This window comes from Xanthomonas sp. NCPPB 901, assembly GCF_056725085.1.
The window spans coordinates 1606711-1664381 of the sequence record NZ_CM161511.1 but is presented as its reverse complement, the minus strand read 5'-3'; the positions used below and the strand labels follow the sequence as shown (position 1 = coordinate 1664381).

The window sequence follows — 57671 nt, the reverse complement described above, 5'->3', positions numbered from 1 at the left end:
CCGACGCTGCTGGTCGAACTCATCGTGTCCAGCCCGGGCAGGCCGCTGAACTGCCGCTCCAGCGGCGTGGCCACCGCCGCGGCCATGGTCTCGGGATTGGCGCCGGGCAGCGACATGTTGACGGTGATGGTCGGGAAACTGACGTCGGGCAATTCGCTCACCGGCAGCGCGAAGTAGGCCATGGCGCCGGCCAGCACCAGCCCGATCATCAGCACCGAGGTCATCACCGCGCGGCGGATGAACAACGCCGACAGGTTCACGCGTGCCGTCCGGTCGCCGCCGCGTTCGGCGTGGCGGACTGGTTGCCGGAGCGCACCGCGGTCCCGTCGCGCAGTTCGTTGGGCACGGTGAGGATGACGCGATCGCCCGCGCGCAGGCCCTTGGCGATCACCGCCTGCCCGTCGATCATCCGCGCCACGCTGAGCGGCCGCACCACGGCGTGGCCATCGACCACGCAGTACACGTACGGCCCCTGCTGTCCATGCTGCAAGGCACTCTCGGGCACCGACAGCGCCTGCGGGTCCTCTGCCAGGATCACCCGCACGGTGACGAACTGCCCCGGCCACAACGTGGCGCCGGCGTTGGCGAAGCGTGCGCGCAGCTCCAGCGTGCCGCTGCTGGTGTCGAAGGCGTTGTCGAGAAACGCCACCTCGCCGCGATCGAGCAGCGTGCCGCTCACCGCATCCAGCGCCAGCACCGGCAGGCCCAGGCCCTGGTGCCCCAGCGGCGCGGCGCGCACGGCGTCGACCTGCACATGCGCCAGGGCGAAGCGCACCTCGATCGGCGTGCTGACGTTGAGCGTCACCAGCGCCGTGCTGGAGCCGCTGGACACCAGGTTGCCCGGCTTGACCGCGATGGCGCCGGCGCGGCCGTCGATGGGCGCGCGGACCTGGGTGTAGGCCAGCGACAGCTGGGTCTGTTCGACCTGGGCCTGGTCGGCGGCGACGGTGCCGCGCAGCGAGCGCAGCGTGTCGGCCGCGGTGGTGTAGGTCTTGGGATCGACCGCGCCGGTCCTGGACAGCTTGCCGTAGCGCGCCTCGGTGTCGGCCGCGTCCGCCGCCAGTGCCTGGTCGCGCGCCAGGGTGGCGCGCGCCTGCGCCAGCGCCGCCCGCAGCGGCCGCGGGTCGATGGTGAACAGCAGTTGCCCGGCGTGGACCTGCTCGCCGTCATGGATCAGCACCGACTGCAGCACCCCGTCGGTCTGCGCGCGCACCTCCACGGTCTGCGGCGACAACAGGGTGCCCGAGGTCTCGATGATGTCCGGCACCCGATGCGGCGCCACCGTCATGGTCTGCACCCGCAACGGCTCCGGCGCCGCCACGGGTTGCTGGCGATGCGCGCGCCAGGACCAGACGCCGAGGATCAGCAGGCACAGCGCGCCCAATCCGGCGAAGACCGCGACCCGGCCCATGCCGCGGGCGGCGCGTGGCGTGGCCCGCTCTCGCACACTCCGGCGTGGCGCGCGCAACAGCAAGGCATCGTCGAAGATGGCAACGGGCGGCGCGGGAGCCTGTCCCGCGCCGACATCCGGGTACTGCCCAGGGAACCGCCCATCGCTCTGGCTTCGCATGCCGGCCGCGTCCGCACTCGTGGTGAATGGCGATGCCGTGACACCAGGATCTCTGTGCGCACGCAGCGGCATAGCCTGTCCCAATGACGCCAGAACGGCAGTGATGGGCCCGTGATAGAACGCACACCGCGATGCGCAGCCTGCGGCGCCTCTCGCGCCGGCCGTCGGCCGCGCGACGCCCCTGCCAGCACTCGCGACACGCCGCGCGCTGCTGTCGCGCGCGCGGCGTGCCGGATCCTCATGGACTGCCGTCGCGCTCCACCACCAGCACCCGCGCCGGACCCTGCGGGTGCGCCACGTGCTCGGTGCCCTCCGGCGCATGGAACACGTCGCCGGCCTGCAACAATGCCGCCTGCTCGACGCCGTGCACGCGCCAGCGCATCTGCACCTGCCCATCCAGCACCACGAACACCTCCTGGCCGTCGTTGACGTGCCAGACATAGGGCTGGTCGGTCCAGTGGATGCGCACGCCGATCCCGTCCAGCAGCGCCACCGGCAGCGCCTCCCAGGCGCGGGTGCCGGTGAAGTCGCGCGCGCGCAGCACCCGCGGCACGGCGCTCATGCCGCACCCCGCGCGCGGCGGTTGGACTGCAGCACGCTGTCGCGCGGCAGCGGCTGCCGCGCCGCCACCGCCGCGATCCACTGCGCGGTGTCGGCGACCGCAGCGAAGTTGCTGTGGAACACCACCCCGAACACCCGGTGGATCTCCTCGGCGCTGGCCTGGCCGGCGGCGTTGGCGTACGGCAGCGCGCCGCTGGCGTCGCCCAGCACTTCCACCGCCAGCCCGCGGTGGAAGGCCTCGTACACGGTCGAGGCGTTGCAGTTGTGGGTCATGTAGCCGGCCACGGTGAGGGTGTCGATCGCCTGCTGCTGCAGCCAGTCGGCCAGATCCGTGTCGGCGAAGACGCTGGGCCGGGTCTTGCGCAGCAGCCGCGTGCGCGGCCGCGCGGCGACCTGCGGGTGCAGGCCCCAGCCGGCGCTGCCTTCGGCGAATACCGGCGCCTGCGCTGGCGCGGTGTGCTGCACCACCAGCACCGGTACGCCGTGCGCCTGTGCCGCGTCCATTGCGCTCAGGATGTTGGGCAACGACGCAGCCACCGGCGGATGGGCGATCGGCAACGCGCCGTCGAAATACTCATTCTGGACGTCGATGACCAGCAGAGCGCGGCGGGGAGACGGCATGCGAGGGCTCCAGGGCGAAGGGGCGGCCAGTGTCGGCGGCCACGCCCGCGCCGACGAGTGGCCCGAATCACCATTTTCGCTAAAATCGGGCCATGTCACCGCATCGCATCGCCGTGGTCGCCTTCGACCGCATCAGCCCGTTCCACCTGGCGGTGCCCTGCCAGGTGTTCGAGGCGCGGCCCGACGCCGACCTGCCGGCCTTCGACCTGCGGGTCTGCGCGGCCGACCCGGGCCCGTTGCGCACCGATGCCGGCTTCGCCATCCAGGTGCAGCACGGCCTGGAAGCGCTGGAGGGCGCCGACACGGTGATCGTGCCGTCCTGGCGGGATGCGGCCGAGCCGGCACCGGCGGCGCTGTGCCAGGCGCTGCGCCGCGCCCACGCCGCCGGCGCGCAGGTGGTCGGGCTGTGCCTGGGCACCTTCGTGCTGGCCGACGCCGGCCTGCTCGATGGCCGCCCCGCCACCACCCACTGGGCGGCGCTGGCGCGCTTCGCGCAACGCCACCCGCAGGTGCGGCTGCAGCCGGACGTGCTGTACGTGGACGACGGCGACGTGCTGACCTCGGCCGGCACCGTGGCCGGCATCGATTGCTGCCTGCACCTGGTGCGGCGCCGCCACGGCGCCGACGTCGCCAACCGCATCGCCCGGCGCCTGGTGGTGGCACCGCACCGCCAGGGTGGGCAAGCGCAGTACGTCGAACAGCCGCTGCCGGCCAATCGCCGCGACGCCCTGCTCGGCCCGACCCTGGACTGGATGCTGCAGCGGCTGGAGCAGCCGCTACGCCTGGACGCGCTGGCCGCGCACGCGCGGATGAGCCGGCGCAGCTTCACCCGGCAGTTCCGCCAGGTGACCGGGACCACCGTGGTGCAGTGGCTGGCGCACCAGCGGCTGGTGCGCGCCCAGCAGTTGCTGGAGCGCACCGACCTGCCGCTGGAGCGGATCGCCGCCGACTGCGGCTTCGGCAGCGCCGGCGCGCTGCGCCAGCAGTTCACCCGCGACCTGGGGCTACCGCCCTCGGCCTACCGCCGCGGCTTCCGCACCGGCTGAGCGCCCGCGGGGTTCCGCCGCCCGGGCCACGTCGCCTGCACCGGCACCCGCTACAATCGGCGCATGCGCGTCTTCCTCCAGCAACGCCCCGACGGCAACGAGCCGCCACGCTACCTGCAGTTGACCCTGCAGCCGGACCTGTTCGGCGGCTGGGAGTTGTTGCGCGAAAGCGGCCAGATCGGCGGCCGCGCGCAGCTGCGGCGCGAGCTGTACCTGCAGCAGGACGACGCCCACGCCGCCTTCGAGAAGGCCCGCGACGCCCAGCTCAAGCGCGGCTTCCAGGTCATGTTCACCCGTGGCGCCGACGCGCCGCGCTAAGGAATCCCCCATGCTCAAGAACGACCGCCTGCTGCGCGCGCTGCGCCGCGAGCCCGTGGACCAGACCCCCGTGTGGCTGATGCGCCAGGCCGGGCGCTACCTGCCCGAGTACCGCGCCACCCGCGCCCGCGCCGGCAGCTTCCTGGCCATGGCCAAGACCCCGGAACTGGCCTGCGAGGTGACCCTGCAGCCGCTGGCACGGTTCCCGCTGGACGCGGCGATCCTGTTCTCCGACATCCTCACCATTCCCGATGCGATGGGCCTGGAGCTGTACTTCGTCGAAGGCGAAGGCCCCAAGTTCCGCCATCCCGTGCGCGACGCGGCGGCGATCGCCCGGCTCGGCGTACCGGACATGGAGACCGAGCTGCGCTACGTGATGGACGCGGTGCGGGTGATCCGCCGCGAGCTGGACGGCCGCGTGCCGCTGATCGGCTTCTCCGGCAGCCCCTGGACCCTGGCCTGCTACATGGTCGAGGGCGGCGGCAGCGACAACTACGCGCGGATCAAGGCGCTGGCGCTGAACGACCCGGCGGCGCTGCACGCACTGCTGTCGGTCAACACCGACGCGGTGATCGCCTACCTGGCCGCGCAGCGCGCGGCCGGCGCGCAGGCGCTGCAGGTGTTCGACACCTGGGGCGGCGTGCTGAGCCCGGCCATGTACCGTGAGTTCTCCCTGCCCTACCTGCAGCGCATCGCCCGCGAACTGGCGCGCGGCGACGGCGCCGAACGCACCCCGCTGATCCTGTTCGGCAAGGGCAACGCGCCCTACCTGGAGGAGCTGGCCGCCTCCGGCGCCGAAGGCGTGGGCGTGGACTGGACCATCGACCTGGCCGACGCCGCGCGCCGCACCGGCGGCCGCGTCGCCCTGCAGGGCAACCTGGACCCGGCGGTGCTGTACGGCGCGCCGGCGGCGATCGAACGCGAGGTGCAGCGCGTGCTGCACAGCTATGCCGACGGCAACGGCGGCGCGCTGGACGGCCACGTGTTCAACCTCGGTCACGGCCTGTCGCCGGACATGCAGCCCGAGCATGTCGGCGCGTTGGTGGAGGCGGTGCAGCGGCATAGCCGGCGTGCTTAGGGGCTGGGATTCGGGATTCGGGATTGCAGTCGCGCGCATGGTCGGCGATCTGACCTGACCGTGCGCTCGATTCCTTGCGCTTTTGCGTAGGGGCGGCTTCAGCCGCGACGGCATGGTGCGGGAACGCCCGTCGCGGCTGAAGCCGCTCCTACCAGCGCGCGCGCATGCCGCCGGCTGCGGAGGTTTGCACGGCGCCGATCGCTGAGCGCGGGCTGCATCGCAACGCGCAACGATCGCGGCTCCACGGCACTGCGACGCGATCTGCGCGATCCTATGGCTCCCCTCGCGTCGCCCTGCGTGCCGATGTCCGCGCCCTCCTCCGATCCGATCGCTACTCCCAACACGCGCAGTTTCCGTCCGCTGCTGTGGCTGGTGTCGCTGGCCATCTTCATGCAGATGCTGGATGCGACCATCGTCAACACCGCGCTGCCGGCGATGGCGCGCAGTCTGGGCGAGAGCCCGCTGCAGATGCAGTCGGTGGTGTTCAGTTACGCGCTGGCCGTGGCGATGTTCATTCCCGCCTCCGGTTGGATCGCCGACCGCTACGGCACCCGCCGCACCTTCCTGATCGCGATCGTGCTGTTCACCCTGGGCTCGCTGCTATGCGCGGCGGCGCCGCGGCTGCCGTACCTGGTCGCCGCGCGCGTGCTGCAGGGCATCGGCGGCGCGATGCTGCTGCCGGTCGGCCGGCTGGCGGTGATGCGCTCGGTGTCGCGCGCGCAGTTCCTCAGCGCGATGAGCTTCATCGCCATCCCCGCGCTGATCGGGCCGCTGGTCGGGCCGACCCTGGGCGGCTGGCTGGTACAGGTAGCGTCCTGGCACTGGGTATTCCTGATCAACCTGCCGATCGGCGCGATCGGTTTCGCCGCGGCGCTGAAGATCATGCCGGACTTCTACGGCGAGCAGCGCACCCGCTTCGACCTGGTCGGCTACGCCATGCTCGCCTTCGGCATGGTCGCGCTGTCGCTGGCGCTGGACGGCATCTCCGACCTGGGCCTGCGCCACGCCTTCGTGATGCTGCTGGCGATCGCCGGGCTGGCCGCGCTGATCGGCTACTGGCTGCACGCGGCCAATGCGGCGGCACCCCTGTTCCCGCTGCATCTGTTCAAGGTCACCAGCTTCCGCATCGGCATCCTCGGCAACCTGTTCTCGCGCGTGGGCAGCGGCAGCATGCCGTTCCTGATCCCGCTGCTGCTGCAGGTGGGCCTGGGCATGAGCCCGATGGACGCCGGCCTGATGATGATCCCGGTGGCGCTGGCCGGCATGGTCTCCAAGCGCGCGGCGGTGAAGCTGGTGGAGCGCTTCGGCTACCGCCGCGTGCTGATGACCAACACCGTGCTGGTCGGCACCGCGATGGCCAGCTTCCTGCTGTTCGACGCCGGCCAGCCGCTGGGCTGGCGGCTGCTGCAGCTGGCGCTGTTCGGCGCGGTCAACTCGCTGCAGTTCACCGTCATGAACACGGTGACCCTGCGCGACCTGGACCGCGACCAGGCCAGCGCCGGCAACAGCCTGCTGTCGATGGTGATGATGCTGGCCACCGGCTTCGGCGCCGCGGCCGCCGGCAGCCTGCTGGCCGCCTTCAACACCCATCTCGGCGATACCCACGGCGCTACCGCGGCACTGCACGCGACCTTCGTCTGCGTCGGCGCCATCACCCTGACCTCGACCCTGATCTTCTGGCAGTTGCCCGACACCCGGCCGCATCCGAAGCAGGTGGAGGAGGTGGCCGAGTAGCCGGGATTGGCGAATGGGGAGTGGGGATTCGCTACGGCGGCGGCGTTGCGGTCTGCCGGATCCTTTGACTCTCGTACGCCCGGCTTCGGCCGCAACCGGGCGTTCCGCATGACGTGCGGTCGCGGCCGAAGCCGCTGCTAAGGGAGGCACCGCGCAGGGAGGCACCGCGCATCGCCTACGTCACGTCACTGCTCTCGCCCTTGCCCCCGGCGTCCGGGTTCCCGTTTTCGGGTTCCGGCCTGCCCTCCACCGCCTCGGCCAGCATTTCGCCGGTCACCGGCTTGCGCAGGAAGCCGCTGAAGCCGGCGGCGCGGGCCTGCGGTTCGGCATCGGCGTCGGCACGGGCGGTGACCGCGATCAGCGGCATGCCGTAGCCGAAGGCGCGCAACTGCCGCGCCAGCGCCAGGCCGTCCAGGCCGGGCAGATCCAGGTCCAACAAGGCGATGTCGAAGCTGCTGGCCGCCGCTTCGGTCAGCGCGGCCAGCGCATGCGCGGCGTGGGTGACGTGGTGGCCGCGCGCGCGCAGCAGGCCGCCGACCACTTCGGCCACGGTCGGATCGTCCTCGACCAGCAGGATCCGCCGCGGCGCCGCGGCGCTGGCGGACGCGCGGGTGTCGCGCGGCGCCTGCGGCAGCGGCAGCGGCGCCCACGGCAACGGCAGGTCGACCACGAAGCGGGTGCCGGCGCCGAGGCGGCTGCGCAGGTCGATGCGCCCGCCCATCGCCACCGCCAGTTCCTGGCTGATCGCCAGGCCCAGGCCGCTGCCGCCGTAGCGCGCGGCGGTGCGCGGCCCGTCGGCCTGCTCAAAGCGCTGGAACAGCCGCGCCTGCTGCTCGGCATTGATGCCCGGCCCGGTGTCGGCCACCTCGAAGCGCACGCCCTGCTGCGGCTGCAGCGGCGCCACCCGCAACTGCACGCTGCCGTGCTCGGTGAACTTGATGGCGTTGTTGAGCAGGTTCAGCAGGATCTGCCGCACCCGCGTGGCGTCGCCGCGTGCGGTGACCTCCGGCGGCATGGCGTTGTCCAGCGCGAACGCCAGGCCGCGGCTGCGCGCCATCGGCCCCATCATCGCCTCCAGTTCGGCGATCAGCCGGCCCAGGTCGAACGGCTGCTGGTCCAGTTCCAGGCGCCCGGCCTCGATCCGCGCCAGGTCCAGCGCATCGTTGACCAGGCGCAGCAGATGCGAGCCGGCGTCGCGGATCGATTCGGTGTAGCGGCGCTGCCTGGCATCCAGCGGCGTGGCCAGCAGCAGTTCGCTCATGCCCAGCACCCCGGTCATCGGCGTGCGCACCTCGTGGCCCAGCGTGGCCAGGAAGCGGGTCTTGGCCAGCGAGGCCTGCTCGGCCACCTCCTGCTTGTGCACCGCCAGTTGCCAGGCGGCGCGTCGGCGCAGCCGGCGCCGGTACAGGTACGCGAGCAGCCACAGCGCCAGCACCGCCAGCACCGCCAGCCCGGCCACGCCCCAGGGGCTGCGCCACCACGGCGGCAGCACGCGGAAGCGCAGCGTGACCACCTTCGACCACACCTTGTCGGCGGTGCGCGCCTGCATCTCCAGCACGTAGTGGCCCGACGGCAGACGCGAGAACAGGCGCTCGCCGCTGGCGCCCACGTCGACCCAGTCCGGGTCGTAGCCGCTGAGGCGGAAGCGATAGCTGTTGGCCTCGGTATCGGAGAACGACAGCAGCCGCGCGACCACGTGCAGGTCGCGGTCGCCTTCCTGCAGCACGATCTGACCGGCGTGCAGCAGGTCCAGCCCGCGCTCGCCACGACGCACGCCGATCCGCTCGATCACCAGCGGCGGCTGCCGCCGCGACGGCACCACCTGCGCCGGCTCGAACAGCACCACGCCGTCGGGGGTGCCGCCGAGGATCTGGCCGCTGCGCGCCTGCACCAGGCTGCGGGTCTGGAACTCCTGGTTGGGCAGGCCGTCGTGCACGCCATAGGAGCGGATCGCCTTGCTCGCCGGGTCGACCCGGATCAAGCCGCGCATGCTGCTCAACCAGGCGACGCCGCTGGCATCGACCACCAGGCCGTTCGGCGCCAGCGCGGGGAACTCCTGCTCGGCGTCGATGCGGTCGAGCAGGCTCAGCCGGCGGCCATCCCACAGATAGCGCTCCAGGCAGCCGACGCTGGCCAGCCAGACCACGTTGCCGTCGCTGATCGCCATGGCGCTCAAGGGGCGCTGCGGCGCGCCCGGCACCGGCTCGAAACGCGCCTGCGCCGGGTTCCAGGCCAGCAATCCATGCTGCCCCAGCAGCCAAGGCTGACCCTGCGGCCCGGGGCCTGCCTGCTGCACCACCAGGTCGGCGGGCACGCCGGCGGTCCCCGGCGTCATGTTGCGCAGCACGTGCCCGTCGAGGTCGCGCACCTGCACGCCGCCGAGGTCGCTGAAGATCCAGACATGGCGGTCGCCGCTGAAGGCGATCCGGTCCACCAGGTCCATGATCGGCGCATCGGCACCGGCGTCCTTTTCCCAGCGCCGGACCTCGCCGGTGGCCGGGTCGTAGCGCAGCACGGCCCCGGCTGCGGCCGCCCACACCCGGCCCTGCGGGTCCTCGGCGATCGCCCGTGTCCAGTCCATACCGAACATCGCCCGCATGTGCCGATGCACCGCGCCGGTGGCCGGATCCAGCTTGTCCAGCACCCCGCGCGTGCCGGCCAGCCATACGCCGCCATCGCGGGAGGCGGCGGTGGCCAGCACATAGGGATTGCCCATCGACTCCGGGTCGTCGACCCGGTAGGACAACACCGAGAACTGCTGCCAGTTGGCCGGCAGGTGCCACAGGCCGGCATTGGTGCTGGCGAACCAGAGGCCGCCCTCGCGGTCCTCGAAGGCCAGCGACCAGTTCGGCTTGACCAGCCCATGCGCGGAATTGCTGTACAGCGGCACGTTGCGGATCACCGCGGATTCGCTTTCGCGGCCCAGCCCATCCAGGGTGTCGAACCAGCGGGTACCGTGGCGATCATGCACCAACATGCCCAACACGCTTTCGCCGGGCATGTTGCGCCAGTACGGCTCCACCACGCTGCCGTCGGCACGCACCAGGCGCACCCCGCCGGTGGTGGCGACCCACAACGTACCATCGCGCTCGGGGGTCAGCCCCTGCACGTCCGGCCGCGGCAGCGCGGTGGCGGCGACGCGCTGGAAATCGTGCCCGGTCCAGCGCGCCAGGCCGCCGCGGGTGCCCACCCACAAGGTGCCGTCCGGGGTGATCGCCAGGTGGGTGATGCTGGCCGAGGGCAGGCTGCGCGCGTCGCCGGGAATCGGCATGAAGCGGCGCAGGCGCCCATCCGGCTGCAGTTGGTGCAGGCCGCCGGCGGAGGTACCGAACCAGACGCTGCCGTCCGGCGTGGAGGTGATGGCCCAGACGGTGGTGGAGCCGATCTGCGGATAGGTGCTGCGATCGTAGTAGCGGAACTGCCGGCGGTCGGCCGACAGCACGCCCAGGCCCGCGCCGTCGGTGCCGAACCAGACCCGGTTCTGCGCATCCACGTGCACCGACCAGATCTTGTTGTGGTGCAGGCCGTCCTCGATGCGCCAGATGCGGTAGCCGCGTCCGTCGAAGCGGGCCAGGCCGTCGCTGCTGGCCAGCCACAGATAGCCGAGCTTGTCCTCGGCGAAGCCATTGATGCTGTTGGACGGCAGGCCGTCGGCCACGGTCAGTTGGCGCGGCTGCGGCGTCGGCGGCACCGCCGCGGCGGCGACCGCGGACCACGCCAGCAACAGCCATCCCAAGATCCGTCTCGCCCGCATCGCCTTTGTCTCCCCCGACAGGCATCCGTCCCGCGTCACCGGCGCCATCGTCGGCGATAACCGCCGGCGCTGGCAACCGCGCCGCCTGGGTCGGCTCAGCTGGGCGGCGGCGTGCCGTCCAGTACCGCGTCGATGGCGTCTTCGAGCATCTGCCCGGTGACCGGCTTGCGCACGAATCCGGCGAACCCGGCGGCGCGCGCCGCGGCCTCGGCCTCGCCGTCGGAGCGCGCGGTCACCGCCAGCAGCGGGAAGCCATAGCCCAGCGCGCGCAACTGCCGCGCCAGTGCCAGGCCGTCGAGCGCCGGCAGGTCCAGGTCGAGCAGGCCGATGTCGAAACTGCCCTGGCTGGCCTCAGTCAGCGCCTCCAAACCGTGCGCAGCCCAGGCCACCTGGTGGCCGCGGCCGCGCAGCAGTTCGACCATCACCTGGGCCACGGTCGGTTCGTCCTCGACCAGCAGGATGCGCAGCGCGGTGCGCGCACGCGCGGCCGTCGCCGGCGTCGCCGCGGATTCCTGCGCCGGGCGCCAGCGCAGCGGCAGGCGCACGCGGAAGCGCGCGCCATGCCCGAGCCGGCTCTCGACCTGGATGCGTCCGCCCATCGCCATCGCCAGTTCCTGGCTGATCGCCAGGCCCAGGCCGCTGCCGCCCTGGCGCACCGCGGTGCGCGGGCCGTCGCCCTGTTCGAAGCGCTGGAACAGCCGCGCCTGCTGCTCGGCGCCGATGCCCGGGCCGGTGTCGGTCACCTCGATGCACAGCCCGTGGCCGTCCTGCGTCGGCACGACCTTCAGCCCCACCGAGCCGCTGCTGGTGAACTTGATCGCGTTGCCGAGCAGGTTCAGCAGGATCTGCCGCACCCGCAGCGCATCGCCCTCCACCGTGGTCGGGCCGGGCATGCCGTCGTGCAGATCGAAGCGCAGCCCGCGCGCCTGCGCCAGCGGCGCCATCAGGTTGACCACCTCGGCGATCAGCGCCTGCAGCGCGAACGGTTGCGATTCCAGGCGCAGGCGCCCGGCCTCGATCCGCGCCAGGTCCAACGCGTCGTTGACCAGGTGCAGCAGATGGGTGCCGGCGCGGCGGATCGACTCGGTATAGCCGCGCTGCTTCGGATCCAGCGGCGTGGCCAGCAGCAGCTCGCTCATGCCCAGCACCCCGGTCAGCGGCGTGCGCACCTCGTGGCCGAGCGTGGCCAGGAACCGGGTCTTGGCCAGCGAGGCCTGCTCGGCGAGTTCCTGCTTGTGCAGGGCCAGCTCCCAGGCGTGCTGGCGGCCCAGGCGGCGCCGGTAGGCGCGCAGCGACACCAGCAGCAGCAGGCCGGCCACGGCGAGCAGCCCGACGATGCCCCAGACACTGCGCCACCACGGCGGCTGCACCTGGAACGGCAGGCGCAGCGTCGGCGACCAGGCGCCGTTGCGGGTCCGCGCCTGGATCTCCAGCACGTGCGCGCCGTCGGGCAGCTGCGGCAGGGTGCGTTCGCCGCTGGCGCCGGTGCTGACCCAGTCGCGGTCGTAGCCCGGCAGGCGGAACCGGTAGACGATGTGTTCGGGATCGATGTAGGACAGCAGCCGCACCGCCACGCGCAGGTCGCGGTCGTCCGAGCGCAGGGTGAAGCCGCCTTTGGTCGGCAGCGCCAGCAGGCGCGGGCCGCGCCGCACCTGCACGCTTTCCATGCTCAGCGCCAGCGGCACCGGCACCGGGTCCGGCTGCTGCGTGTCCAGCAGCGCCACGCTGCCGTCGGCGGCCGAGGCCACCAGCACGCCGTCGGCGGTCATCAGCAGGCCGCGCCGCACCAGTTCCTGGCTGCCGAGCCCATCGCGGGTGCCGAACGCGCGCACCGCCGGCGTGCGCCGCGGATCGACCCGGAACAGGCCGCGGCGCATGCCCAGCCAGGCGCGCCCCTGCGGATCGGCGACCAACGCGCTGGACTCGGTGGCCGGCAGTCCCTCGGCCACCGCGTAGCGCTGGCTGCGCTGCCAGTGCGTGCCGGTGCGCCGCCACAGTTCCAGCCCGGACAGCCGGTGCACCCACAGCGTGCGCGCATCGGCGAAGGCGAACGACTGCACTTTTTCGCCAGCCAGTTCCGGCGGCGTGCGGAACTGGCCGGCCGCCTCGTCCCAGTGCTGCAACTGTTCGTCGGCCACCCACGGCGTGCCGTCCGGGGCCATCGCGAACGCGGCGATGTCGGTGCCGGCCAGGCCGTGCTGGCCGCCGGGGATGTTCTGCAGGACGTGGCCATCGCCATCGCGCACCTGCACGCCATAGCCCGGCGCGGCGATCCACAGCCGCTGGCGCGCGTCCAGTTGCAGCCAGGCAAGCGTGCCATCGGGAATTGCATCGGCCTCGCCGGCGGCGCGGGTCCAGCGCTGCAGGTTGCCGCCGTCCAATGGACCGCGCAGCAGCGCGCTGCTGCCGCCGATCCACAACGCCCCGCGCGGGTCGTCCAGCACCGACAGCGTGCGTCCGCTGGGCGCGCCGTTGGCCCAGTGCGGCGCGCTCAGCGTCCCGCTGGTGGTGTCCAGGCGGAACACGCTGGCGCCGGCGCCGAGCAGCCACACCCCGCCGGCGTGCGCCGGCGCCAGGCCGACGTACTGGTCGGCGGGCAGGCCCTGCGCGGTGCCCAGCACCGCCAGGCGACGCCAGTCCGGACGCAGGTAGCCCAGGCCGCGCGTCGGCAGCGGCACCCACAGGCCGCCTTCGCGGTCGCGCAGCACGGTTTCCACCACGCTGGCACCGGACACCGCCGCGCCGCCGGTGTCCACCCGCCGCGCCGGCCCGTCGGCCGGCTTGTGCCACAGGCCCTCGCCATTGCCGAGCCAGTAGCCGCCCGCGCCGTCTTCGGCGATCGCGCTGACCGCGCGGTGCAGGCCGTCGACCCAGTCCGCGCGCAGCCAGCGCCCGGCGCGGTCGCGCCGGAACAGGCCGGTGTTGCCGCTGAACCACAGGCCGTCGCTGAGCGGGGTGATCGACGTGATCACCTGCGCCTTGTCCGGCACGCCGTCGTCGATGCGATACGCACTGACACGCTGGCCGTCGTAGCGCAGCAGGCCCTTGAAGGTGCCGACCCACAGCACCCCGGCATCGTCGAAGGCCAGGGTCAGCACCGCGCTGTCGAGCAGCGCGTCCACGTTCGGATCGCCGGCGCGGATGCGCTGCACCCGGCCATCGCCGCCCAACCGGTACAGGCCGCCGCGGTAGGTGCCGAAGAACACCGCATCGCCACGGCTGGTGATGGCGAACACTTCGTCGCTGCGCATTGCCGGCTGCGTGGCCATGTTGAAGTGGCGGAAGCCGCGCCGGTCGGCGCCGAGCATGCTGAGTCCGCCGCCCTCGCAGGCCACCCAGATGCGGTCGCGCGCGTCGATGTGCATGTCCTGCACGTAGTTGCAGCGCAGCGAGGCCGGATCGGCGGGGTCGTGGCGCCAGACCCGGAACTCGCGGCCGTCGTAGCGGGCCAGGCCGTCGCCGCTGGCGATCCACAGATAGCCGTCGCGGTCCAGCTGCAACCCGGAGATGTCGCTGGACGGCAGCCCCTGCTCGCTGGAGAACACCCGGAAGCGCGGCAGTTGCGGCACGCCGGCGCAGGCGTCGGCGCAGAGGCCGGCCAACGCCAACAGGCATAGCAGCCCCCAGCGGCGCCACGGGCGTGGGGAACGCGGGATGGGGGACATGGACATCGGCTCCGGCAAGGGACGGCGGCGGATGAACACCGGCGCACTGCCGGGGCCGGACGCGCAGGGCGGCCGCTCCGTATGCCGCTCGCCGCGGCAGCGTTCTTATACCCCGCGGCCGCGGAAAAATCACACCCGCCACGGCGTGCAACGAACCGTTACGCGCGGCGGGTACGCAGCTGGCCCGGACTGTGACTAGAATCCGGCGACCTCCCCGTGCGGCCCGGCTCCATGCTCAAACCCCTTCTCGTGGCGCTCCTGCTGGCCTTGCCGGGCGCCGTCCTGGCCGCGCCGGCGCAGTACGCGCTGGACCCGGTGCACACGCGGGTGCTGTTCGCGATCGAGCACGCCGGGTTCTCCAAGGCGCTGGGCACCGTGTCCGGCAGCACCGGCACCCTGGTGTTCGACCCGGACGACTGGCGCAGCGCGCGGCTGCAGGCGCGGGTGCCGTTGCAGCGGCTGGACCTGGGCGACGAGAAATGGAACCGCGCCGCGCTGGCGCACAACCTGCTCGACGGCGCGCGCTACCCCGAGGCGCAGTTCGTTTCCACCCGCATCGAGCCGATCGACGCGCAGCACGCCAAGGTGATCGGGCAACTGACCCTGCACGGCGTCACCCGCGAAGTGACCCTGGACGTGACCCTGAATGCGGTGAAGCGCCATCCGCTGCCGCCGTTCCGCCGCACCGCCGGCTTCTCCGCTACCACCACGCTGCAGCGCGCCGACTTCGGCATCGACGCCTGGCCGTCGGTGATCGGCGGCACCGTGGAGCTGCGCATCGAGGCCGAGGCCACCCGCGAAGGCGGCGCCAAGGCCGAGCCGGATCCGGCACCGGGCGCCGCCCCGGCCCCCCCCACCGACACCACCGCGCCCGCGGCGCAGGACGACACGCCATGAGCGCCCGCAACACCCCCGACCGCTGGGGCAGCGTCAGCCAGACCCTGCACTGGCTGATCGCCGCGCTGATCCTGCTGCTTGGCGTGGTCGGCCTGACCATGGGCGAGCTGCCGAAGACGCCCAAGTATTTCTGGGTCTACACCGCGCACAAGTCGCTGGGCCTGACCGTGCTGGCGCTGGTGATCGTGCGGCTGGGCTGGCGCCTGTACGCCGGCGCGCCCAAGCCGGTGCCGGGCACGCCCGGCTGGCAGGAGCGCATCGCCAGCGCCACCCACGCACTGCTGTACGTGATGATCTTCGCCATCCCGCTGTCCGGCTGGCTGTACGACTCCAGCAGCGGCCTGCGCCCGTTCCGCTGGTTCGGCCTGGTCGCCGTGCCCAAGCTCAGCCCGCCCGACGAGCACCTGCGGCAGCTCTCGCACGCCGTGCACGAATGGGGCTTCTGGCTGCTGATCGCGGTGGTCCTGGCGCATGCCGGCGCCGCCTTCTACCACCACCTGTTCCAACGCGATGCCACCCTGGCGCGGATGCTGCCGCGCGGTTGGCTCACCCCCAAGTCCTGAGGAGCCGTTTCGATGTCGACCCGTTTCGCGTCCCCCGCCGCCGTCGCCGCCAGCCTGGTGGCCCTGCTCGCCGCCGCCCCGGCGGTACAGGCCGCCGACTATGTGCAGGCCCCCGGCTCGACCCTGGTGTTCGCCAGCAAGTACGACGGCGAAGTGTTCACCGGCCAGTTCCCCGGCTTCGACACCAAGCTCAGCTTCGACCCGGCCAACCTGGCCGGCGCCAAGCTCGACGTGACGATCCCGCTGGCCGGTGCCAAGAGCGGCAACAACGACCGCGACTCCACCCTGCAGGGCGCGGATTTCTTCGACGTCGCCAAGTTCGCCACCGCGCACTACCGCGCCGACAAGTTCCGCGCGCTGGGCAACAATCTGTTCGCCGCCGACGGCACCCTGGAGCTGCGCGGCGTGTCCAAGCCGGTGACCCTGACCTTCACCTGGACCCCGGGCGCGCAACCGGTGCTGGCCGGCAAGGCCACGGTCAAGCGCCTGGATTTCGGCGTGGGCGGCGGCGACTGGGCCGACACCAAGACCATCCCCAACGAAACCGCGATCAGCACCAAGGTCGTGTTCAAGGCGAAGTGATTCGCCACAGGCCGCGGCGCGCGGCCGCTGGGCGGCGGATTTCCTCGTCGGGTCCGCCGCTTTTTTTATGCGCGTTATGCGCGACTCAGGCGCGTTCGTCCGAACCAGCCAGCCAGGCGCGCACGCCGGCGGCATCGAACGGCCAGTCCAGTTCGCGCCCGTCGGCGGCGCGCAGCACCGGCACGCGCACGCCGTAGCGCGCCTCCAGGGTCGCCTGGTCATCGATGAAAACGCTTTCCAGGTCGGCCACGCGCGCCTGCGCCAGCACCTGCAGGGCCTGGTCGCACAGATGGCAGTCGTCGCGCTGGTAGAGGGTCAGGGACATGGTCGCGTGCGATGCTGCGCTGCGGACCTGTGCCGCGCGCCGGAAGCATAGAATAGACGGTCTTTCGCCCACCCCTCGGCACGCGCATGGCTGTCAGCACCTTCGACCTGTTCAAGATCGGCATCGGGCCGAGCTCCTCGCACACCGTGGGGCCGATGCGCGCCGCCGAGCGCTTCGTGCACCGCTGGCTGTTCGACCAGGGCCGCCTGCAGGACGTGGTGCGGGTGCGTGCCGAAGTGTTCGGCTCGCTGGCCCTGACCGGGCGCGGCCACGGCACCGACAAGGCGGTGCTGCTGGGCTTGGAAGGCCAGCGCCCAAACCTGATCGACCCGGACATCATTCCCGGCGCGCTGGAGCGCATTCGCGGCAGCAAGCGCATCAACCTGCTCGGCCAGCACGAGATCGCCTTCGACGAGAAGCGCGACCTGGCGATGAACAAGCGGCAGAAGCTGCCGTACCACACCAACGGCATGCGCTTCACCGCCTACGCCGCCAACGACGAAGTGATCGCCACGCGCGACTACTACTCGGTCGGCGGCGGCTTCGTGGTCAACCAGGACGATGCGGCCGACGACCGCATCGTCGCCGACGAGACGCCGCTGCCCTATCCGTTCAAGAGCGGCGACGAGCTGCTGGCGCAGGCCGCGCGCAGCGGCCTGAGCATCGCCGCGCTGATGTTCGAGAACGAGAAGTGCTGGCGCAGCGAGGACGAGATCCGCGCCGGCCTGCGCGAAATCTGGGGGGCGATGCAGGCCTGCGTGACGCGCGGCATCCGCGAGGAAGGCACCCTGCCCGGCGGCCTGCACGTGTCGCGGCGCGCGCCGGCGCTGTACCGCGAGCTGTCGTCCAAGCCGGAGGCGGCGATGCGCGATCCGCTGACCACGCTGGACTGGGTCAACCTGTACGCGCTGGCGGTCAACGAAGAGAACGCCGCCGGCGGCCGCGTGGTCACCGCGCCCACCAACGGCGCGGCCGGCATCATTCCGGCGGTGCTGCACTACTTCGACCGGTTCTGCCCCGGCGCCGACGAACAGCGCGTGTTCGACTTCCTGCTCACCGCCGCGGCGATCGGCATCCTGTACAAGGAAAACGCCTCGATCTCCGGCGCAGAAGTGGGCTGCCAGGGCGAGGTCGGCGTGGCCTGCTCGATGGCCGCCGGCGGCCTGGTCGCCGCGCTCGGCGGCAAGCCGGGACAGATCGAGAACGCCGCCGAGATCGGCATGGAGCACAACCTCGGCCTGACCTGCGACCCGATCGGCGGCCTGGTGCAGATCCCGTGCATCGAGCGCAACGCGATGGGCGCGGTCAAGGCGATCAACGCCAGCCGCATGGCGATGCGCGGCGACGGCAAGCACAAGGTGTCGCTGGACAAGGTGATCCGCACCATGCGCGACACCGGCCGCGACATGCAGGACAAGTACAAGGAAACCAGCCGCGGCGGGCTGGCGGTGAACGTGATCGAGTGCTGAGCCACCACCATGGACGCTGGCCCAGGTAATCACCAGCGTCCTCGCTGCCGCGCGCATCAAGATCCGCGCGGCGATGCCGCTAACGATAGCGACGTCAGCCGATCCGGCATTGGCATGCTCTTGCGGTTCCCACACGCCTCCTGGCGCCTGCTGGCGCTACAGCTGACCATGCTCTCGACAGCGTGGAGCGCGTGTGTGCCGCAGGCGCGGGCGCTGCAGCCGGACAAGCAGTTCAATCACTACGAGCGCGAAGGCTGGGGCCTGGACCAGGGCCTGCCGCAGCTGAGCGTGCAGGCGTTCGCGCAAGACCGCCTGGGCTATCTGTGGATCGGCACGATGGGCGGGTTGACCCGCTTCGACGGCGTGCGCATGACCTCGTTCAACGAGGGCGCGCCGGCGCACCTGCCCGGCAATCTGATCAAGGCGCTGCACGTGGACCCCACCGGCACGCTGTGGATCGGCACCTACCGCGGCCTGTCGCGCTACCGCGATGGACGCTTCGCCACGCTGCTGCCGCAGGATCCGCAGGCGCCGCTGCTCAACATCGAGGCGATCGCGACCGATGCGCGCGGCACCGTGCTGGTCGCGGCGCAGGATGGCGTGTACGCAGTGCAAGGCGATCACCTGCAGCTGCGCCACCGCATCGCCGGCGGCGCCAACGCGTTGTTGCCGCGTGCCGACGCGCTGTGGGTGGGGACGCATGGCGCGGTGCTGCGCATCGTCGCCGGCCAGGACGCCCCGGTGGCGCTGCCCTTGCCGCCGGACGCGGGCGCGGCGCCGGTGCAGCACCTGGTGGAGGCGCAAGGCACGATCTGGGCCGGCACCCGCGGCGGCCTGCTGTTGCGCCGCGACGGACGCTGGCAATGGCTGGCCGATGCCACCGGTACGAGCCGGCGCGCGGTGCAGGCCCTGTTCGAGGACAGCGACCGCAACCTGTGGGTGGGACAGCCCGGCGCGCTGCTGCGCGTGCGCGATGGCGCGGTCGTCGAGCGCACCCCCGAGAGCAAGCCGAACGTCGGCGTCAACGCCATCTTCGAGGACCGCGAGCGCAACCTGTGGCTGGGCAGCAACTGGAACGGCGCGAGCCGGCTGTGGAACGGCTGGACCCGCCGCTACAGCACCCACGAAGGACTGGACGACGCGCTGGTATGGACCCTGGCGCGCGATCCGGACGGATCGCTGTGGGTCGGCACCGACAGCGGCCTGTCGCAGTTGCGCGATGGCCGTTATCAGCAGCGCCTGAGTCTGGCGCAGTTGCACAACGAGGCGCCCTACACCTTGCTGGCCGAACCCGGACAGCTGTGGATCGGCACCCGCCACGGCGCCGCCCTGTACCGCGACGGCCGGCTCGGCCAACCGGCCTGGCTTGCGCCGCTGCGCGAGCTGCAAATCAGCGGCATCGCCCGCGATCGCGCGCAGCGGCTGTGGTTCGCCAGCGACGACGGCCTGTTCCGCAGCGACGGCGCGCGGCTGCGCCGCTACGGCACCGCCGACGGCCTGCGCGATCCGCGCGTGCGCCTGGTCCACGAGACCCGCGACGGCCGCCTGCTGGTCGGCACCCAAGCGGGCCTGTACGAACTGCGCGGCGAACGCCTGGTCGCCCTGGCCGCACCCGGCTCGGCGCTGGCCAGCGCCGACGTCACCGCGATCCACGAACTGCCCGACGGGCAATGGCTGGTCGGCACCCTCAGCGAACAGCTGTGGCTGTTCGACGGCACGCACTGGTCTGCGTTCGGCGAGCAGGACGGGCTGCCGGTGAACGCCGCCTTCTTCATCGCCGACGACGGCCGCGGCGGGATCTGGGTGGCCGGCCTGCGCGGGGTCTACCGCGTACGCCTGGCCAACCTGCAGCGCCACGCAATGGCGCCGCAGGCACCGCTGAACGCGGAACTGATGCTCACCGAGCGTGCGCAGCGCCACGGCGGCGTGCAGGGCATGTGCTGCAACGGCGCCGGCAACGGCAAGGGCTTCATCGAGCACGGCGCGCTGTGGCTGCCCAGCCGCGACGGCGTGGTCGCGCTGGACACCGCCGGGATCGTCAAGAATCCGGTGGCGCCGCAGCCGGTGGTGGAGCGGGTACGCGCGCTGGGCCAGTGGCTGACCCCGCAGGCGCTGCCCAGGCCGCTGCCCGAAGGCGCGCGCGACCTCGACTTCGAGTTCACCGCCGCCTCGTTCCAGGCGCCGCAGAACGTCGAACTGCGCTACCGGCTGCTCGGCTACGACCGCAACTGGCGCACCCTCGACGACATCCGCCAGCGCGCGGTCAGCTACACCAACCTGCCCGGCGGCGACTACGTGTTCGAGGTCACCGGCAGCAACAACGCCGGCGTCTGGGCGGCGGCGCCGGCGCGGCTGCCGCTGCGGATCCAGTTGCACTTCCAGGAGACGGCGCCTTACAAGCTGCTGCTGGCGCTGGGCGCCCTGGCCCTGCTGCTGATCGTCGTGGGCCTGGCGCGGCTGCGCAACCGGCGCCAGCGCGACGCCCTGGAGCGCCAGGTGCGCGAACGCACCCAGGCGCTGCAGGCGGCCAATCAGCGCCTGCAGGAGGCCAGCTTCACCGACGAGCTGACCCAGTTGCGCAACCGCCGCTACCTGTCGCTGCACATTCCCAGCGACATCGCCCTGTACCGGCGCATGGCCGCCAACGACGAGGACATGCTGTCCTCGGGCATGCTGTTCGCGCTGATCGACATCGACCATTTCAAGTCGATCAACGACAGCGGCGGCCACCACACCGGCGACGCGGTGCTGCAGCAGATGGCGCAGTTGCTGGTGCGGCTGACCCGCGAAAGCGACTACGTGGTGCGCTGGGGCGGCGAGGAATTCCTGCTGGTGCTGCGCTCGGCGCCGCGCGAGAACCTGACCGTGGCCGCCGAACGGTTGTGCCGCTCGGTGGCCGCGCACCCGTTCGTGCTCGACCACGGCCGCCAGGGCCGGGTCACCTGCTCGATCGGGCTGGCAGAATTCCCGTTCGTGCACGACCCCGACAACCTGCTCGGCTGGGAACAACTGCTGGTCCTGGCCGACCGCGCGCTGTACCAGGCCAAGGCCAAGGGCCGCAACGGCTGGGCGGCATACCGGCCGGTGCTCGGCGCGCAGGCCGAGCAGGTGCTGGCGGCGCTGCACGAGCCGCTGGCGCAGATGCAGCACCACGCCTGCCTGACCCTGGTGCACAGCGGCGGCGGCCTGCCGCCGGGGTGATGCGTTGACGCTTCGCAAGCACGGACCGGGCTAAGGTCGTGGTCCATCACGCCTACCGTCCCGCTCCCATGCGCCATTGCCTGCTGCTCGCCGCCCTCGCCCTGTCGCCGCTCGCCTCCGCCACGGCCGCGGACCCACCGCCGCGCTACGGCGCGCAACTGGAAGGCTTCGCCTATCCCTATCCGGTGCATTGGTACCGCTTCGAGTCGCAGCGCCAGCCGCTGCAGATGGCATACATGGACGTGGCCCCGACCGGCACGCCGAACGGCCGCACGGTGGTGCTGCTGCACGGCAAGAACTTCTGCGCGGCGACCTGGGAATCGACGATCGCCGCGCTGGTCGCGCAAGGCTACCGGGTACTGGCGCCGGACCAGATCGGCTTCTGCAAGTCGAGCAAGCCGCAGGCCTACCAGTTCTCCTTCGCGCAACTGGCGGCCAACACCCACGCATTGCTGCAGCAGGCCGGGGTGAGCCGCGCGGCGATCGTCGGCCATTCGATGGGCGGCATGCTCGCCGCCCACTACGCGCTGCAATACCCGCAGGACGTGAGCCAGCTGCTGCTGGTGAACCCGCTCGGGCTGGAGGACTGGAAGGCCGCCGGCGTGCCCTGGCGCAGCGTCGACGACTGGTACGCCAAGGAGCGCAAGACCGACGCGGCCTCGATCAAGCAGTACCAGCAAACCGTCTACTACGGCGGCCAGTGGAAGCCCGAGTACGACCGTTGGGTGAGCATGCAGGCCGGCCTGTACGCCGGCCCTGGCGGCGATCGCGTGGCCTGGAACCAGGCGCTGACCTCGGACATGGTGTTCAACCAGCCGGTCGTCCAGCGCTTGCCGCAACTGCGCGTGCCGACCACGTTGTTCATCGGCCAGCGCGACCGCACCGCGATCGGCAAGGATCTGGCGCCGCCGGCGCTGGCGGCGACCCTGGGCGACTACCCGGCGCTGGGCAAACGCGCGGCCGCGGCGATTCCCGGCGCGCGCCTGGTCGCGTTCGACGATCTGGGCCATTCGCCGCAGGTGGAAGCGCCGCAACGGTTCAACACGGCCCTGCTCGAGGCGCTGGCCACCGCCCCCTGAGCGCGCCACGCCGGCGGCTACGGCCCCCACCCCTCGCCGCGGCGCGCGCGCTTTGCCGCAAGACCGGACCGACGGTCGCCGCGGCGCCGACCACGATCACGACGGCGACCGAACGCTACGGCACAGCCTGCGGCGCGGCGTGGCGCCGGCACGCCCCCTGTGCCGGGCACTTCCGCACGGCGCCGTCGTCGCCATTGCGCTGCAGCATCCTGGCTTGCCATGAAAACGTTGTCATCGCTGCAATCCTGGATCGGTCTCGCATTCGCCGGAATTGTCGGTTGACAACGTTGTCTCCTGACGCGAACCCTGCGCCTGCCCGGCCTGTGCACACCGCCAAGCGATGTCGGCGCCACGCGTCCCCAGCGTCCCGGGTGATCGGATCCAAGGAGAACCAGACAGCGGCCAACCGCCGCTCCTCAGTCGCGCTACCTACCGCATCGGAGGCGTCACCATGCACACGAAATCCGCTGGATCGTGGTTGCTGTTCTGTTGTCTCGTCCTGGCCGGCCTCGCGCCCGGCCGAGCCTGGGCCGCCGCCTGCAGCGGGGTCGCTGCCTGGAATCCGGCCACCGTCTACGCCGCCGGCGACACCCTGACCTACGCCGGCCACCTGTACCGCGCCAACGCTCCGATCTGGAACACCGCACCGACCTACTGCACCAGTTGCGGCTGGTATCAGGACCTTGGCACCTGCGACGGCAGTTCCGCCAACCAGCCGCCGAGCGTGGCCCTGACCGCGCCCACCGCCGGCACCCGCTTCGTGGTCGGCAACACCATCACCCTGCAGGCCTCGGCCAGCGATGCCGACGGCAGCGTCGCGCGGGTCGAATTCTTCCGCGGCGACACCTCGCTGGGCAGCGTGGGCGGCGCGCCGTACACGCTGGCCTGGAGCGGCGCGGCCGCCGGCGACTACCGCCTGACCGCCGTGGCCACCGACAACGCCGGCGCCCACACCACCTCGGCCGCTGTCGCGATCAGCGTGGCGGCGGCGACGTCGAACGACACCACCGCCCCGAGCGTGCCGACCGGCCTGGCCGCGGCCACGCGCGCCAGCAACGCCATCACCCTGAGCTGGAACGCCGCCGCCGACAACGCCGGCGGCAGCGGCCTGGCCGGCTACGACATCCTCCGCGACGGCAAGCGCGTGGGCACTTCCACCACCACCGGCTACACCGATTCGGCACTGACCGCCGACACCGCGTACGCCTACGCGGTCCGCGCCCGCGACAACGCCGGCAACGTCTCGGCCAGCAGCGCCACCTTGAGCGTGCGCACCCTGCCGGCCAGCACCGGCGGCGGCAAGCGCGTGATCGGCTACTTCACCCAGTGGGGCATCTATGGGCGCAATTACCAAGTGCGCGACATCCAGGCCAGCGGCGCGGCCGGCTACCTGACCCACCTCAACTACGCCTTCGGCAACGTCCGCAACAACCGTTGCGAAGTCGGCGTCACCCAGCCGTCGGACAGCAGCACCGGCGCCGGCGGCGACGCCTTCGCCGACTACACCAAGGCGTTCTCCGCCGCGCAGAGCGTGGACGGCGTGGGCGACACCTGGGACCAGCCGCTGCGCGGCAACTGGAACCAGCTGAAGAAGCTCAAGGCCGCGCATCCGGGCTTGAAGGTGCTGATCTCGCTGGGCGGCTGGACCTGGTCGCGCGGCTTCTCCAGCGCCGCGCGCGCCGAGAACCGCCAGGCCTTCGTCGCCTCGTGCATCGATGCCTACATCCGCGGCAACCTGCCGGTCACCGATGGCGCCGGCGGCAGCGCGGCCGCGGCCGGCGTGTTCGACGGCATCGACATCGACTGGGAGTATCCGGTGGCTTGCGGCATCGCCTGCGGCAGCGCCGAGGACCGGCAGAACTTCACCGCGCTGCTGGCCGAGTTCCGCCGCCAGCTCGACCAGGTGCGGCCGGGGCTGCTGCTGACCGTGGCGGTCGGCGCCGGCATCGACAAGATCCGCGTCACCGACCCGAACCTGTACGCGCCGTACCTGGACTACCTCAACGTGATGACCTACGACTTCCACGGCGCCTGGGATCCGCAGACCAATCATCACTCCGCGCTGTTCGAGTCCTCCGCCGATCCGTCCAGCGGCGACCAGCGCTACTACAACAGCAACGACGCCATCCAGGCCTTCCTCGACCGCGGCGTGCCCGCCGCCAAGCTCAACCTCGGCATCGGCTTCTACGGGCGCGGCTGGACCAACGTGCCCAACGTCGACCACGGCCTGTACCAGAGCGGCAACGCCGCGCCGGGCACCTACGAGGCGGAGATCGAGGACTACAAGGTGCTGCGCGGCCGCGCCGGCAGCAGCTACGTCGATGCGCAGGCGCACGCGCACTGGAAGTACGACGGCAGCACCTTCTGGAGCTACGACAACCCGGCGCTGGTCACCGAGAAGATGAACTACGTCAAGACCCAGGGCCTGGGCGGCGCGTTCTTCTGGGAGTTCAGCGGCGACTACCAGGGCGAGTTGCTGAAGACCATGGGTCAGGGGCTGCAATGAGTTGAGGTGCCGGCCGCCGCGCTGCGCGCGACGGCCGCACCGCGTGACCCGCACGCATCGACGTGCGGGCCGCGTTGCCCCCACGCTGACTGCCAGTCGGTATCACCCCGGCCCGAACCGCGAGGCCCGCACCTGATGCGGGCCTCGCTTGCGTCGCTCAGCGCACCGCGATCCGCAGCACGTCGTCGAGCAAGGCCGCCGCGGTGACATCGGCACCGGCGCCCGGTCCCTGGATCAGCAGCGGTTGCTGCAGATAGCGGTCGCTGTGGATGGCGACGCGATTGTCGGTGCCGGCACCGCTGGCCAGCGGATGCGTCGGCGGCAGCGCACGCAGGCCCACCGAGGCGCCGTGCGCATCGAAGCGGCCGACGAAGCGCAGGCAGGCGCCTTCGGCCTGCGCCTGCGCCAGGCGCGCCGCCAGCGGCGCGTCCATTTGTCCCAACGCGGCATCCAGCTGCGCCAGCGGCACCGCGGCCAGGTCGGCCGGCACCAGCGACGCCACCTGCACCTGTTCGGCGCGCAGCGGCAGGCCGGCGGCGCGGGCCAGGATCAGCAGCTTGCGCCGCACGTCCTCGCCGGACAGGTCCTCGCGCGGATCGGGTTCGGTGTAGCCGGCGGCCGCGGCCTCGCGCACGCAGTCGGAAAAGGAACGACGGCCGTCGTAGCGATGCAGCAACCAGGCCAGCGACCCGGACAGCACGCCTTCCACCGCGTGGATGTGGTCGCCGCCGGCCACCAGCGCGCGCAGGCTGCTCAGCAACGGCAGCCCGGCGCCGACCGTGGCGCTGTCGCCGTAGTGGGTGCTGGTCGCATGCCGCGCGGCATGGATCTGTTCGGCACGCGCCAGCGCGGCGCCCTGGCCGAGCTTGTTGGCGGTGACCACGTGCACGCCGCGCCGCAGCCACTCGGCATGGCGCTGCGCCACCGCCTCGCTGGCGGTGGCGTCGACCACGATGTCGCCCTGGCCCAGGTCGTCCGGCAGCGTCACCGCCTGCGCTGCGCGCGGGGCGGCATTGGCCGTGGCCAGCGCCTGCGCCGGTGTCAACGTGCAGGCGGCGACGGTGCGCGAATTGGCCAGCCAGGCGAAGGTCGGCAACCCGGGGCGGCGCTGCTGCAGCGCCTGGTAGCGCGCGACGAAGGCGCGGCCGACGGTGCCGGTGCCGAGCAGGCCCAGCCGCGGGGTTGCCGCGACGGGCGCGGTGCGCAGCGGCGCCGCCGGCGCAGCGGCCAGGCCGCTGCTCACGCGTCCACCCGTTTGCGTGCCAGCGCCTCGCCAGCGCGCTGGGCGCGCTGCAGGCCGGCCTGCAGGTCGGCGATCAGGTCCGCGCTGGATTCGATGCCCACCGACAGGCGCAGCAGGCCATCGGAAATGCCGGCCTTGGCGCGCGCTTCGGCGGTCATCGCCGCATGCGTCATCGTCGCCGGATGCGCGATCAGGCTCTCCACGCCGCCCAGCGATTCGGCCAGGGTGAAGTAGCGCAGGCCATCGACGAAGGCGCGCACCTCGGCCTCGCCGCCGGCCAGTTCGAAGCTGATCATCGCGCCGAAGCCGCGCTGCTGCCGCGCCGCCACCGCGTGGCCCGGATGCGAGGCCAGGCCGGGGTAGTACACCTGGCGCACCGCGGCGTGCGTGGTCAGCAGCTCCACCACCGCCTGCGCGTTCTCCTGGTGCGCGCGCAGGCGCGCGTCCAGCGTGCGCAGGCCGCGCAGGGTCAGGAACGCATCGAACGGCGAGCCGGTCAGGCCCAGCGCGTTGGCCCACCACACCAGCTGCTGGTGCAGCTCGGCATCGGCGGCGATCACCGCGCCGCCGACCACGTCGCTGTGGCCGTTGACGTACTTGGTGGTGGAGTGGATCACCAGGTCCGCGCCGAAGGCGATCGGGGTCTGCAGCGCCGGCGACAGGAAGGTGTTGTCGACCACCGCCAGCGCGCCGGCCTTGTGCGTGGCGTCGATGACGAAGCGCAGGTCGGTGATGCGCAGTAGCGGGTTGGACGGGGTCTCGATCAGCACCAGCTTCGGCGCCTGCGCCAGCGCATCGGCCAGCGAGCGCGGATCGGTCAGGTCGGCGGTGATCAGTTCGAAGTGGCCCTTCTTGGCCAGCGCGTTGAACAGCCGCCAGCTGCCGCCGTACGCATCGTGCGGCACCACCAGCTTGTCGCCGGGCTGCAGCAGCGCGTTGAGCACCAGGTTGATCGCGCCCATGCCGGTGGCGGTGATCACGCCGCCGGCGCCGCCCTCCAGTTCCGCCAGCGCTTCGCCGAGCAGGTCGCGGGTCGGATTGCCGCTGCGGGTGTAGTCGTACTGGCGCTTGTTGCCGAAGCCGTCGAAGCTGAAGTTCGACGACAGCACGATCGGCGGGGTCACCGCGCCGTAGGCGGTGTCGCGGTCGATGCCGGCACGGACCGCGGCGGTGGCGGTGCTACAGGGCAGATCGGTGTCGTGGGCAGTGCTCATGCGGCAACTCCGGTGGGGCGAAGGGCGGTGGCGAGAATCGCGTCGATGCGATCGGTTTCTTTCAGGAAGGCGTCATGGCCATAGGGCGAACGCAGCACGCGCAGGCTGCCGCGCGGGCCCAGGCCTTCGACCAGGGTCACCAGGTCGGACAGCGGCACCAGGCGGTCGCCTTCGACCGCCACCACCACCGTGGGCACGGCGACGGCGGCCGGATCGATGCGGTGCAGGTCGATGGATTCGGACAGGCGCAGGTAGGCGTTGACCTGGGTGCGCGCCACGTACTGCGCGCCGGCGGCGTCCAGGTAGTCTTCGGCGGCGACGCGGACGCGGCCGTTGATCACTTCCGGCGCGGCGTCGAAGCGCTCGCCGAATTCCTCGGGGGTGCGGTAGCTGAGCATCGCGAACTGCCGCGCCAGCGACAGCCCGTGGCTTTCGGCGCACTGCAGCTGGCCCAACGCCACCGCACGGCGCTGCAGCGCGCGCCAGGCCGCGGCATACGGATGCGCGCGGTGTGCGCCGCTGACCGCGATCAGCTTCTGCAGGCGCTGCGGATGCCGCACCGCCAGCTGCAGGCCGACCAGCGCGCCGTAGGAGTAGCCGACGAAACCCCGCAGTTGCGGGATGTCCAGCGCGTCCAGCAGCGCGGCGATGGCGTCGGCCTGGTCGGCGCTGTCGATCGGCGCGTCCAGGCTGCCGTCGGCGCCGACGAAGTCGAATGCCAGCAGCCGCCGCTGGGTCGGGTCCAGCGCGCGGCCCGGGGCGACCAGGTCTTCGGCCCAGCCCTTTTCGGTAAAGGTGGCGTTGGCGGCGAGGTGGCGGTGCGCGGAGATGCCGCCGGCGACGAACACCACCGGCGCGCCCGCGGGACCGCTCAACTCGTAGCGCAGGCGCAGCAGTTGCACGCCGGCGTGGCGCAGCGGCAGCGCGACCGCGATCTCGCCACGCATCGCGTGCACGCCGTCGGCCGGCGCGGCAACGCGGTCGTGGGACGGAATGGCGGAGGTGGGGCGATCAGGCGAGTTCACGAGGCGCATGGCGGTATCCAGGGAGGAACGGCCATCGAGCTTCGCGGAGCTCGCGTTCGCCATGCGGAGGGCATGGATCGAACCATCTTTCGGCGGACGCGTGGGTCCCCGCAGGATTTGGCACCGACACGGGCGCTTGCGCGTCCGCTGGCTGCCCCGGCATCAAAGGGCCTGTCCCTCCGCCGGTCTCGATGGTGACGCCACGATGCCAGCGATTTTCGCCGGTGTCAATCTCTTTATTCGGATGAAGCGATATGACTTTTCGATCTCCGGCCTCGGCCATACTCCGTTTCCCCCATCACCTCCCGCATCCGTGCGCCGACGCCGCCCCCGCCGCTGGCTTGCCATGGTCCTGTCGCTGGCGGCGGCCAGCGCGTCCGCGCAGCCGTTGCTGCGCTGGAATGCCCCGCCGCCCGTGCCGCAACCGCCCCCGGCCTGGCTGCAGGTGATGCCACGCGACGGCGGCGTGCGCGAGATCGCGCTGGGCAATCCGCTGGGCGGCCCGGTGCAGATCCGCCTGCTGGGCGACAGCGCCGGCTTCACCGCGGTGCCCGCACTGCCGCTGACCGTGGAGCTGGCCGCCGGCGAACGCCGCGTGGTCGCTCGCCTGTATCCGCCCGGCGACCTGGCCGAGACCGGCGGCGACGGCGCCCGGCTGCACATCGCGGCGGTGCCCGGTTCGCCGCGCGCCCATGCCGACGCGGTGCTGTACGCCCTCCCCTTCGCCGATCGCCCGGTGCGCATCGATCAAGGCTTCGGCGGTGCGTTCAGTCACCGCGATCCGGCCAACGCCTACGCCCTGGACTTCGCCCTGCCCGAAGGCACGCCGGTGCTGGCCGCACGCGAGGGCGTGGTGATGGAGGTGCGCGACGACTTCCGCGAGTCCGGCACCGACCCGCGCCTGGGCCAGGCCGCCAACCTGGTGCGGGTGCTGCACGCCGACGGCAGCATGGCGATCTACGCGCACCTGGCCGCCGGCGGCGTGCAGGTGCGGGTCGGCCAGGCGGTGCGGCGCGGCGAGCGCCTCGGCCTGTCCGGCAACACCGGCCTGAGCAGCGGCCCACACCTGCATTTCGCGCTGCAGCTCAACCGCGGCCTGCGCCTGGAGTCGGTGCCGTTCCGGATGGCCGGCCCGTTGGGCGAACTGCACTTCCCCCGTCCCGACCCGCCCTGAGCCGCCGCCGGCACGCCGTTCGTCGGCAGACGCCTTGACATCCGCCAAGTGTATTGATGTATTAATACACATGGATGCAAACCACCTCCACGTGCAACCCAGCGCCCCGGAACCGATCTACCGGCAGATCGCCGAGCAGATCCGGCGCCTGGTCGCCGCCGGGCAACTGCGCCCGGGCGACGGCCTGCCCTCGGTCCGCGAGGTCGCCGCCACCCACGCGGTGAACCCGATGACGGTCTCGCGCGCCTACAGCCAGCTCGAGGCCGAAGGCGTGCTGGAGCGCCTGCGCGGCCGCGGCATGGCGGTGGCCGCGACCGCCGCCGCGCCGCAGCGGCAACGCCTGCAACTGATCGAACCGCGTCTGCAGGAACTGGTCCGGCATTGCCGCGAACTGGGCCTGCCGTCCTCTTCCGTGATCGAACGTCTTGAACACCTGTTTGGAGAAACTGGCGATGAGTAGCGTGGTGATGGCGGCCGCAGCCCAGGCCGATCTGGATATGCAACTGCCGCTGGCGGCGCAGGATCTGCACCTGGCCTTCGGCGCCCGCCCGGTGCTGCTGGGCGTGGACCTGCAGGTGGCGCGCGGCGAGGTGGTCGGGCTGATCGGCCGCAACGGCGCCGGCAAGAGCACCTTGCTGGCCTGCCTGCTCGGGCTGCTGCAGCCGCAGCGCGGCCAGGCGCGGGTGTTCGGCGGCCCGGCCTTGCGCCTGGACGATGCGCGCAAGGCGCAGTTGGGCTTCGTGCCGCAGCAGCCGCAGGCCTTCGGCTGGATGCGCGTGGAGGAACTGCTCGCCTTCGCCGCACAGCTCTACCCCCACTGGGACGCGCAGCGCGCGGACACGCTGCTGCGCCGCTGGGAACTTGACCGCACCCAGAGCATCGGCAAGCTCTCGCCCGGCCAGGCCCAGCGTCTGACCCTGGTCCGCGCGCTGGCCGCGCGGCCGGCGCTGCTGGTGCTGGACGAACCGGCCTCGGCGCTGGATCCGGTCGCACGCCGCGACCTGATGCGCGAGATCGTCACCGAAACCTGCGACGCCGGCACCACCGTGCTGTTCTCCAGCCACATCGTCAGCGACCTGGAACGCGTGGCCTCGCGCGTGGCGTTCCTGCACCAGGGCCGGCTGTTGCTGGACCAGCCGCTGGACGAGCTCAAGGACAGCGTGCTGCGGGTGACGCTGCCGCCGAAGGCCGCCGCACTGCTCGGCGACGCCGTGCTGCGCGGCGAACTCGCGCGGCGCCACAGCGCCGACGGCGGTATCGCCGTACTGCTGCATGCCAGCGAACCGCCCTCCGCCCTGCTCGGCGTGCCTGGTCTGCGCGTCGACCGGCTCGGCCTGGAGGATCTGTTCATCGAGGTGGCGGGATGAAGCGCCCGCTCGCCGATCTGCGTCTGCTATACACGGCATCCGGCCGGACCAGATGGGTCTACCCCTGGGTGATCGCTGCGGCGTTCGCCCTGACGTGGGTCGACAATCCGCCATCGCCGCTGGTGCTGACCTGTCCCATCGTGCTACTGCTCTGGGCACGACTCGGCGCACGCTTGCTGAGCCTGCTCGACCAGGCGCATCGCCTACGCCTTCCAGGGCTACGCCGTCGCTTTGCGCGCCTGTTCGCATGGGCGGTGACCGGCACCGTGCTGTTGCCGGTCTTGCTTTACACGCCGCGCGGCAGCGATCCCAGCCTGACGGCACCGACGCTGCTACTGTGCGCGTCCGGCGGGCTGCTGCTGGCAACAGCGCCTGCGTGGTCCAGTACCGCGTTGCTGTGCCTGCCCCCTCTTGGCTTCATGCTGCACTACTGGGTCGGCGTCCCATTGGACGCATACCCGCGCACCACCATGCTGGCCGTCGCTGCAGCCTGTGTCGCGGGCGCGACGTGCGCGTACCGCCTTGGCAACTCGCCTCGCCCCGTTGCGCTAACACCCTGGCTGCGTCCGCTGTGGATGAATCTGCAGCCACGCCCGCCCGGCGACGGCGCCATCAGGCAGGTGGTCGCATCGCAAAACGGGTACTGGGCCTGGATGCAGGGCATTGCGCGCCCCAGCGTTCCCTCGGACCTGCACCGCGCACCAGAACGCACCATGCGCTTCGCACTCGGCCCGGGCTTCGCTCCCGGCAGCGTGGCCGCCACCGTGCTAGCCGTCCTCGCCATGCCGTCGCTGGTGCTGCTGTGGACGCTGTTGCTGGCGGGCACGCAATCGCCGACCCTGCCGCTGATCCTGGCCAACGTTCTGGCCAACCTGTCCAGCGCGAAATTCCTGCAACGGCTGTGGCTGTGGCGCAAGCACGGCAACCTCGGCCTGATGGAAAGCGCGCTGTTGCCCGGCCTGGGCGCACCCGGGCAGATCGGCACGCTGTTCAACCAGGTGGTGTTGAAATGCGCGATCGCGGCGATGCTGCCGTGGCTGGGCCTGTCCTGGCTCCTCGGCCTGCTCAGACACGCCCCGGCCGCCTACTACCCACTGACCGTGTCGATCACCCTGACCGGGACCCTGCTAGCCAGCACCATCCTGCTGGCCTGCCTGCGCTGGCCGCGCAGCGTGTCGGCGCTGGTCGTGGCGCACTGCACGCTGGCGCTGCTGGGCGCCATCAGCATCGGCCAGGTCGGCCTGCCCGGCGCCATGGCGCCGCACTGGCTGGCACCAACCTGGAGCCTGCTGCTGCTCGGCATGGTCATCGCCTACAACCTGGTGGCCCGCCAGTCCAGCAAGCGCCCGCATCCCTGGCTGCTCAACTGAACGGCACATACGGGAAGCCCGCTATAATCGCCGGCTTCCTCCGTTGCCGATGACGCCCCTTGCGGGCGTGCCGCCCATGTCCGAAGTCGCCACCGAAGCTGCGCGCCGCCGCACCTTCGCCATCATTTCCCACCCCGACGCCGGCAAGACCACGCTGACCGAAAAGCTGCTGCTGTTCGGCGGGGCGATCCAGATGGCCGGCTCGGTGAAGGGCCGCAAGGCCGCGCGCCACGCCACCTCGGACTGGATGGCGCTGGAAAAGGAGCGCGGCATCTCGGTGACCTCGTCGGTGATGCAGTTCCCGTACGAAGGCAAGATCATCAACCTGCTCGACACCCCCGGCCACGCCGACTTCGGCGAGGACACCTACCGCGTGCTCACCGCGGTGGACTCGGCGCTGATGGTGATCGACGTGGCCAAGGGCGTGGAAGAGCGCACCATCAAGCTGATGGAAGTCTGCCGGCTGCGCGACACGCCGATCATGACCTTCATCAACAAGCTCGACCGCGAAGGCAAGGACCCGATCGACCTGCTCGACGAGGTGGAGACGGTGCTCGGCATCGAGTGCGCGCCGGTGACCTGGCCGATCGGCATGGGCCAGCGCCTCAAGGGCGTGGTGCATCTGGTGACCGGCGAAGTGCACCTGTACGAGCCCGGCCGCAACTTCACCCGCCAGGACTCGACCATCTTCCCGTCGCTGGACGCGCCCGGCCTGGCCGAGAAGATCGGCGAGCAGATGCTGGCCGAACTGCGCGACGAACTGGAACTGGTGCAGGGCGCCAGCCACGCCTTCGATCTGGCGGCCTACCGCGCCGGCAGGCAGACCCCGGTGTTCTTCGGCTCCGGCGTCAACAACTTCGGCGTGCAGCCGCTGCTGGACTTCTTCGCCGAGCACGCGCCGCCGCCGCAGCCGCGCGCCACCACCGGCCGCCAGGTGCAGGCCGGCGAGGACAAGCTCACCGGCTTCGTGTTCAAGATCCAGGCCAACATGGATCCGCAGCATCGCGACCGCGTCGCCTTCATGCGCATCTGCTCCGGCCGTTTCGCCGCCGGCATGAAGACCCTGCATGTGCGCACCGGCAAGGAGGTCAAGCTGGCCAACGCGCTGACCTTCATGGCCAGCGACCGCGAGATCGCCGCCGAGGCCTACCCCGGCGACGTCATCGGCATCCACAACCACGGCACCATCTCCATCGGCGACACCTTCACCGAGGGCGAGTCGCTGTCGTTCACCGGCATCCCCAACTTCGCCCCGGAACTGTTCCGCCGCGCGCGCCTGCGCGACCCGCTCAAGCTCAAGCAGTTGCAGAAGGGCCTGGCGCAGCTGTCCGAGGAAGGCGCCACCCAGTTCTTCCGCCCGCTGATGAGCAACGACCTGATCCTCGGCGCGGTCGGCACCCTGCAGTTCGACGTGGTCGCCTACCGGCTCAAGGACGAATACGGCGTGGACGCCAGCTTCGAGCCGGTCGGCGTGGTCACCGCGCGCTGGGTGCACTGCGACAACCCGAAGAAGCTGGAAGAGTTCCGCGAGAAGAACGCGATGAACCTGGGCATCGATGCCGCCGGCGAACTGGTGTACCTGGCGCCGACCCGGGTCAACCTGCAACTGGCCCAGGAACGCGCGCCGGACGTGCGCTTCGCCGCCACCCGCGAACACGCGCACAGCGTGGCGATGGAATGACCACCGTGTGACCATGGGCGTGCGCCGGCTGAGCGCACGCCCAACCGGTGTCGCAGTGCTGCGCCGCAGCGGATGCGAACCGCTCGCAATTGCGCTACCTTGCGGACCATGGATGCAGACCGGTCGCCCGCCTACTCGAACGCCGACGCGCAGCCTTCCACGGACTGGCGCGACGAACTCGCCAGTGCGCTGACCCACGGCCTCGGCGCGATCGCCGCACTGGCCGGCGGTTCGGTGCTGATCACCCTCGCCGCGATCTACGGCGACGGTTGGCAACTGGCCACCGCCATCGTGTTCAGCGTCACCTTGTTGCTGCTGTACGTGGCCTCCACGCTGTACCACGCCATTTCCCATCCCGGCGCCAAGGCGCGCCTGCAGATCTTCGACCACTGCGCGATCTACCTGCTGATCGCCGGCACCTACACCCCGTTCACCCTGATCGGCCTGCGCGGTCCGTGGGGCTGGAGCCTGTTCGCGGCGATCTGGACCATCGCCGTGGCCGGGGTGATCTTCAAGCTGTTCTTCACCGGCCGTTTCCGCCTGCTCTCGACCATCCTCTACATCGCCATGGGCTGGCTGATCGTGGTCGCGATCGAACCGTTGCTGCGCTCCATCGACGTCTGGACCCTGGGCTGGCTGCTGGCGGGTGGCCTGTTCTACACCCTGGGTACGTATTTCTATCAGCGCGACACCGTGCGCTACTTCCATGCCATCTGGCATCTGTTCGTGCTCGCCGGCAGCGTCTGCCACTTCGTCGCGGTGACCGGCCAGGTGCTCTGAAGCGGCCGATCGCTTTCGCACCCCGTGCACGGCGGCCGCCTAGGATGGCCGCATGGCTCGCGAACCCGTTTCCGCATCCGGCGCACGCCGCCGCTCCTGGCCCTGGCGACGCAACGATGGCCGCCTGCGGCGCTGGCCGTTCGTGCTCGGCGCGCTGGTGCTGCTCCTGCTCGTCATCATCCTGATCTTCGACTGGAACTGGTTCAAGGCGCCGGTGGAACGCGCGGTGCAGGCACGCACCGGACGCGCCTTCCATATCGACGGCAACCTGGACGTGGACCTGGGCCGCATCGTCACCGTGCGCGCCGATCGCCTGCGTTTCGCCAATGCCGGCTGGTCGAAGCAGGCGCAGATGGCCAGCGCCGACCGCGCCGAACTGGACATCGCGCTGTGGCCGTTGCTGCGCGGCCGCGTGCGCATCCCCGAGATCCGCCTGACCAAGCCCGATCTGTTGCTGGAGACCGGGCCGGCCGGACATCCCGGCAACTGGGTGTTCGGCGCGTCCGACGGCGGCCGCCCGGTCGTACTCGGCGCGCTGCTGGTGCAGCAGGGACACCTGCGCTTCCAGGATCCGGCCGGGCGCACCGAGATCGACATCGCCGTCGACAGCCAGGTCGGACAGCGGCGCCATGGCGATGCCGCGCCGCCGATCGCGGTCAGCGGCGACGGCCGCTGGCGCGGCAATCCCTTCACCCTCAAGGGCAACACCGCCTCGCCGCTGGAACTGAGCGAGAGCGACCATCCGTTCCGCGTCGACCTGCGCGGCAGCGCCGGCAGCACCCGCGCGCACATGCGCGGCACCCTGACCAACCCGTTCCAGTTGCGCGTGTTCGACCTGCAATTGCAGCTGGCCGGCACCGACATGGCCCACCTGTATCCGCTGCTGGGCATCGCCATTCCGTCCACCCCGCCCTACCAGTTGGACGGGCGCCTGCAGCGCGACGGCGATCGCTGGCGCTACCAGGACTTCCGCGGCCGCGCCGGCGACAGCGACCTGGCCGGCACGGTGCAGATCGACACCGCCGGGCAGCGCCCGTTCCTGCGTGCCGACCTGCGCTCGCAGCGGCTGGATTTCGACGACCTGGCCGGCTTCGTCGGCGCGCCGCCGCGCACCGGCGCCGGCGAGACCGCCAATGCCGAACAGAAGGCGCAGGCGGCCAAGCTGGCCGCCGCCGACAAGGTGCTGCCGTCCACCCCGTACGACCTCGGCAAGCTGCGCGCGATGGATGCCGACGTGCGCTGGAAGGCGCAGCGCATCAATGCACCGTCGCTGCCGCTGGAGGACATGGACGCGCACCTGAAGCTCGACGACGGCGTCCTGCTGCTGCAGCCGCTGAATTTCGGCGTGGCCGGCGGCGACCTGCGCTCGGACATCCGCATGGACGCGCGCAAGCCCACCCTGCAGACCCGCGCGCAGCTGTCGATCCGCGGCGTGCAGTTGGGAAAGCTGTTTCCCGACGGCAAGCTGGCCAAGGAGGCGGCCGGCGCGATCGGCGGCGAGATCGCACTGACCGGCAGCGGCAACTCGATCGCGCAGATGCTCGGCAGCGCCGACGGCAACGTCGCGGTCGGCATGGGCAAGGGCCGCATCAGCAACCTGGTGATGGAACTGGCCGGCCTGGATCTGGGCGAATCGCTGAAGTACCTGGTGACCAAGGACCGCGAAATCCCGGTGCGCTGCGCGTTCGGCGACTTCGGCGTCCGGCACGGGGTAATGACCTCGCGCGCACTGGCCTTCGACAGCACCGACACCCTGCTGGTCGGCAGCGGCACCATCGACCTGGGCCAGGAACGCCTGGACCTGCTGCTGAAGGCGCAACCCAAGGACCACAGCATCCTGGCCCTGCGCTCGCCGCTGCGCGTCGGCGGCACCTTCAAGGACCCCAGCTTCCGCCCCGACTTCAAGGCCCTGGGCGTACGCGGCGCCATCGCCGTGGCCCTGGGCAGCATCGCCCCGCCCGCCGCCCTGCTGGCCACCATCGAGACTGGGCCGGGCAAGGATATTCAGTGCGGGCATTGAAGCCGGGAATGGGGAATCGAGAATAGGGAATGGCAGGATCAAAAGCGCATTGCGCGCGTCGATCTTGTCAGGCGACCGATGTCCCAAGATCGCGTCAGGAGATCGCTGCGTTTGATTTCCTATTCCCGATTGCCCACTCCCGATTCCCAGCCCCTCAGCTCCTGATGTACTCCTGCAACTGATCCAGCTCCTGGCGCTGCTCCTCGATCACCGCCTTGACCAGGTCCCCGATCGAGATCACGCCGACCACGGCGCCGGCGTCCACCACCGGCAGGTGGCGGATGCGGTGTCCGGTCATCAGTTCCATGCACTGCTGCACGCTCTGCGAGGAATCGACGGTGTGCACCTTGCCGCTCATGATGTCGCGCACCGGCGTGGTCGCCGAGGAGCGGTCCTGCAGGACCACCTTGCGTGCGTAGTCGCGCTCGGACAGGATCCCGGACAGCTGTCCGTCCTGCATCACCAGCACCGCGCCGATGCCCTTGGCGGCCATCAGCCGCAGCGCCTCGATCACCGCCGTGTCCGGCGCGACCGCGTGGATCTCATTGCCCTTTTCGCTCAAGACCTGCCGTACCGTGCGCATCGCTGCCTCCCGGTTCGCTGGATCGCATGGCCGAGCATACTCCTTCGCCCGGTGCACGCCAGGTGTCCACCAGGTACAGCGGTCGTTGCTTGGATTCCTCGTACAGACGACCCAGGTATTCGCCGATCAGGCCCAGTGCGATCAGCTGCACGCCGCCCAGGAACAGGATCACCGCCATCATCGTCGGCCAACCGGCCACCGGATCGCCCCACAGCGCCGCCTTGACCACCACCCAGATCGCGAACAGGAAGGCGCCGACCGCCGTCGCCAGGCCCACGTAGGTCGCCACCCGCAACGGCGCGGTCGAGAAACCGGTGATGCCGTCCAGGGCGAAGTTCCACAGCCGCCACAGGCTGAACTTGCTGCGCCCGGCCAGCCGCGGCGCGCGTCGGTACGGCACCGCCAGGCGGCGGAAGCCGATCCAGCCGAACAGCCCCTTCATGAAGCGATGACGCTCGCGCAACTGCCGCAGCGCGGCCAGCGCGCGCGGCGACAGCAGGCGGAAATCGCCGGTATCGGCAGGGATCGGCGTCTTCGACAGGCGCCCGATCACGCGGTAGAACAGCGCCGCGGTGCCGCGCTTGAGCCAACTCTCGCCTTCGCGCACCAGGCGCGTTCCGTAGATGTCGTCGTAGCCGGCGCGCCAGTGCGCCACGAACTGCCCGATCAGTTCCGGCGGATCCTGCCCATCGGCATCCAGCAGCATCGCCGCGCCGCGGTCGACACAGTCCAGGCCCGCGGTCAGCGCCAGTTCCTTGCCGAAATTGCGCGACAGGCGCAACGCCCCGACCCGCGGATCGGACGCGGCCAGCGCCTGGATCGCCTCCCAGGTGGCATCGCGGCTGCCGTCGTCCACGTACAGCACGCGCCCCTCCAGCCCGGGCAGGCCATCGAGCGCGGCGAGGATGCGCGGGTGCAGCAGCGGCAGGGTCTGCGCCTCGTTGAACGCAGTGACGACGACGGTGAGACGTTCGGATTCCATCGGCGGATGGTACGGAGCGGCCTGCGCGTTCACCAGCGGCCCGCGCATCGCCTGACGAGTTCCTCCCTTCTCCCACCGGGAGAAGGTGCCCCGAAGGGGCGGATGAGGGTCCGCCTGCCGCCGAACCCCAATGCGCACGTGCGGCCGCACCCTCACCCCAGCCCCTCTCCCGAGGGGAGAGGGGCTTCAAGCCTACGGCGCCTGCAGATAGGCCGGTCCGCCCAGTTGCCGGGTCTGGCGTTGGATCCAGTTGGCCCGCCCCTGCACATAAGGGCCGGGACGGGCGGCGTTGTAGCGCTGCGGCGCCGGCAGCACCGCCGCCAGCAGCGCGCTCTGCGCCGGCGTCAGCTGCGCCGCGTCCTTGTTCCAGAAGCTGCGCGCCGCCGCCTGCGCGCCGTACACGCCGTCACCGAACTCGGCCACGTTGGCGTACACCTCGAGAATGCGCTGCTTCGACCACAGCGCCTCGATCAGCACCGTGTACCAGGCCTCCAATCCCTTGCGCAGCCAGCTGCGGCCCTGCCACAGGAACAGGTTCTTGGCGACCTGCTGGCTGATCGTGCTGGCCCCGCGCAGGCGCCCGCCGCGCGCGTTGTGGTCGCGCGCCTTCTCGATCGCGTCCAGGTCGAAGCCATGATGGCTGGGAAAGCGCTGATCCTCCGCGGCGACCAGCGAGATCGGCAGGCTCGGTGCGATCTGCGCGGTATCGCGCCAGTCGTAGGCGATGCGGTACGACCAGTCGCCGCCGGCCCAGGCGCCCAGCTGGCGCTCCAGCATCATCGCCGAGAACGGTGGATCGACGAAGCGCAGCAGCAGCACCTGCGACAAGCTCGCCAGCACGAAGACCAACGGCGCCAGCAGCACCCAGCGCCGCCAGCGCCTGGCGCGCGGACGCGCCGGCGCGGCGCCACTTGCATCGCGGCGCGCCGCCCCCATTCCTATGCGTTCTTCGACCTGGTCCACCGTGATGATCCACTATCGTGCGGTCGCCATCTTCCCATGCGCAGCGAGGCCGCAATGCATTCTTCCGACGATCGTCTGACCCGCTTCCTGCTGCCCGACGCCGGCGTGCGCGGCGTGCACGTGCGCCTGCACGACACCTGGCGCGAGATCCTGGCGCCGGCCAGCTACCCCGCCGCGGCCACCGAACTGCTGGGCGAGGCCTGCGTCGCCGCGGCCCTGTTCACCGGCCACACCAAGGTCGACGGACGCCTGTCGGTGCAGTTGCGCAGCCAGGGCGCACTGCGCACCCTGTTCGCCGAATGCACCGCCGCCGGCACGCTGCGCGGCATCGTCCAGCTGGGCGAAGGCCAGGACGCGCCGCGCGACCTGCGCGCGCTCGGCGACGACGCCCTGCTGGCGATCACCATCGAGAACCCCGGCCTGGACCCGCGCGAACCGCAGCGCTACCAGAGCCTGGTGGCGCTGTCCTCGGCCGAGCTGGACGAGGCCTTCGAGGACTACTTCCGCCAGTCCGAGCAGTTGCCGACGCGGCTGATCCTGGCCGCCGACGGCAGCCACGCCGCCGGCCTGCTGCTGCAGAAGCTGCCCGGCGACGCCGGCGACGAGGACGGCTGGAACCGAGCCGGTGCGCTGTTCGAGACCGTCGGCGAGGCCGAACTGCTGGCGACGCCGGCCGAGACCCTGCTGCACCGGCTGTTCCACGAAGAGACCCCGGAACTGCTGGGCGACCGCCCGCTGCGCTTCGGCTGCTCGTGCTCGCGCGAGCGGGTGGCGGCGATGCTGCGCTCGCTGGGCGAGGAGGAAGCACGGGCCGCCGCCGAGGCCACCGGCCAAGTTGAGATCCGTTGCGAGTTCTGCGGCCGGCACTATGACTTCCCTTTGACGGAATTCGGCGTATTGTTTGCCGTAACGCAGGCTGAACCGACATCCTCGGAGCGCTTGCACTAGCTGAAACGCGCGTCGCGACCGGGGAGTCCGACTTGTTAAAGAAACATAAATCCACTAGCATCGACCACCCTGCCCGGCGGGAACTTTTGTGCCCGCCCAAAGTCTCAGACTGCTGATGCGACCCTTTCTGCGCCTACCGCTCGCCCTGCTGATCGCCCTTGCGGCGAGCACGGGCGCACACGCGCAGAACAAGCCGGCCACTGGCCAGGACCGCACCGTGCTGCCGGTCTGGAACAAGGGCAGCGGCAAGGTCGAGGCGCTGTTGTATCTGGAGCCCACCGGCGAACAGGCGGTCGGCGCGCGCTGGCATTTCGGCCGCAACTCCCTGGATGCCGCGTTCGGCCTGTCCTCCGGCGACTCGCTGGGCCTGCTGTGCAACAGCGCCAGCGGCAGCAGCATCAGCGGGCTGGCCAGCCACTGCATGCTGGCCAGCCTGGGCGACGACGACGGCACCACCGGCCACCACGTCGCCGCCACCACCACCTTCAACCGCCCCGGCGGGCGCCTGTCGCTGTCGGCCGGCACCGGCCGCGAGAACCTCCCCGCCTGGCTGGCCGGCGCCAACAAGACGCCGTCGATGCGGATGGAGCAGAACGACCTCACCGTCTTCGCGCAGCAGAACATCGGCCGCGAGGGCTTCGTCTCGATCGGCGGCACCTACGCCAAGGCGCGCCTGGTCCCGATCGCCGACGCCACCCCGGCGATGCTCGACCGCTGGGACAGCAAGAGCCTGAGCATCGGCGGCGGCTACGGCTCGTTCAGCGCCAACGTCATCGGCCGTGTCGTCGACGCCCCCGGCCAGCCCGGCAAGTGGACCGGCCTGGGCGTGGGCCTGACCTGGCGCACCCCGTGGAGCGGCCAGCTGACCGTCGGCGCCGAGAACGTCATCACCCGCGGCAAGAACCCGTTCTCGCCGAACAACATCAGCACCGAAGAAGGCACCATTCCCTACGTGCGCTACGAGCAGGATCTGTAGCGGCCACTGGCAACGTGCTGTTCCGAAACGAAAAAGCCTCCTCGCGGAGGCTTTTTTATTGCCTGAACAAGCGTGATATACATCACTGAAATTACACGCCCATTAACGACTCTTTAATTTCTCTGAAGACAAAGTTAACATCGGCTTACCCCGCGGTTTTTGGCATCGCTTTTTCGGCGCCTCCGCAGGAGAACTCAGCTGACATACACCTTTCGGAGAGAGAGCCAATGAATTGCAAGACCCATCGCTTGCGCGACGCGATCGCGTGCGCCCTCGCTGCCGGCACCACCGCGTTGCTCAGCACCGGCGCGGCCGTGGCCCAGGACAGCTCCTCCAACGATGCGTCCAAGACCCTGGACACCATCCAGGTCACCGGCTCGCGCGTTGCCCGCGTTGAAACCGAGACCGCCAGCCCGGTGGTCGTGATCGATCGCGCCGCGATCGAGCAGACCGGCAAGCTGACCCTCGGCGACCTGGTCCAGGAACTGCCGGCGATGTCCGGCGCGCCGGCCACCCCGGCGGTCAACAACGGCGGCGGCGACGGCAAGTCCTCGGTCGACCTGCGCGGCCTCGGCGACGAGCGCACCCTGCTGCTGGTCAACGGCCGTCGCGTCGTCAACAACGACGTCAACTCGATCCCCGCCAGCGCCGTGGAGCGCATCGAAGTGCTGACCAGCGGCGCCTCGGCGGTGTACGGCTCCGACGCCGTGGCCGGCGTGGTCAACTTCATCCTGCGCAAGGACTTCGAAGGCCTGGCGGTCAGCGTCGACTACGGTCAGGCGACGCATCTGAACGACGGCGCGCGCAGCGGCGGCTCGCTGACCTTCGGTCAGGTCGGCGATCGCGGCAACATCATGGTCGGCCTGAACTACAACAAGTTCGACGGCATCTCCTCCGCCGACCGCAAGTACTCCAAGGACGCGACCTACCTGTACAGCGGCGCGGTCACCGTGCTCGGCTCCAGCCGCAATCCGCGCGGCCGCATCACCGTGCCGGCCGCCCTGCGTCCCCAGTACGGCGGCTGCTCCACCGTCACCCTGAAGCCCGGTGCGACCGGCGCCTCGCAGGGGGATTATCGCTGCTACTCCGGCGCGACCGACTCCTTCAACTACCAGGCCACCAACCTGATCATGACGCCGCAGGAGCGCACCAACGCGTTCTTCCTGGCCAACTATCAGATCACCGACAGCATCAACGCCTTCGCCCAGGTCTACCACAACAAGACCAGCTCCAACTTCGCGATCGCGCCGCTGCCGTTCGACGCCCGTGGCGACAAGGTGGTGATCTCCGCCGACAACTTCTACAACCCGTTCGGCACCAACTTCGGTGCGGACAACGGCGGCAACCAGTACAACCAGCTGCTGACCCGCTTCACCTCGCTGGGCCAGCGCCGTTCCTACTACAGCACCATCACCGACCAGGTCGTGGCCGGTCTGGAAGGCTTCGTCGGCGACAGCACCTGGAAGTGGGACGCGGCCATGAACTACGGCCACTACACCCGCGAGAACACCAGCTACGGCTACGTGTACTACGCCGGCCTGCGCGACGCGCTGGGCCCGTCGTTCCGCGACACCGATGGCGTGGTCAAGTGCGGCAGCGCCGGCGCGGTGATCGCCGGCTGCACCCCGTTGAACATCTTCAACATCAACGACCCGCAGACCATCGCGACCCTCGGCAAGTACGAGGCGCGTCCGACCTACTCCACCACCTACCAGATGCGCAGCTTCGAAGCCAACGCCAGCGGCGAGCTGTTCTCGCTGCCGGCCGGCGCCACGCAGCTGGCGGTGGGCGTGTCCTGGCGTGAGGAGTACCAGAAGAACGCGGTCGACTACATCGCCATCGCCAATGCCAACGGCAACTGCTTCATCTCGCAGGAAGCCTGCGGCACCCCGCTGAGCGGCAAGTACAACGTGAAGGAACTGTACGCCGAACTTTACGTGCCGCTGCTGTCCGAGGTGCCGTTCGCGCACCTGCTGGCGCTGACCCTGGGCTCGCGCTATTCGGACTACAACACCTTCGGCAACACCACCAACAGCAAGGTCCAGCTGGAGTGGCGTCCGATCCAGAGCCTGCTGCTGCGCGGCACGGTCGCCGAGGTGTTCCGCGCGCCGACGATCGAGAACCTGTACGCCGGCGCCAGCGGCGATGCGCCGAATTTCGCCGATCCCTGCCTCGGCTACGGCCGCACCGGCACCCCGCGCGACCATGAAGCGGCGTGCGGCGCCGGCGCCGGCGCGACCGCCATCCCGGGCGCCACCGGCATCACCCCGAGCGGCATGTCGCAGACCACCGGCGTGTGGTCGGGTTCGGTCGCTGCGGGCTTCGACCTGAAGCCGGAACAGGGCAAGTCGTTCGACTGGGGCGTGGTCTATGACCCGGAATGGCTGCCGGGCTTCTCGGCCAGCCTGGACTACTGGCGCCTGTACCTGAACGACACGATCAACCGCGCCGATGCGCAGACCGTGGCCGACATCTGCTACACCGACAACAACAGCCCGTTCTGCGGCTTCATCAACCGCTATGCCGACGGCCAGGTGAACTTCATCCGCGAGCCGATCGTCAACCTGGGCCGCCTGGATACCAAGGGCTGGGATCTGGCGCTGCGCTACCGTCTGCCGGACACCGCCTGGGGTAGCTACACCTTCGGCCTGGACGGCACCTACATCGCGCGCTACGACAACAAGACCAACCCGGCCGATCCGGCGGGCGTGGTGACCCATATCGCCGGCACCTACAACAAGAGCTACGGCCTGTACTCGCGTGTCCGCGGCCGCCTGTTCGTGAACTGGCAGAAGGGCGACTTGGGCGCGAGCTGGCGCGTGCGCTACGTCGGTCCGTTCGACATCGGCAGCGCCGATCCGGCGCAGAACCGCAGCGCCGACGCCGGCCTGCCGTACGTGGTGGTTCCCTACGGTTCCTACTTCCTGCACAGCGTCAGCGTGAACTACGCGCTGCCGTGGTTCAATTCGAAGGTGGAAGTGGGCCTGGACAACGTGTTCGACAAGCAGCCGCCCATGCTGTATCAGAACAACGTGCTGAACGCCAACACGGACGTGAACAGCTTCGACACCGTTGGCCGCTACCTGTGGGCTCGCTACAGCATGAGCTTCTGAGTTCGCTCAGTCCGCTCCTGACGTGACGACGAGGGCCGCGCGAAGCATTCGCGCGGCCCTCTTTTTTGGCAGACCGGAATGAACGCACCACAGCTGCAATACGCGATCCATCTCATCGAACAAGGCCGGGCCGACGCGGCAGGCGACCTGTGCCGGCAGGCACTGGCCACGGCACCGCACGATCCCGGCTGGCACACGCTGCTGGCGATGGCGCTGCAACAGAGCGGCGACGTGGCCGGAGCGGCCACGCACTACCGCACCCTGACCCGCCTGCAGCCGCAGGAGTCGGCGCACTGGGCCAATCTGGGCATGGCGCTGCGTACCCTTGGCGAGCATGCCGACGCCGACCAGGCCTACCGGCAGGCGCTCGCCCTGGCGCCGCAGACCTACCACTATCTGGTCGACCATGGCCTGCTGCTGCTGGACATGGGCGACATCGCGCGTGCGCGGCACCGCCTGCTGGACGCGGTCGACCTGGATCCGGCACAGCCGGAAGCACGCATCCACGCCGCCATCGCCTGCTTCGAATGCGGCGATGCGCAGCGGGCCGCCGCCCTGCTCCCGCCGCCAGCAGTGTGGCCGCACTTGCCCGACGACCTGCGCGAGGACCTGGCCGGTGCGCTGATCCAGGTCGGCAGAACCGACGAGGCCGAGGCGTTGCTGTCGCAGGCGCAGCGCGGCCAGGCGCCGTCGCTCTCCAACCTGATCCGCCTGGCGCAGCTGCACGAACGCACCAATCGCATCACGCAGGCCGAGACGCTGTGGCAGCAGGCGAGCGCTCTCGCCGCGCAGGACGACCGGCAGACCCGCATCGATCTGCTGCAACTGCAGTCGGCGCTGGCGCTGCGCCGCAAGGACTACGCCGCCGCGCGCGCCGCCACGACCGAACTGCTGGCCCTGCAACCGCAGGTGCAGATCGAGGCCAACGCCTACTTTGCGCTGGCCGGCATCGACGACAAGCAGGGCGAGCCCGCCGCGGCGATGGCCATGCTGGAGAAGGCGCACGCCCTGCAGTTCAAGCTCGCTGCCGAGACCATTCCGGAAATCGCCCACTCCGGCGAAGAACCGCTGCAGATCTCCAGCCTGTGGCTGGACAACCCGTTCGCCACGGACCCGCGCGGCACGGCGCCGGACAGCGACGCATCGCCGGTGTTCATCGTCGGCTTTCCCCGCTCGGGCACCACCATGCTCGAACAGATGCTCGATGCGCATCCGCGCTACGTGTCGATGGACGAACGCGCGATCCTGCAGCGCTGCATCGAATGGATGGAGGCGCAGGGCAAGCGCTACCCGTACGACCTGGACGCGCTGGACCAGGACCAGGTCGCAGCAATGCGCCAGGTGTACTGGGCGGAAGTCGCCAAGGTCGCGACCCTGGCCCCCGGCCAGCAACTGGTCGACAAGAACCCGCTGAACATGTTGCGCCTGCCGGTGATCATGCGCATGTTCCCCGCCGCGAAGATCATCCTCGCCCTGCGCCACCCCTGCGACGTGCTGTTGAGCTGCTACATGCAGAACTTCCGTTCGCCCGCCTTCATGGTGCTGTGCTCCACGCTCGAGCGCCTGGCCAAGAGCTACGTGAACGCGATGCGTTTCTGGATCCACCATCAGGCGCTGCTGCAGCCGCAACTGCTGATCCTCAAGTACGAGGAAACGGTGGCCGATTTCCCTGCGCAGGTGCAACGCATCGGCGACTTCCTGGGCATCGACCAGGCCGGGTTCCTGGCCGATTTCGCGCAGCACGCGGCACGCAAGGGCTACATCAGCACCCCCAGTTACGCGCAAGTGGTGGAACCGGTGAACCAGCGCGCAGTGGGACGCTGGCATCCCTATGCGCCCTGGCTGGCCAGTGCGCTGCCAATCCTGCAGCCGGTCGCGACACATTGGGGCTATGACCTGGAGGCGCGCACCCCATGAAAGCGCTGAGCGACTACATCCGCAGCTACGACGACGCGCTGCCCATCCCGTTCTGCCAGCAGTTGATCGACGGGTTCGAATCGTCCCGCGCGCACCACCTGCGCAACGGCAGCACGCTCCACGCCGCGCTCGCCGAGAGCAACTGGACCGAGCTGGACGTCGGCAAGCTGGCCGATCCGGCCTTCCTGGGCTTTTTCCTGGACCGGATCGAACACTACCTGGCCCGCTACAACCAGGAGCTGGGCCTGACCCTGCCCATCCCGTACCGGCCGACGATCGACCGACTGATCCTGAAGAAATACCAGGTGGGCGGCACCGATCGCTTCCAGCCGCACTTCGACGCGCTCGACGCGGTCTCGGAGCGCTACCTGGTGTTCCTGTGGTACCTCAACGACGTCGGCGAAGGCGGAACCACGCGCTTCTGCGACCTCGACGTGGAAACTGCGCCCCGCGCGGGCAGGCTGCTGATGTTCCCGCCCTACTGGATGTACCAGCACGTCGGCGAGCCGCCCGTTTCCAACGACAAGTACATCCTTTCGACCTACCTCATGTTCAAGCGCTGAGCTGCGCCGCGGAGCGCACGACGCGCACCGCGGCCGGCGCCGCTCAGACGCCGGCGCGCAGGTTGAACGCGCCGATCGTCTCGACCAGTTGCCGCAGCGCCTGCGTCTCGGCTTCGTCCAGATCCGGGTGCCAGGTGTCCAGGATCGTCACCACCCGCACCCGCTCGCTGCGGTTCCAGGCCTGGTGCAGGCAGGTATCGTTGAAGGTGACCAGGCGCCCGACCTCCCAGGCATGCGCGATGCCGGCGACCTCGAGCGCGCAGTCCGGCGGCACGATCAAGGGCAGGTGGGTCACCACGCGCGCATTGGTCACGCCGTAGTGCGGCTTGATCGTGGTGCCGGGCGCCAGGATCGAGAACAAGACCTCCGGCGCGTGCCCGTCGATCCGGGTCAACGGCACCTGAGCCAACGCGGCGGCCGTGCGCGGGCAATGCTGCAGGTTCTGCGGGTAGGCCTGCCCGTGCCGGTAGAAGAAATACGCATCCCAGGCGCCGTCGCCGCGCTGGCCGACGAGATAGTCCTGCGGCGACGCGCCGTTGCTGAAATCCAGGAACGGTTGCACCGACTGCCGCGACGCCAGGACCTGGTGCACCTCCTCGACGATCCCGGCGGCAGCGTCCTGCAGCCGGTCGTACCAGGGGAAGCGCGCAGCCCCCAGATAGGGCGACGGATCCAGATCCGGGACGTACAGGAAGGTCGGATGCTGGCCATCGTCCGCAGGCCGCGCCTGCAGCCCGAGATAGATGCGCAATGCCGCCATCACCCGGCGCAGCGCGGTCTCGCCGAAGCGATCGAGCAACGGCTGGATCGCGGCGACAAACAACGCGTGCCGCCCCTGATCGATCCGCTGCATCGCGGCGACCACGCGCGTCCGTAATTCGGGCGCGGTACTGGCCTGGTCGAGCCAGCGCCCCTTGGCCTGCGCCGTGCGCACCGCCGCGAAGTACATCGGCAGCGCCTCGTCGTGGCGCCCGAGCGCCTCCAGGCTTTCGGCATACCACAGCCGTACCAGGAACGCGTCGGCGGCCAGCTGCAAGGCGCGCTCGAACGCGGGCACGGCCTGCGCATGCTCGCCGAGCCGGGCCAGGCAGATCGCGCTGCGGCTGCATGCCTCCACACTCGGTTCGGCCGCCGCCAGCAGCGCCCAGGCGTGGGCGGCGCGCGCGAACGCGCCGCTGTCCATCAGCAGCAGCGCATGCGCGCGGCGTAGCGCCAGATCGGCGGGCGCAGCGTCCAAGGCGCGCTCGCACAGCGCATCGGCAGCCCGGTAGTCGCCCGCGGCCACGTGCCGATGCACGGCCTCCAGGGCGTCGGCAGCGACGGGACCGTGCGCCATCAGCCCGGAATCAAGGTCACGATGACGTGTTCGACGTAGGCCTCGAAGTCCTCGCGCGCCTGCTTGGGCTGGTGCAATTGCAACGACAGCTGCAGGAAGCCGACGTAGGCGGCATAGGCCAGACGCGCGCGGTGCTGCGCGTCGGTGCGGCTGAGTCCGGACTGGCGGAACGAGGCGATCAGATACTCCATGCGCCGCTGCGAGACCCGGTCGATCACCGGCCGCACCGCGGGATGGTCGAGCGCCTTCAGCAACTCGCTGTAGATGACGTGCGGCTTGACCTCGTGCGCGACCAGCTGGAACAGCGCGCGCAGCCGCGTACGCGGATCCGGCACTTCTTCCAGGCTGCCGAACACCTGTTGCTGCTCGACCAGTTCCCAACGCTCCAGCGCGGCCTGCAGCAACGCATCGCGCGACGGGAAGTGCCAGTAGAAGCTGCCCTTGGTGACGCCCAGGCGCCGCGCCAGCGGCTCCACCGCCACCGCGCTGACGCCCTGTTCGGCGATCAGGTCCAGGGCGGCCTGCGCCCAGTCTTCGGCGCTGAGCCGGTTGTTGCGGCCGCCGCCGGAAGCGGCGCCGTCGTCGGAGGAAGGAACGGGCGCGGTATTCATCCGTGGATTTAACCATACGGGGACGTCGGTTGCAGTATGTGGCCTTCACAAGGCCGGCGCAAATGCCCGGCAGCATTGGCTTTTCGCACCCATACTGCATCGTATTGACATGCCGCGCAGGGCGACCATACTATCTCGTATGGTTTCCGCTGCCGCCACCGTCCCGCATGCCGTCTCGGCCGCCCTGTCCGGCGCCGGCGAGCTGACGCTGGCCGCGACCGTCACCGGTCCCGGCGAGGCCGGATCGGTGCTGTTCGCGCATGGTTTCGGGCAGACCCGGCACGCCTGGACGGCGACCGCCGCGGCGCTGCAGGCGCATGGCTACCGCAGCGTCGCCTACGACGCGCGCGGCCATGGCGATTCGGCCCGCAACCCGGCGGACCTGCCCTATCGTGGCGAGCAGTTCACCGACGACCTGATTGTGGTCGCCGGCGAGATGTCGCCGCCCCCTGTGCTGGTGGCCGCCTCGATGGGCGGGCTGTTCGGGCTGATCGCCGAGTCGCGCTGGCCGGGCCTGTTCCGCGCGATGGTGCTGGTGGACATCACCCCGCGCTGGCAGCCGGCCGGGGTCGAGCGCATCCTCGCCTTCATGACCGCGCATCCGCAGGGCTTCGCCACCCTGGACGCCGCGGCCGACGCCATCGCCGCCTACCTGCCGCAGCGCGCGCGCAAGTCGCCCGAGGCGCTGCGCAGCGTGCTGCGCCAGCACGCCGACGGTCGCTGGTACTGGCACTGGGATCCGCGCCTGGTCGAGGAACTGGCGCGCGACAGCGAACAGCACCAGGGCGCGATCGCGCAGGCCGCCGCGCACGTGCAGTGCCCGCTGCTGCTGATCAGCGGCGGGCGCAGCGACCTGGTCACGCCGCAGACCATCGAAGAATTCCTGTCGCTGGTGCCGCACGCGCAGCATGCGCATCTGCCCGAGGCCACGCATATGCTGGCCGGCGACGACAACGCCGCATTTACCGCCACTGTGTTGCACTACCTGGACGCCCTGCCACCGGCCAGCGCCGGCGCATCGTCCGCCGTCACCGAGTACCTCCCCGGAGCACGCCCATGAGCATCATTGCCCCCTTCCTCGTGTTGTTGCTGGCCGGCGCGTTCGCCGCCTATCACCGCATGCGGCTCGCCGTCTGGGCCGCGTTGAGCGCCACCCTGCTGGTCGCGTGCTGGCTGCTCGGCGCCAGCCACGTCGCCACCATCGTCGCGGCCGTCGTGCTGGCGGTGGTCGCAGTGCCGCTGCTGTTGCCGTTCGTGCGCAAGCCGCTGCTCACCGCACCGATGCTGAAGGTGTTCCGCAAGGTGCTGCCGCCGCTGTCGCAGACCGAGCGCATCGCGCTGGAGACCGGCTCGGTCGGCTTCGAAGGCGAACTGTTCACCGGCGATCCGGACTGGCAGAAGCTGCTGAACTATCCCAAGCCGCAGCTGACCGCCGAAGAGCAGGCCTTCCTCGATGGCCCGGTCGAAGAGCTGTGCCGGATGACCAACGACTGGGAAATCACCCACGTCCACGCCGACCTGCCGCCGGAGCTGTGGAGCTTCATCAAGAAGAACAAGTTCTTCGGCATGATCATTCCGAAGGAATACGGCGGTCTCGGCTTCTCGGCGCTGGCCCACCACAAGGTGATCCAGAAGATCGCCTCGGTCTCGAGCGTGGTCAGCTCCACCGTCGGCGTGCCCAACTCGCTGGGGCCGGGCGAACTGCTGCTGCACTACGGCTCCAAGGAGCAGAAGGACTACTACCTGCCGCGCCTGGCGGTGGGCCAGGAAGTGCCCTGCTTCGGCCTGACCGGTCCGTTCGCCGGCTCCGACGCCACCTCGATCCCCGACTACGGCATCGTCTGCAAGGGCGAGTGGAACGGCGCCAACGTGCTCGGCGTCAAGCTGACCTTCGACAAGCGCTACATCACCCTGGCCCCGGTGGCGACCCTGGTCGGCCTGGCGTTCCGCATGTACGACCCGGACGGCCTGATCGGCGACACCAAGGACATCGGCATCACCCTGGCGCTGCTGCCGCGCGAGACCCCCGGGGTCGAGATCGGCCGCCGCCACTTCCCGCTGAACTCGCCGTTCCAGAACGGGCCGATCCACGGCCGCGAGGTGTTCATCCCGCTGAGCCAGCTGATCGGCGGCGTGGAGATGGTCGGCAAGGGCTGGAACATGCTCAACGAGTGCCTGGCCGTGGGCCGCTCGATCACCCTGCCCTCCACCGCCAGCGGCGGCGCCAAGTTCGGCGCGGTCGTCACCGGTGCGTATGCGCGCATCCGCAAGCAGTTCGGCCTGTCGGTCGGCCGCTTCGAAGGCGTGGAAGAAGCGCTGGCGCGGATCGGCGGCAAGGCCTATGCGATCAGCGCGCTGTCGCAGGCCACCGCCGCGGCGGTGGACCGCGGCGACGTGCCGTCGGTGCCGTCGGCGATCGCCAAGTACCACTGCACCACGATGAGCCGCGAGGTCATCAGCGACGTGATGGACGTGGTCGGCGGCAAGGGCATCATCCTCGGCCCGCGCAACTTCGCCGGCCGCAGCTGGCAGGCCGCGCCGATCGCGATCACCGTGGAAGGCGCCAACATCATGACCCGCAGCCTGCTGATCTTCGGCCAGGGCGCGATCCTGTGCCATCCGTGGGTGATGAAGGAGATGAAGGCCGCCGGCAACCCGGACCACCAGGCCGGCGTCGACGAGTTCGACCGCAACCTGTTCGGCCACATCGGCTTCGCCATCTCCAACGCGGTGCGTTCGCTGTGGTTCGGCCTGACCGCCGCGCGCATCGGCGCCGCGCCGGGCGACGCCTACACCCGCCGCTACTTCCGCAAGCTCGACCGCTACTCGGCGAACCTGGCGCTGATGGCCGACGTGTCGATGCTGATGCTCGGCGGCAAGCTGAAGTTCAAGGAGTCGCTGTCCGGGCGCCTGGGCGACGTGCTGAGCCACATCTACATGACCAGCGCGATGCTCAAGCGTTACCACGACGACGGCGCGCCGGCGACCGACCAGCCGCTGCTGGCCTGGGCCTTCCACGACAGCGTGCACAAGATCGAGCTGGCACTGTCGGCGGCGCTGCGCAATTTCCCGATCCGTCCGGTCGGCTGGCTGATGTGGGCGCTGATCTTTCCGTGGGGCCGCCGTGCCGAGGCGCCGGGCGACCGCCTGGGCCACCGCGTCGCCGCGCTGCTGATGACCCCCAACGAAGCCCGCGACCGCCTGGGCCAGGGCGTGTTCCTGACCCCGTGCGAGCACAACCCCGGCGGCCGCATCGCCAGCTACCTGACCAAGGCGGTGCTGGCCGAGCCGGTGGAGCGCAAGTTCCTGAAGGCGCTCAAGAGCAAGGGCATCGAGGCGCTGGACTTCGCCTCGCAGTTGGACGAGGCGGTGCGCGAAGGCGTGCTGTCGGCCGACGAGCGCCGTCAGTTGGAGGAGCTGCGCGAGATCACCATGGACACGATCAGCGTCGACGACTTCGACACCGACGAACTGCGCTCGGCGAGCTACTACCAGCGTGCCGCAGCCGCGACCGACGATGGGCATTCGCGCGAAGCGGCCTGATCGTCCTGGCCATGCGACACCCACGACGGCGGACTTCGGTCCGCCGTCGTGCGTTTGAGGGTCCGGTGGCGATCCCGGCAGCGGACGCCACCAAGGACGGGGTCTTGCCGCACGTCGGCCGACCGGTCCAGCGCCTCGCGGATCGGCTGGCGGCGACCATGCGCCGGCACGGCGCGCGCCGCCGGACATGCCGGTGCGGCGCGAGGACACCGACCATCGCACGCGCCCAATCAAGTAGATGCAAGGCGCCCGTTCACCGTAGGAGCGACGTCAGCCGCGACGGGCGTTCCCGGTGACGCCCGTCGCGTCTGAAACCGCTCCTACGCGACACTTCTTGGAGCGAATGACGAGGCGCTCGGCGCGGGCCGGCGCACGCAGATCGCACGCGCCGCGTGCGCGGCGGCGACTCAGTACGCCAGCAGCACCGCGACGATCGCCAGCGCCGCCGGTAGCGCCTGCACGAACACGATGCGGCGGCTGACGCTCCAGCCGCCGTACAGGCCGGCCACGACCACGCAGCCGAGGAAGAACAGCATCACGTCGACCCGCTGCGCGAGCAGACCCCAGGCCAGGCCGGCGGCGAGGAAGCCGTTGTAGAGTCCCTGGTTGGCCGCCAGCACGCGCGTGGCCTGCGCCTTTTCCGGGCTGTTGCGGAACACCTTCATGCCCAGCGGGCGCGTCCACAGCACCATCTCCAACACCAGGATGTACAGGTGCAGCAGCGCGACCGCGCCCACCAGGATCGAAGCCAACAGGATCATCGTGCTATCCGGCACAGGAGACAGGGCGCCAGCATAGCCACCGTCCCGAAGGGCGACCAGCCCCCTGCCACGCTGCGCCGGCTCACGGTGGCGGCGTGCGTTCCGGCGGCAGCTTGGCCGCCTCGCGCAGCAGCCGCCACGCGCCCAAGGTCATGCCGGACGCGGCCAGCACGCCCGCGACGAACACCACCTGCGAGCCGAATCCCGACAGCAGCTTGTACAGCCAGGCGAAGCTGAGGTCGCTGCCGCGGTAGATCACCGTATCGATCGCCGCACCGGCCTTGTAGCGCCATTCGCGGCCGACCCGGGTGTACAGGGTCTCGCGGGCCGGCTTGGCCAGAGAGAACTCGCCGGCGCGAGTCACCACCTGCACCACCGCCACCAGCATCGGCAGCGGCGACACCGCCAGCACCGAGTAGCCGAGCAGGATCGCGCAGCCGGGGATCAGCAGCGCCGGCCCGATGCCGAAGCGCGACAGCAGCGCGCGGGTGACCAGCAACTGCAGGACCAGGGTCAGCGCGTTCACCGCCAGGTCGATGCTGGCGTAGAAGGCGGTACTGGCCGCCGCATCGGTGTACAGGCGGCGCACGATCGCCGCCTGTTCGTTGTACAGCAAGGTGCCCACGCCCACCCCGAACACCGACATCAGCGCCAGCCAGCGCAGCAGCGGTTCGCGTGCGATCAGCTTCAACCCGGCCAGCACGTCGCCGCCCATCGGCACCTCGCCGCCGGCCACGCCGCGCGCGCGCTCGCGTGCCACCGCCCACAGCCGCAGGCGCAGCAGGCAGATCACGCTGATCACCAGGAAGCCGGCCGACACCAGCATCAGGTTGGCGATGCCGATGCGCTCGACCAGGCTGCTGGCGATCACCGGCCCCAGGAACGCGCCGAGCGTGCCGGCGGCGCCGATGTAGCCGTAGCAGGCGCGCGCTTCGGCATTGCTGAAGACATCGGCCATGAAGCTCCAGAACACCGCCACCGCGAACAGGTTGAATACGGAAATCCACAGGAAGAAGGCCATGCCGCGCCCGGGCACGCCGCTGTCGAACAGCACGTAGAACAGCAGCAGCGTGGCGATGAAGAAGCCGTACACCACCGGCAGGAACACCCGCCGCGGATAGCGGCTGACCAGCGCGCCGTAGACCGGCTGCAGCAACAGCATGATCAGGAAGGTGCAGGTGAACAGCACCTGCAGCGCGAACTCCTTCAGCGGCATGCCGTGCGCCGCGAAGAACGCGATCATCGCCGGCGGGAACACCGCGGCCACGTCGGCGGAGGCGCCCATCGCCTCGCGCACCGGCCGCAGCACGTAGTAGCCGCTGAGCAGCGAGAAGAAGTACAGGAACGCCCACGCCAGCGGCGGCGAATCGCGCAGGGCGCCGCGCAACCGCGCCAGCGCGCCGGGGGCATGCGGGGCGGCGCTCATCGGCGGCGGACCCTGGCGCAGGAACGGGACATCGGCGATTTTCGGGGTCGGAAAACGCGCACGGTAGCTGATGCACCGCAACACCGCCAGCGCGCGCGGCCCTCGCATCCCGTGCCGCACGCGCGCCGCGGCCGGCCGCGGGCCGCGCCGAGCATATGCTCTATCCTCGGCAACTAGCGTCGGCGCCAGGAACTCAAGGGACACCGCGGGTGTACGACTACATCATCATCGGCGCAGGCTCGGCCGGCTGCGTGCTCGCCAACCGCCTGAGCGAGGACCGCCACTGCAAGGTGCTGCTGATCGAGGCCGGCCCGCGCGACCGCAATCCCTTCATCCACATGCCCGCTGGCCTGGCACGCCTGGCCAACAACCGCCGCCTCAACTGGAACTACCTCACCGAGGCCGAGCCGGCCTTGGACGACCGCCGCCTGTGGTGGCCGCGCGGCAAGGTGCTGGGCGGTTCCAGTTCGATCAACGCGATGTGCTACGTGCGCGGCGTGCCCGCCGACTACGACGACTGGGCCAGCGGCGGCGCCGATGGCTGGGACTGGCGCGGCGTGCTGCCCTACTTCCGCCGCAGCGAATGCAACAGCCGCGGCGGCGATGCGCTGCATGGCGGCGACGGCCCGCTGCACGTCTCCGACCTGCGCTACCACAACCCGCTCTCGGACGTGTTCGTGGCCGCCGCGCAGGAGGCGGGCTTTCCGCACAACCCCGATTTCAACGGCCCCCGGCAACAGGGCGTGGGCCTGTACCAGGTCACCCAGAAGGACGGCGCACGCTGCTCGGCCGCGGTCGCCTACCTGGCGCCGGCGCGCGCGCGGGAGAACCTGCAGGTGGTCACCGACGCGCTGGTGCTGCGCCTGCTGATCGAGGGCGGGCGCGTGGTCGGCGTCGCCTATGCCCAGGACGGCCGCGAGGTGCAGGCGCGCGCCGCGCGCGAGGTGCTGCTCAGCGCCGGCGCGGTGAACTCGCCGCAGTTGCTGATGCTCTCGGGCATCGGCCCGGCCGACGCGCTGCGCCGCCACGGCATCGCGGTGCAGCTGGACCAGCCGCAAGTCGGTGCCAACCTGCAGGATCACCTGGACGTCTGCACGCTGTACCGGACCCGCCCGGGCATCAGCTACGACCGCCGCAACCAGGCCAAGATCGCCTTCGACTATTTCCTGCGCGGGCACCGCGGCGCCGGCAGCAGCAACATCGCCGAGGCCGGCGGCTTCATCAGCTCGCCGCTGGCCCCGGACGCGCGCGCCGACATCCAGTTGCACTTCGTGCCGGCCATGCTCGACGACCACGGCCGCAGCCGCCTGCCCGGCGACGGCTTCACCCTGCACGCCTGCCACCTGCAACCGCGCAGCCGTGGCCGCATCGCGCTCAACGACGCCGACCCGCGCACGCCGGCACGGATCCAGGCCAACTACCTCAGCGACCCCGACGGCTTCGACCTGCGCATGCTGGTGGAATGCGCGCGCCTGGCGCGGCACATCCTGCGGCAGCCCGCGTTCGACGCCTGGCGCGGCGCACCGCTGCTGCCGGCGCGCGAGGATCTGGACGAGGCCGGGCTGATCGCCTTCATCCGCGCCAAGGCCGAAACCATCTATCACCCGATCGGCACCTGCCGGATGGGCAGCGACGCGCAGGCGGTGGTCGACCCGCAGTTGCGCCTGCGCGGTCTCGACGGCCTGCGCGTGGTCGATGCCTCGGTGATGCCGCGCCTGGTCAGCGGCAACACCAATGGCCCGACGATGATGATCGCCGAACGCGCCGCCGATCTGATCCGCGGGCGTACCGTCCTGCGGGAGGGGTGAAGCGGGCGCTGCGCGGCGCGTCGTGGCGCGGCGGCGATTTGCCGACCATCGCTAGCAGGTCTCGGTGTTGCTGGGCGGCACCCCCTCACCCCACCCCCTCTCCCGGTGGGCGAGGGGCTAAGTACGCCTGGCGCGGCACGCCAGTTGCATGTCCATCGGCGTCCGCCGCAGTCCCGCCATCGCCCCGCCGGCAGGTCCGCGCAACCCCCGTCCGACACGGGAAATCCCCAGCAGGATCAAGGCGATGCCTATTCATCTTCTCCCAGTTTGTGCATTCGAGAAATCCGGCGCTAGAATCGTTGCCGGCAGCACCTCACAGGCCTCAGGCGCAATGACACAGAACAGCAGGCACCGGCTCCTTCGACCGGTGGCAACCGGGTTGCTCGGGGCATTGCTGCCCTTTGCGATGTCCTCCACCGCACAGACGCCGGCGCCCGCACAACCGCTGCCGCCGCCGTTGCACACCGAAGCCACGCGCTACACCTCGCCGACCCAGCCGCTGCCCTACCGCGCGTCGCTGACCCAGAGCCAGGTGCTGCCGCTGGCCAGGGGCTTCGACGTGGCCGCACTGGAGTCGGCCGCCGAACAACTGACCTACGGCGAGCGCGTGCCCGGGCTGGCGATGGCCATCGTGCACAACGGCCAGGTGCTCAGCGCGCGCGGCTACGGCGTCACCGACGTCAACCGCCCCGAGCCGGTCGATGCGCACACCGTGTTCCGCCTGGCCTCGCTGTCCAAGGCGTTCGCCGGCACCATGGCCGGCCTGCTGGTCAACGACGGCACCCTGCGCTGGGACAGCAAGGTGGTCGACTATGTCCCGGGCTTCCAGCTCAGCGACCCGGTGGCCACGCGCCAGTTGAACGTCGCCGACCTGCTCAGCCACCGCGTCGGCCTCACCTTCAACGCCTACGACCGCGACGTCGAATCCAACCTCGACTACTACACCCTCAGCCACAAGCTGGCCTATGCGCCGCTGAAGTGCGCGCCGGGCGAGTGCTACGCCTACCAGAACGTCGCCTTCAGCCTGATCGGCGACGTGGTGTTCGCCGCGTCCGGCAGCTTCTACGAGCAGTCGGTGGAACGCCGCATCTTCAAGCCGCTGGGCATGAACGACGCCAGCATGGGCCTGGCCGGCATCCAGGCCAGCCCGCGCTGGGCGCGCCCGCACGTGCGCAGCCGCAACGGCTGGGTCTCGCTGACGCCCAAGCCGACCTACTACCGCCTGGCGCCGGCCGCCGGCGTCAACGCCAGCATCAGCGACATGGCGCAGTGGCTGATCGCGCAGACCGGGCATCGCC

The 57671-nt window shown here is 70.6% G+C and carries 44 protein-coding genes and 1 riboswitch (2 of these 45 only partly in view); of the genes, 27 read left to right on the top strand and 17 right to left on the bottom strand.

Annotated features, from left to right (window positions below):
• From AC1PME_RS06755 to AC1PME_RS06740, 4 genes are all read right to left on the bottom strand, one after another.
• On the bottom strand, positions 1-260 hold the beginning of the coding sequence (locus tag AC1PME_RS06755) for an efflux RND transporter permease subunit (RefSeq protein ID WP_481097690.1). 2941 nt of this gene lie to the left of the window's left edge; only the first 260 of its 3201 coding nucleotides appear in the window; it begins with the start codon at positions 258-260; its stop codon lies off the left edge, out of view.
• Entirely contained in the window at positions 257-1411 is a 1155-nt protein-coding gene (locus AC1PME_RS06750) for an efflux RND transporter periplasmic adaptor subunit (RefSeq protein ID WP_481097689.1), read from the bottom strand. Before AC1PME_RS06750 ends, AC1PME_RS06755 begins: the two co-directional genes overlap by 4 nt.
• Positions 1412-1808: 397 nt before the next feature.
• Complete coding sequence (locus AC1PME_RS06745) at positions 1809-2132, bottom strand: cupin domain-containing protein (RefSeq protein ID WP_481097688.1); 324 nt, start codon at positions 2130-2132, stop codon at positions 1809-1811.
• Positions 2129-2752, bottom strand: a complete 624-nt coding sequence (locus AC1PME_RS06740; protein WP_481097687.1) for a cysteine hydrolase family protein — start codon at positions 2750-2752, stop codon at positions 2129-2131. Before AC1PME_RS06740 ends, AC1PME_RS06745 begins: the two co-directional genes overlap by 4 nt.
• Positions 2753-2844: 92 nt before the next feature.
• Here AC1PME_RS06740 and AC1PME_RS06735 point away from each other — a divergent pair, with 92 nt between their 5' ends.
• From AC1PME_RS06735 to mdtD, 4 genes are all read left to right on the top strand, one after another.
• Positions 2845-3798: a GlxA family transcriptional regulator gene (locus AC1PME_RS06735; RefSeq protein ID WP_481097686.1), complete on the top strand. Its 954-nt coding sequence runs from the start codon at positions 2845-2847 to the stop codon at positions 3796-3798.
• A gap of 63 nt (positions 3799-3861) precedes the next feature.
• Complete coding sequence (locus tag AC1PME_RS06730; protein ID WP_254460865.1) at positions 3862-4116, top strand: WGR domain-containing protein; 255 nt, start codon at positions 3862-3864, stop codon at positions 4114-4116.
• Between the two features lie 10 nt (positions 4117-4126).
• On the top strand, positions 4127-5194 hold the full coding sequence (hemE, locus tag AC1PME_RS06725; RefSeq protein ID WP_254460864.1) for a uroporphyrinogen decarboxylase: 1068 nt from the start codon (positions 4127-4129) through the stop codon (positions 5192-5194).
• A 303-nt stretch (positions 5195-5497) separates the two neighbouring features.
• Positions 5498-6928: a multidrug transporter subunit MdtD gene (gene mdtD / locus AC1PME_RS06720; RefSeq protein WP_481097685.1), complete on the top strand. Its 1431-nt coding sequence runs from the start codon at positions 5498-5500 to the stop codon at positions 6926-6928.
• A 175-nt stretch (positions 6929-7103) separates the two neighbouring features.
• Here the strand turns inward: mdtD and AC1PME_RS06715 are convergent, their stop codons facing one another.
• Together AC1PME_RS06715 and AC1PME_RS06710 are read right to left on the bottom strand one after the other, a co-directional pair.
• The gene (locus AC1PME_RS06715; protein ID WP_481097684.1) at positions 7104-10682 is read right to left on the bottom strand and encodes a hybrid sensor histidine kinase/response regulator; all 3579 of its coding nucleotides are present in this window, start codon (positions 10680-10682) and stop codon (positions 7104-7106) included.
• A gap of 95 nt (positions 10683-10777) precedes the next feature.
• Positions 10778-14347 carry a hybrid sensor histidine kinase/response regulator gene (locus AC1PME_RS06710; RefSeq protein WP_481097683.1) on the bottom strand — a complete coding sequence of 1190 codons (3570 nt, stop codon included), beginning with the start codon at positions 14345-14347 and terminating at the stop codon, positions 10778-10780.
• 231 nt (positions 14348-14578) lie between these two features.
• Between AC1PME_RS06710 and AC1PME_RS06705 the strand changes: the two genes are divergently transcribed.
• From AC1PME_RS06705 to AC1PME_RS06695, 3 genes are read left to right on the top strand one after another with little or no spacing between them, the layout of a single operon-like run.
• Positions 14579-15244 carry a YceI family protein gene (locus AC1PME_RS06705; RefSeq protein WP_481097682.1) on the top strand — a complete coding sequence of 222 codons (666 nt, stop codon included), beginning with the start codon at positions 14579-14581 and terminating at the stop codon, positions 15242-15244.
• Positions 15241-15807 (top strand): cytochrome b, encoded by a 567-nt coding sequence (locus tag AC1PME_RS06700; protein ID WP_254460859.1) that lies wholly within the window; start codon positions 15241-15243, stop codon positions 15805-15807. The genes AC1PME_RS06705 and AC1PME_RS06700 overlap by 4 nt, the downstream gene beginning before the upstream one ends.
• Before the next feature lie 12 nt (positions 15808-15819).
• On the top strand, positions 15820-16389 hold the full coding sequence (locus AC1PME_RS06695; RefSeq protein ID WP_254460858.1) for a YceI family protein: 570 nt from the start codon (positions 15820-15822) through the stop codon (positions 16387-16389).
• 85 nt (positions 16390-16474) lie between these two features.
• Here AC1PME_RS06695 and AC1PME_RS06690 read toward each other — a convergent pair whose 3' ends face one another.
• Positions 16475-16714, bottom strand: a complete 240-nt coding sequence (locus AC1PME_RS06690) for a glutaredoxin family protein (RefSeq protein ID WP_307549401.1) — start codon at positions 16712-16714, stop codon at positions 16475-16477.
• A gap of 86 nt (positions 16715-16800) precedes the next feature.
• On the opposite strand from AC1PME_RS06690, the gene AC1PME_RS06685 reads away from it, so the two are divergent.
• The 4 genes from AC1PME_RS06685 (at position 16801) to AC1PME_RS06670 (ending at position 24969) form a co-directional block, all read left to right on the top strand.
• Entirely contained in the window at positions 16801-18183 is a 1383-nt protein-coding gene (locus tag AC1PME_RS06685) for an L-serine ammonia-lyase (protein WP_048490425.1), read from the top strand.
• A 114-nt stretch (positions 18184-18297) separates the two neighbouring features.
• A complete protein-coding gene (locus AC1PME_RS06680) occupies positions 18298-21384 on the top strand; it encodes a two-component regulator propeller domain-containing protein (RefSeq protein WP_481097681.1) in 3087 nt (1028 codons plus the stop codon).
• Positions 21385-21452: 68 nt separating this feature from the next.
• Positions 21453-22463, top strand: coding sequence for an alpha/beta fold hydrolase (locus AC1PME_RS06675; RefSeq protein ID WP_307549395.1), 1011 nt, complete (start codon positions 21453-21455; stop codon positions 22461-22463).
• 451 nt (positions 22464-22914) lie between these two features.
• Complete coding sequence (locus AC1PME_RS06670; protein ID WP_481097680.1) at positions 22915-24969, top strand: glycosyl hydrolase family 18 protein; 2055 nt, start codon at positions 22915-22917, stop codon at positions 24967-24969.
• A gap of 157 nt (positions 24970-25126) precedes the next feature.
• Here AC1PME_RS06670 and AC1PME_RS06665 read toward each other — a convergent pair whose 3' ends face one another.
• Genes AC1PME_RS06665 through metX form a run of 3 tightly spaced genes read right to left on the bottom strand, consistent with a single transcriptional unit; the run spans position 25127 to position 28460 of the window.
• Positions 25127-26176 (bottom strand): homoserine dehydrogenase family protein, encoded by a 1050-nt coding sequence (locus AC1PME_RS06665; RefSeq protein ID WP_481098082.1) that lies wholly within the window; start codon positions 26174-26176, stop codon positions 25127-25129.
• Between the two features lie 32 nt (positions 26177-26208).
• Positions 26209-27426, bottom strand: a complete 1218-nt coding sequence (locus tag AC1PME_RS06660; protein ID WP_254460852.1) for an O-succinylhomoserine (thiol)-lyase — start codon at positions 27424-27426, stop codon at positions 26209-26211.
• Positions 27423-28460 (bottom strand): homoserine O-succinyltransferase MetX, encoded by a 1038-nt coding sequence (gene metX / locus AC1PME_RS06655; RefSeq protein WP_307549391.1) that lies wholly within the window; start codon positions 28458-28460, stop codon positions 27423-27425. The genes AC1PME_RS06660 and metX overlap by 4 nt, the downstream gene beginning before the upstream one ends.
• Positions 28461-28530: 70 nt before the next feature.
• Positions 28531-28649: riboswitch (SAM riboswitch) on the bottom strand.
• Positions 28650-28797: 148 nt separating this feature from the next.
• On the opposite strand from metX, the gene AC1PME_RS06650 reads away from it, so the two are divergent.
• The 7 genes from AC1PME_RS06650 to AC1PME_RS06620 all read left to right on the top strand — a co-directional run bounded on the left by AC1PME_RS06650 (position 28798) and on the right by AC1PME_RS06620 (position 36843).
• Positions 28798-29625, top strand: a complete 828-nt coding sequence (locus AC1PME_RS06650; RefSeq protein ID WP_481097679.1) for a M23 family metallopeptidase — start codon at positions 28798-28800, stop codon at positions 29623-29625.
• A gap of 70 nt (positions 29626-29695) precedes the next feature.
• Positions 29696-30085, top strand: a complete 390-nt coding sequence (locus tag AC1PME_RS06645) for a GntR family transcriptional regulator (RefSeq protein WP_307549389.1) — start codon at positions 29696-29698, stop codon at positions 30083-30085.
• Complete coding sequence (locus AC1PME_RS06640) at positions 30078-30992, top strand: ABC transporter ATP-binding protein (RefSeq protein WP_481098081.1); 915 nt, start codon at positions 30078-30080, stop codon at positions 30990-30992. The genes AC1PME_RS06645 and AC1PME_RS06640 overlap by 8 nt, the downstream gene beginning before the upstream one ends.
• Positions 30989-32362, top strand: a complete 1374-nt coding sequence (locus tag AC1PME_RS06635; protein WP_307549385.1) for a hypothetical protein — start codon at positions 30989-30991, stop codon at positions 32360-32362. The genes AC1PME_RS06640 and AC1PME_RS06635 overlap by 4 nt, the downstream gene beginning before the upstream one ends.
• Positions 32363-32438: 76 nt before the next feature.
• On the top strand, positions 32439-34043 hold the full coding sequence (locus AC1PME_RS06630; protein ID WP_481097678.1) for a peptide chain release factor 3: 1605 nt from the start codon (positions 32439-32441) through the stop codon (positions 34041-34043).
• A 108-nt stretch (positions 34044-34151) separates the two neighbouring features.
• On the top strand, positions 34152-34823 hold the full coding sequence (gene trhA, locus AC1PME_RS06625; protein WP_307549382.1) for a PAQR family membrane homeostasis protein TrhA: 672 nt from the start codon (positions 34152-34154) through the stop codon (positions 34821-34823).
• Positions 34824-34875: 52 nt separating this feature from the next.
• Positions 34876-36843 carry an AsmA family protein gene (locus tag AC1PME_RS06620; protein ID WP_481097677.1) on the top strand — a complete coding sequence of 656 codons (1968 nt, stop codon included), beginning with the start codon at positions 34876-34878 and terminating at the stop codon, positions 36841-36843.
• 154 nt (positions 36844-36997) lie between these two features.
• On the opposite strand, the gene AC1PME_RS06615 is transcribed toward AC1PME_RS06620, so the two are convergent.
• The 3 genes from AC1PME_RS06615 to mtgA all read right to left on the bottom strand — a co-directional run bounded on the left by AC1PME_RS06615 (position 36998) and on the right by mtgA (position 39344).
• Entirely contained in the window at positions 36998-37426 is a 429-nt protein-coding gene (locus AC1PME_RS06615) for a CBS domain-containing protein (protein WP_481097676.1), read from the bottom strand.
• A complete protein-coding gene (locus AC1PME_RS06610) occupies positions 37386-38408 on the bottom strand; it encodes a glycosyltransferase family 2 protein (protein ID WP_481097675.1) in 1023 nt (340 codons plus the stop codon). Before AC1PME_RS06610 ends, AC1PME_RS06615 begins: the two co-directional genes overlap by 41 nt.
• A 192-nt stretch (positions 38409-38600) precedes the next feature.
• Positions 38601-39344, bottom strand: a complete 744-nt coding sequence (gene mtgA / locus AC1PME_RS06605) for a monofunctional biosynthetic peptidoglycan transglycosylase (RefSeq protein WP_481098080.1) — start codon at positions 39342-39344, stop codon at positions 38601-38603.
• Positions 39345-39425: 81 nt separating this feature from the next.
• Here mtgA and hslO point away from each other — a divergent pair, with 81 nt between their 5' ends.
• The 5 genes from hslO (at position 39426) to AC1PME_RS06580 (ending at position 46888) form a co-directional block, all read left to right on the top strand.
• Complete coding sequence (gene hslO / locus AC1PME_RS06600; protein WP_254460843.1) at positions 39426-40319, top strand: Hsp33 family molecular chaperone HslO; 894 nt, start codon at positions 39426-39428, stop codon at positions 40317-40319.
• Between the two features lie 115 nt (positions 40320-40434).
• Positions 40435-41295: an XOO1806 family protein gene (locus tag AC1PME_RS06595; protein ID WP_254460842.1), complete on the top strand. Its 861-nt coding sequence runs from the start codon at positions 40435-40437 to the stop codon at positions 41293-41295.
• A gap of 227 nt (positions 41296-41522) precedes the next feature.
• Positions 41523-44408: a TonB-dependent receptor plug domain-containing protein gene (locus AC1PME_RS06590; RefSeq protein WP_307549370.1), complete on the top strand. Its 2886-nt coding sequence runs from the start codon at positions 41523-41525 to the stop codon at positions 44406-44408.
• Between the two features lie 78 nt (positions 44409-44486).
• Positions 44487-46325 (top strand): tetratricopeptide repeat-containing sulfotransferase family protein, encoded by a 1839-nt coding sequence (locus AC1PME_RS06585; protein WP_481097674.1) that lies wholly within the window; start codon positions 44487-44489, stop codon positions 46323-46325.
• Entirely contained in the window at positions 46322-46888 is a 567-nt protein-coding gene (locus tag AC1PME_RS06580) for a 2OG-Fe(II) oxygenase family protein (RefSeq protein WP_307549366.1), read from the top strand. The genes AC1PME_RS06585 and AC1PME_RS06580 overlap by 4 nt, the downstream gene beginning before the upstream one ends.
• 43 nt (positions 46889-46931) lie before the next feature.
• Here the strand turns inward: AC1PME_RS06580 and AC1PME_RS06575 are convergent, their stop codons facing one another.
• The gene (locus AC1PME_RS06575) at positions 46932-48224 is read right to left on the bottom strand and encodes an aspartyl/asparaginyl beta-hydroxylase domain-containing protein (protein WP_254460838.1); all 1293 of its coding nucleotides are present in this window, start codon (positions 48222-48224) and stop codon (positions 46932-46934) included.
• Positions 48224-48835 (bottom strand): TetR/AcrR family transcriptional regulator, encoded by a 612-nt coding sequence (locus AC1PME_RS06570; RefSeq protein WP_481097673.1) that lies wholly within the window; start codon positions 48833-48835, stop codon positions 48224-48226. Before AC1PME_RS06570 ends, AC1PME_RS06575 begins: the two co-directional genes overlap by 1 nt.
• Positions 48836-48974: 139 nt before the next feature.
• Here AC1PME_RS06570 and AC1PME_RS06565 point away from each other — a divergent pair, with 139 nt between their 5' ends.
• On the top strand, positions 48975-49895 hold the full coding sequence (locus AC1PME_RS06565; protein WP_254460836.1) for an alpha/beta fold hydrolase: 921 nt from the start codon (positions 48975-48977) through the stop codon (positions 49893-49895).
• Positions 49892-52378 carry an acyl-CoA dehydrogenase gene (locus AC1PME_RS06560; RefSeq protein WP_307549361.1) on the top strand — a complete coding sequence of 829 codons (2487 nt, stop codon included), beginning with the start codon at positions 49892-49894 and terminating at the stop codon, positions 52376-52378. The genes AC1PME_RS06565 and AC1PME_RS06560 overlap by 4 nt, the downstream gene beginning before the upstream one ends.
• A gap of 407 nt (positions 52379-52785) precedes the next feature.
• Here the strand turns inward: AC1PME_RS06560 and AC1PME_RS06555 are convergent, their stop codons facing one another.
• Both AC1PME_RS06555 and AC1PME_RS06550 read right to left on the bottom strand, forming a co-directional pair.
• The gene (locus tag AC1PME_RS06555) at positions 52786-53139 is read right to left on the bottom strand and encodes a DUF1304 domain-containing protein (RefSeq protein ID WP_254460834.1); all 354 of its coding nucleotides are present in this window, start codon (positions 53137-53139) and stop codon (positions 52786-52788) included.
• Positions 53140-53221: 82 nt separating this feature from the next.
• Positions 53222-54565: an NTP/NDP exchange transporter gene (locus AC1PME_RS06550; protein ID WP_254460833.1), complete on the bottom strand. Its 1344-nt coding sequence runs from the start codon at positions 54563-54565 to the stop codon at positions 53222-53224.
• Positions 54566-54774: 209 nt separating this feature from the next.
• Between AC1PME_RS06550 and AC1PME_RS06545 the strand changes: the two genes are divergently transcribed.
• On the top strand, positions 54775-56373 hold the full coding sequence (locus AC1PME_RS06545; RefSeq protein ID WP_481097672.1) for a GMC family oxidoreductase: 1599 nt from the start codon (positions 54775-54777) through the stop codon (positions 56371-56373).
• Between the two features lie 331 nt (positions 56374-56704).
• Positions 56705-57671 carry the 5' portion of a serine hydrolase domain-containing protein gene (locus tag AC1PME_RS06540; RefSeq protein WP_481097671.1) on the top strand. 422 nt of this gene lie beyond the right edge of the window, so only the first 967 of its 1389 coding nucleotides appear in the window; its start codon is at positions 56705-56707; its stop codon lies off the right edge, out of view.

Bases quoted from the DNA above. Each gene is read 5' to 3' on its own strand.
- AC1PME_RS06710 (WP_481097683.1), bottom strand. From the start codon at position 14,347: ATGTCCCCCATCCCGCGTTCCCCACGCCCGTGGCGCCGCTGGGGGCTG.
- AC1PME_RS06560 (WP_307549361.1), top strand. From the start codon at position 49,892: ATGAGCATCATTGCCCCCTTCCTCGTGTTGTTGCTGGCCGGCGCGTTC.
- AC1PME_RS06750 (WP_481097689.1), bottom strand. From the start codon at position 1,411: ATGGGCCGGGTCGCGGTCTTCGCCGGATTGGGCGCGCTGTGCCTGCTG.
- AC1PME_RS06745 (WP_481097688.1), bottom strand. From the start codon at position 2,132: ATGAGCGCCGTGCCGCGGGTGCTGCGCGCGCGCGACTTCACCGGCACC.
- AC1PME_RS06620 (WP_481097677.1), top strand. From the start codon at position 34,876: ATGGCTCGCGAACCCGTTTCCGCATCCGGCGCACGCCGCCGCTCCTGG.
- AC1PME_RS06660 (WP_254460852.1), bottom strand. From the start codon at position 27,426: ATGAGCACTGCCCACGACACCGATCTGCCCTGTAGCACCGCCACCGCC.
- AC1PME_RS06640 (WP_481098081.1), top strand. From the start codon at position 30,078: ATGAGTAGCGTGGTGATGGCGGCCGCAGCCCAGGCCGATCTGGATATG.
- AC1PME_RS06615 (WP_481097676.1), bottom strand. From the start codon at position 37,426: ATGCGCACGGTACGGCAGGTCTTGAGCGAAAAGGGCAATGAGATCCAC.
- hslO (WP_254460843.1), top strand. From the start codon at position 39,426: ATGCATTCTTCCGACGATCGTCTGACCCGCTTCCTGCTGCCCGACGCC.
- AC1PME_RS06705 (WP_481097682.1), top strand. From the start codon at position 14,579: ATGCTCAAACCCCTTCTCGTGGCGCTCCTGCTGGCCTTGCCGGGCGCC.
- AC1PME_RS06685 (WP_048490425.1), top strand. From the start codon at position 16,801: ATGGCTGTCAGCACCTTCGACCTGTTCAAGATCGGCATCGGGCCGAGC.
- AC1PME_RS06555 (WP_254460834.1), bottom strand. From the start codon at position 53,139: ATGATCCTGTTGGCTTCGATCCTGGTGGGCGCGGTCGCGCTGCTGCAC.
- mdtD (WP_481097685.1), top strand. From the start codon at position 5,498: ATGTCCGCGCCCTCCTCCGATCCGATCGCTACTCCCAACACGCGCAGT.
- AC1PME_RS06715 (WP_481097684.1), bottom strand. From the start codon at position 10,682: ATGCGGGCGAGACGGATCTTGGGATGGCTGTTGCTGGCGTGGTCCGCG.
- mtgA (WP_481098080.1), bottom strand. From the start codon at position 39,344: ATGGGGGCGGCGCGCCGCGATGCAAGTGGCGCCGCGCCGGCGCGTCCG.
- AC1PME_RS06680 (WP_481097681.1), top strand. From the start codon at position 18,298: ATGCTCTTGCGGTTCCCACACGCCTCCTGGCGCCTGCTGGCGCTACAG.
- AC1PME_RS06675 (WP_307549395.1), top strand. From the start codon at position 21,453: ATGCGCCATTGCCTGCTGCTCGCCGCCCTCGCCCTGTCGCCGCTCGCC.
- AC1PME_RS06730 (WP_254460865.1), top strand. From the start codon at position 3,862: ATGCGCGTCTTCCTCCAGCAACGCCCCGACGGCAACGAGCCGCCACGC.
- AC1PME_RS06585 (WP_481097674.1), top strand. From the start codon at position 44,487: ATGAACGCACCACAGCTGCAATACGCGATCCATCTCATCGAACAAGGC.
- AC1PME_RS06550 (WP_254460833.1), bottom strand. From the start codon at position 54,565: ATGAGCGCCGCCCCGCATGCCCCCGGCGCGCTGGCGCGGTTGCGCGGC.
- AC1PME_RS06695 (WP_254460858.1), top strand. From the start codon at position 15,820: ATGTCGACCCGTTTCGCGTCCCCCGCCGCCGTCGCCGCCAGCCTGGTG.
- AC1PME_RS06650 (WP_481097679.1), top strand. From the start codon at position 28,798: ATGGTCCTGTCGCTGGCGGCGGCCAGCGCGTCCGCGCAGCCGTTGCTG.
- metX (WP_307549391.1), bottom strand. From the start codon at position 28,460: ATGCGCCTCGTGAACTCGCCTGATCGCCCCACCTCCGCCATTCCGTCC.
- hemE (WP_254460864.1), top strand. From the start codon at position 4,127: ATGCTCAAGAACGACCGCCTGCTGCGCGCGCTGCGCCGCGAGCCCGTG.
- AC1PME_RS06700 (WP_254460859.1), top strand. From the start codon at position 15,241: ATGAGCGCCCGCAACACCCCCGACCGCTGGGGCAGCGTCAGCCAGACC.
- AC1PME_RS06630 (WP_481097678.1), top strand. From the start codon at position 32,439: ATGTCCGAAGTCGCCACCGAAGCTGCGCGCCGCCGCACCTTCGCCATC.
- trhA (WP_307549382.1), top strand. From the start codon at position 34,152: ATGGATGCAGACCGGTCGCCCGCCTACTCGAACGCCGACGCGCAGCCT.
- AC1PME_RS06690 (WP_307549401.1), bottom strand. From the start codon at position 16,714: ATGTCCCTGACCCTCTACCAGCGCGACGACTGCCATCTGTGCGACCAG.
- AC1PME_RS06565 (WP_254460836.1), top strand. From the start codon at position 48,975: ATGGTTTCCGCTGCCGCCACCGTCCCGCATGCCGTCTCGGCCGCCCTG.
- AC1PME_RS06570 (WP_481097673.1), bottom strand. From the start codon at position 48,835: ATGAATACCGCGCCCGTTCCTTCCTCCGACGACGGCGCCGCTTCCGGC.
- AC1PME_RS06735 (WP_481097686.1), top strand. From the start codon at position 2,845: ATGTCACCGCATCGCATCGCCGTGGTCGCCTTCGACCGCATCAGCCCG.
- AC1PME_RS06670 (WP_481097680.1), top strand. From the start codon at position 22,915: ATGCACACGAAATCCGCTGGATCGTGGTTGCTGTTCTGTTGTCTCGTC.
- AC1PME_RS06645 (WP_307549389.1), top strand. From the start codon at position 29,696: ATGGATGCAAACCACCTCCACGTGCAACCCAGCGCCCCGGAACCGATC.
- AC1PME_RS06575 (WP_254460838.1), bottom strand. From the start codon at position 48,224: ATGGCGCACGGTCCCGTCGCTGCCGACGCCCTGGAGGCCGTGCATCGG.
- AC1PME_RS06595 (WP_254460842.1), top strand. From the start codon at position 40,435: ATGCGACCCTTTCTGCGCCTACCGCTCGCCCTGCTGATCGCCCTTGCG.
- AC1PME_RS06740 (WP_481097687.1), bottom strand. From the start codon at position 2,752: ATGCCGTCTCCCCGCCGCGCTCTGCTGGTCATCGACGTCCAGAATGAG.
- AC1PME_RS06635 (WP_307549385.1), top strand. From the start codon at position 30,989: ATGAAGCGCCCGCTCGCCGATCTGCGTCTGCTATACACGGCATCCGGC.
- AC1PME_RS06610 (WP_481097675.1), bottom strand. From the start codon at position 38,408: ATGGAATCCGAACGTCTCACCGTCGTCGTCACTGCGTTCAACGAGGCG.
- AC1PME_RS06580 (WP_307549366.1), top strand. From the start codon at position 46,322: ATGAAAGCGCTGAGCGACTACATCCGCAGCTACGACGACGCGCTGCCC.
- AC1PME_RS06590 (WP_307549370.1), top strand. From the start codon at position 41,523: ATGAATTGCAAGACCCATCGCTTGCGCGACGCGATCGCGTGCGCCCTC.